This window comes from Vibrio sp. 1CM2L (genome assembly GCF_023161695.1).
Taxonomy (GTDB): domain Bacteria; phylum Pseudomonadota; class Gammaproteobacteria; order Enterobacterales; family Vibrionaceae; genus Vibrio; species Vibrio coralliirubri.
Genome location: NZ_JALNTT010000004.1, coordinates 181,401 through 239,071, shown reverse-complemented (window position 1 = coordinate 239,071; position 57,671 = coordinate 181,401). Strand labels below are relative to the sequence as shown.

The window sequence follows — 57,671 nt, the reverse complement described above, 5'->3', positions numbered from 1 at the left end:
ATAAACGCTGGATGGCTATATACAAAAAAATGCAGCCAACCCTTGGCATTGGAAACCGACTGGATGACTTCCAAGTAAAGATTGGTGAAACTAAATATAATTGGGCTGATTTACGTCGATATCTAAGAGATTTAAATTGTAAAGCGGCATGGTTGTGCATGGCCTTGTCGGGTATGCGGCGGGATGAATTGTATAGGATGCATCCGAATTTTGGCGCACAGAAATTGACATTCAATGTCGATAGAGATGACACCAAGGAAGAAACAAAAAAAGGAATTGGCAAAGAAACCATTCACTTTTTGACAACACGACAATCTAAAATCACGATGACCAGCCAGACCAAGGATGATGTCTTTGTTACTACCATCAATGGCTTCAAAGCATTTTATGTTTTAAGCGCAATTCACACCCCGCTACGTTCATATTTCCCGAAAAAACAAAGTCATCGTATGTTTGCAACCTTGACTTCGACAAAATTTCCTTCCGCTATAGGCAAGGAAGGGCTTGGTGACGGCATCAAAATCTATTTTAACAAACATCATGGTTTTGACTTAACCCTAAGTTCAAATGATATAAAATACCTTGATGTCTCTGATGACACACAAGAAAGGTTTGTTGAAGGTAGTAATTTTCATTTCACAAACCACCAACTTCGCCGTTCACTAGCATTTTACCTCATTGGGTATGAGTTATGCTCATTTCCCGCTTTAAAACAACAGTTTGGGCATTTTTCCATGGCAATGACCAGATGGTATGCCCGTAACGCTAATTCATACAAAACTTTCTGGAATGAAGTTCAAGATGAACGGATTAGTCAACAGGCCGATATTTACGTGCGCATATTTGAAAAAATGGCAAACGGAGAGCGTGTCGCTGGCGGCAAAGGTAAAACATTCCTTAAAACGATTGCCAAAGAAGGTGAAAACTATTTTGAGGACGGTGTTAATAAGCGACTACTCTCACGCCAATACTGGATCGAAAAGTTAAGAGACGGCGATGAACATTTACATGCAGTTGCAGTTGGCATGTATTGCTCTAACGATGATTGCTCAATGCGCCTTAACATTGATCTAACTGAGTGTACTGACTGTGAGTGGGATTATATCGAGAACGTAGTATACGCTGAAGGTGCTCGGATGGATGCCATGCGCAACCTGAACCTGTTGATAGAGCACAACGATCTAAATTCAAATTCTGCAACTCAATATTACATGCAAATCAAAGCAGCAGAACGAATTATGACAGATCTAGATTTCGACTTTACACCTTACCAGTTTGAAGATGAGGTGATTGATTTAGTGATTAACTTTAAGACGGTAGAATAATGAATCAACGTGAAAGAGATTATCAAAGCACAAAACAAGAATTGCGTGATGCATTGGCAAGATTAGTCGCTAGTGAGGTAACTTGCTCTGAACTTATAATACGCAAAAAAGCAGGAAAAATCATAAAAATCAGCCCTACGACAGTTCAAAAAGAAGCTGGTAAAGCTAACGGGGCTCTTGCCCGTCACGCTGATGTTCAAGATCAAATAGAAGATATAGTCAGTAAAATTGACCTTGGCCTACCTGTAACCGAAGATGTACTCAGAAAAATTAAGCTTGGTGAAACTATAGGGTTTGTCAATGAAGCGCCTCTCACTATTCAGCAGATAAAAGAATCTTCAGTTCACAAAAGCGCCTTGAAACGTCTTGATACCTCTCGAAAAATACGTAAAAAAGCAGAAGAAAGGGCGGCAGAGCAAAGATCTGAACTGGAACGTAAAAATCGGGCACTTAACGATGAAATAGCTACTAGAGATAATATGTTTGCAGCACTCTGGGATGCAATACCAAGTTACCTCGTAGAAGAGCGCATAGTAGGAATGAAAAACCTTACTGAGGTCGTCGAGTTACATGATGTTAAAAGAGAGAAAGAGCGAGAAGAAAAGGAGCAAAAAAAGTAATGTACTAATTCATACTGATTTTACGTATCCGCTGGTTCGTAGTGACTAGAACGTAGAGCTGGCTTATTGATCTTCTCCAGTCAGACTGGACACTTAATTAAGCGACATTTTGTTTTTCAAAGTTCATTGGGCTTAGGTACCCAAGAGCACTGTGCCTTCTCGTTCGATTATAATCAACCTCAATGTACTCGAAGATCGTTTGACGCATCTGCTCTCTCGTCATGATCGGTTCATATTGGATTACTTCTACTTTCATAGAATGAAAGAAGCTCTCAACACAAGCATTATCCCAGCATTTTCCTTTCCTACTCATACTTTGCCTTAGGTTATAATTACTTATGAGGTCTCGATAGTCTTTCGAACAGTATTGACTACCTCGATCGCTATGAGTAATAACCTGCTCAGGGAAACCTCGGCGAAATAAAGTCATTGATAAGGCATCGCAGATCAGTGAGGCCGTCATTCTCGTATTCATAGACCAACCAGTAACTTGTCTTGAGTAGAGGTCAATAATGACAGCTAAGTACAGCCGCCTTCGCTTGTGGCAACATAGGTGATGTCTCCTGCCCATTTTTGATTTGGAGCCGTTGCGTTAAAATCTTGAGCGAGCAAGTTCGGAGCAACGGGCATTTTATGTTTACTGCCTGTTGTACACTTAAACTTGCGTGCTGCTTTCGCTACTAAATCCTGACGTTTCATACTGGCGGCAATGGTCTTAACATTATGGTTATCACCGCTCCCTGCCAGTTCTTTCTGAATACGTCTTGAGCCATCTCGTTCTTTACTAACGTCAAAGGCTTCTTTTACTTTGGTATCAAGCTTTTGGTGTTCTGTCTCACGTTGAATCGCCTTGTGGCGATTCTCAACCCAATAATGAAACCCACTTCGAGAAACTCTGAACACCTTAGCCATACGGGAAATACTGAGACTCAGCAGGTGTTCGAGCATAAATTCATAGCAATTTACTTTAGCTTTTTCGCGAACTAGGTGGCGGCCTTTTTTACGATTTCTACCTTATGACAAGTTCGTTACTATTCAAATCTAACATGCTGATTTTGTTTTAAATAGGACATCGATAATATAAAATCATTTGAGTATAAATTGATTATTGAGGCCATATGCACATCACCAAACTATCCCTAGTCAACTATAGGAACTTTAATAATGTTAAGCTTCTGTTTAATAAGGGAATAAATACAATAATTGGTGAGAACGGATCTGGTAAGACTAACTTATTCCGAGCGATGAGATTGTTGCTTGATAGCTCAATGCCTCGTTTCGCGACGAAATTGGCAGAAGGCGATTTTTGTAGAGCAATTGGAGACTGGCGTGGTCATTGGATTATCATTAGTCTTGAGTTTGATGATATTGCGGGTGATGAAGCCAGTCAGTCTTTATTCCTCCATGGTGTTGGAAATGCGGAAGACGAAGTTGTCTCTAGAGCAACGTACAATTTTATTTTTAGGCCTAAGGCATACGTTAGACAGGCTTTAGCACAACTCCCAACAGGGGGGCTAGCCGCATTAGAAAGCTACTTGGGTAGTATAACTATCGATGACTATGAAACGGTCCTAACAGGCAAAAGTGTCGCTAATTTTAATGATCCCAGTGTCTACAAGAGTATAGTTGGTGACTTTGAAAGGGTAGATTTTCCTACTGCGTTAAATAACCCAGCTGTTGGTATACGCTTACCAAATATCCTTAATATGCCCAATGAAGTTTCGTTTACATTCATCAAGGCACTAAGAGATGTAGTATCCGACTTTAATAGTAATAGAACCAATCCTCTGCTCACTCTACTAAAAAGTAAATCGGGTGATATTACTCAGTCTGATTTCCAACCTATTGCAGATCTGATTGGAACACTGAACAATGAAATTGAAGGGCTACCTGACATCTGTGCAATTCGTGATGATATTGTAACTACGGTAGGAGATACGGTCGGCGATACATATTCTCCAAATTCAATCTCTATTCGATCAAGTTTGACTGATGAGTCAGACCAACTTTTCCAGTCATTAAAGCTTTTTGTCTCTGAGTCTAGTGATGGTTATGAAGGTGCTATCCATGAAATGAGCTTAGGCGGTGCAAACTTGCTGTATCTCACATTGAAGCTACTAGAGTTCAAGTACCAAAAGGCTAACCAATCAATTGCAAATTTCTTGCTGATTGAAGAACCTGAAGCACATATACATACTCATATTCAAAAGTCGCTTTTCGACAACATTAACTACGAAAACACTCAGATTATCTATTCAACCCACTCTTCACATATTTCAGAAGTAAGTAATATCAACAATATGAACATCATTGGTCTTGTCAATGGTGTTTGTGAGGTATTTCAGCCGTCATCGGGGCTTTGTGATGAAAAAATTGGCTTTGTACAACGATATCTAGATGCGATACGAAGCAACTTACTATTCGCACGAAGTGTCGTGCTAGTTGAGGGTGATGCTGAAGAGATTCTTATTCCTATTCTACTGAAAAAGGTTCTAGGTTTAAGTCTAGACGAAATTGGTATCAGTTTAGTTAATATTCGGAGCACTGGCTTCGAGAATATTGCAATGTTATTTGACAATGAAAGAATCAAAAAACGTTGCAGCATTATCACAGATCTAGATGAAATCTTCTTTGATACTACGATTTATCCTACAGATAGTGACGCAGATAAAAAGAAGAAAGAGAAAGCCCTCGGCTCTAAAGAAACTGGCTTTGCTCGTAAAAGAAGGCTTGATGATTTCTGTCAAAATAACCCTTGGATTTCGATTTTTTATGCAGAACATACTTTTGAGGTTGATTTCATACAATCATCCAACAGCGGTTACCTCAAGAGAATTGTCAGAGATGTGTACACTCAGCCAGCTACAGCGAATGCTGCTACAACAGAGCTATCTTCTACTGATATTGCTATTTCAGGCTCAAGAGCATTAACTATGGCGAACTATCAAGGTAAAGGTTGGTTTGCCCTTACGCTTAGCAAAGTGATTGACTTTAAAGTAGCTATTCCTGAGTACATTTTCGATGCTATCAAGTTTGCGCATGGTGACTTCAATGCAGAACTCACTTTCAAAATACTCAAGCACCGATACGAATCAGTTATTGAACATGTCAAATATGGTCTAGACATAATTGAGCGTTTAGATGAAGAAGGCAACGTTAGCCTAAAACAAGAGTGGGAAGCATACTTGGCCCCATATGAAAATGCCTTAGCGACATTTACTCCTAAATGGGAAGCTTTTAACCCATTAGGTGGCGATATAAATGTTCTAAAAGCTCAACTGATGAACGACCTGCCTACTGAAAACAATGACATTTTAGCAAGGATCTGATCATGTTTGTGTGGGATGAGGAAGACCTAAACGATGAGCAAGTAGCAGCGATTAATGAGCCGAATAATGTGTTTTTGGTAGCATGTCCGGGAAGTGGTAAAACTCGGACTCTTACCTACAAAATTGCTCTTGAGCTTTCGAGGTTAGACACAATCAAAAAATGGGTCATTGCTATTACTTATACGCATAGAGCTGCTGATGAGATACGTGAGCGCATTGAAACTCTTGGTGTAGATACATCACAACTGTGGATAGGTACAATTCACGCATTTTGTTTAGAGTGGATATTGAAGCCATACAGTCTATACCATGACAAGCTTAAGCACGGATTTAAAATAATCAACTCTTATGACTCTGAAGAAATAATTTCCCGAATATGTTCTAACATACGTACCGAACGCATTTGTTATGGAGAGTCTAGTCATTACTATACACCAAGGGGTTTAGAGCTGACTTGCGCAGGAAATAAGACTTCACTGGTTAGGCAGGTATTAGGTGACTACCACCTTCATCTTGAAGACAATAGTCAGATCGATTTTGAGCAGATTCTATATTTTTCTTATGAGATATTGTCCAGTAATTCAGCGATCGCTAAGATAATAGCTAATCTATTCTCGTATGTTCTTATTGATGAGTATCAAGATACCAAAGAGATACAGTATTCAATTGTTGCTAACGTTATAAAAGCTAGCCGAGGTGGTGTAAAAACGTTCATTGTTGGAGACCCAAATCAAGCTATTTACGGTTCACTCGGGGGCTACGCAATAACACAACAGGAACTTGAGCAAATAACCGAAGTATCATTTACGCCAATGGCTTTAGATAAGAATTATAGAAGCTCAAGCAGGATTATTGATTACTACAGCAATTATAATGTTATTCCTAGCGCAACTGTTGCTGAAGGTAAGCATAAAGACCATCTGAGTGCTATTACTTATGATCAGGTTACTCATAAGGATTATTTAGTTGAGCAAGTTAGTAGGCATATTGAGCATAGTGTTGAGAATTTGGGTATCTTGGAAAAAGAGATTTGTGTTATAGCACCTTGGTGGATGCACTTGGCTGCGCTAACCCGTAACTTAGTAAACCGATTACCGCAATATAGCTTTGATGGTCCGGGTCTAGTTCCATTCTCAAGAGATATTGATAACTTTTGGTTTAAGCTGACTCAAATCATTCTAACAGAACCATCACCTAACATGTATGTTAAGCGTCTTCGGTGGGCATCTGATATCTTATTTGACATGGGGCTTGCACAGGTAGATGTCAACTCGATAACCTCAAAACAGCTACTTAAAGCCATTAACTCTATTTCAATAGATGAAGACGATGGTTTGACCTATCTACGTTCATTTTTTGATGAATTACTACATGCTCTGGGAATAGACTTTGCATTATATCCAATGTTAAAGGAACATCATGATTCATTCTTTAACAGTACACAAAATCGAATTGAACGTCTGAGGAGCGAAAATGCACTATTTTCTACAGATATAGAGGCATTTCGCAGAGCATTTAAACCTAGAACTGGTATTAAAGTGTCAACGATACATGGGGTAAAAGGTGGTGAATATGATGTCGTCATCTCCTTTGGTCTGCTACAAGGTTTAGTGCCAAATTTCAATGATTCTTCCGTTGAAAGTTCAAAGAAACTGTTATACGTGATAGGTTCTAGAGCTAGAAAAAATCTGCACCTTATTTCTGAAAAAGGAAGAATGTTTGGCTTTGGTCGATATAGAAGCGAGCGTCAGCCTACAGAAGTCCTGTGCAACTTAGCCTACACATACGATTAATGTATCGCCTTAAAACTAGATACTGCCATAACTCTAGATAGATAGGGCAATATCTAACTCGCAATCTATTTATTGGTGTTTTCAATACCTGAACTAATTCAGTAACTGCTAAATTAAGTGGTTGCTCTAAGTTATTTCTGTCCAAAGTCTTTATAGACCTTAAGTTTTACTCGTGCACTTTTCTCTCAAAGTGTTTGCTAGCTCAGATCTGCCCCAAAGTGTTTTACGCAAGTTTTTGTGCACTGCATTTAGTTTGTCGTTTGCCTTACTTTTCCTCATGACAAAAAACCTAGCTATGTCGCCAATTTTTCACTTCTACAGCAGTCATGATTTTTTAGAGCGGGTTAGATTAATAGCGACAAGCCCTGAAATAATAATGACAGTTCCAATTACATGGTACGTCTCAATATCTTCACCCAAGATTACATAACTCAATATGGCGGCAATCACAGGCATGAAATTCATTGATAGCGAAGATTTCAATGCACCAATCCTGTCGATCGCCTTTTTCCAGAGATAAGTAGAAATTATGGAAAGGAAGAATACGGCATAGACTATGAGTGGTATTGACTCCGTAGAGGGAATATATGACTCACTAGTAATTAGCATAAGGGGAAATAATAGCAATGAAGCAACAAATAGTTGGCAATATAGTAGTGTCCAACCTGACATTATGATGGGCTTCTTGTTGAGAACAATACCATATAGGGAGTAAGAGAATGTTCCGATTAGCATCAGGATATCCCCATTATTAAACTCTAAGTTCTGTAAAATTTTCATGTCCCCTTTAACGAGAACATAAATGACGCCAAGTAGTGATACTAACCCCCCAACATATTGACCCAAAGAGAGTCTAGTTTTTAGTATGACAATGCTCATTGCCAAAGTTACAGCAGGTATTAGAGAGTTAACTAATGACATATTGATGGGAGATGTATAGTGACCAGAGAAGTATGTCATGGATTGACTCAATCCCATCCCCAAAAAACCTAAATACAATAGAGTTAGGTAGTTTTTCTTAATGACATCAATGTTTTTTTTGATTTGAGGTAAACAAATAGGCGTTAAGACTAAGAATGCAAACATGCATCGGTAGAACGCAAGAGTAGCAGGCTCGATGACACCGACAGCCATCTTGCTAACAATGTAGCTTCCTGCCCATATAGCAACAGTGAAAAATGAAATTAAGTAGCCCGTGTACATTTATTTAAGCTCTAATCATGCTAGAAGTAGCCAGTTTACAAGTAATTAGGATGAATTACTGATTTAACTGTACTGGGTGAGCGAATTTGGCCAGCGATATGTAGACAGGTGGTATGCTTTTAGGTTTTAGGTTTTAGAAGTTATCCGAAAAATCAGAATGTCCTGAGCAATGTAACTCGGAATTGTCCAGAGATGTGATGGCGGGGTATGAAACACGAAAATGCCCCTTTCGAAGTTATCTAGCTTTTACTTATCAGTTCACAAAATCATCATTTGACTTATTTTTTCTCATGTATGTTTGATATAAGAAGAACTCCTGAAATAAAGGAGGCCAGAGAAAGATATGATGATGCTTGTAGTCATCATAAAGAAATAACAGAGCTTCGCCGAGCTGGAGCTGTGAGTTCTGAAGATTTGAAAGATGCGATAGATGATATGCGTAAAGCAGATAAAGAACTCAAAGAAGCAAAAAGAAATTAGATTATTGATTCACACTCGTACTGACAGCAACTCTATGTCGTTATTGTCCTTCATTAGATTTATGGGGTAATAAGCTAAATTGAAATTGCCCCATTGCGTATATGGAATCCAAGTATTTACAAAGTGGCAGATCTCGCCCCCATTTGACATACATTAGCTAGTACTACTTCTGCAATTTCCATAAGAAATAAAAATCATTATTTTTAGCCACACTGTCGGGTTGTAGTAGTTGGTTGAAATCCGTAGCAGAAGAAGAAAGAGCAGCTGTACCGCCTACAGTTGCAATCAAAGACGCCATATCCGTTGGTATTATTCCCAAGTACGATCCAACTGTGATTATGCCAGCGCCAAAGACAATGTTTTGGCGACCCTTGGATAAGTATTTCTCTTTATGAGCGCGTAAGTTTCGATCAATATGAGCTATTTCAGATCTTACAAGGTCAGCAAAGGCTTCTTCTTGCTCTTTGGCATTCAGTCCTTTAATTGTTCCAAGAAATTGTTTTGTACGCTCTCGGTAGATGTCAAAATACTCTTCATTAGCTTGTCTCAACTCAATAACAGTTTCAGGTGTAGTGTTTTCTGCCACCGTAAGATTATATTTAAATGGATTGGTTAATACTTCTGTGTTGATAGCGTTGACATTGATTTTGTTCAAGATATTGAACTGTAAGTCATCGTTAGTGAGGAGGTTTGTGCCATAAAACTTAGAGTGCCAATTGTGAAAAGTTATATCATCAAGCAGCGGTTCCAGTAGTAACTTCAAGATACCTTCATTACGTATGCCATCTGTGCTTATCTTGTACGGTAATCCTCGCATACGCATATCATCGATATACTTGCCTTTGTTCTCATATATATGAAGATACATCTCACGGTGTTCAATAAGGTTACTAGGCCCTTTTAGGATTAAATGGCCTTTATCAACACCATATTCATCATAACTAGCAGTCACTCTACTCAGAAAATGCTTTTCCAATGCATCGTACAATCGGCTTTCATTTCTATATAATTTGTCTTTGTATGGCTCTAGAACGTTATTAATGTAGTCATGGCAAAATGAATGAGTGCTGTTGGCATATTTAATAATCCCAACCTTGAAATAAGGGCATAAAGCTCGATATATCTTTAGGTTAGCTAGAAGCTCCACTCGAACTTTTGGTATCACACCGGATGATTGGCATATCTTGTAAAGAGACTCAAAAGGGTTTCTTAAGAACACCTCATCTGCATAGAGGGAGGTAAAGCTAAGCATTTGATCAATTTTTAATAACCGACAGTCAATGGAAGCACATGGGGTATCTAATCCACTTAAAGCCGAATTTGCTGTAAATGAGAAAGGACTTTCCTGAGAAGAACCTGTAGAAAAATAATATTTAGTTATCAAAAAAAGAGTTTCGATAAACTCGAATAATAACTCATCATCTGCATTTTCAATGGCTTCTTGCAAGGTAAGTTTCCCCCCTGACCATATATCAATAACATGGTCAAACTCACCGACAAAGTCATCAAAATCGAGCATTTCAAACCTTTATAAATCAGATGATTACAATTATCGTATTCTAGCAGTTGCACTTTGTTGTGCAAGTCTAGAACCTTTTCCATTCCTACACTTATCTGAACAGAGTTCAGTAGTGTAGTGCTTTAACTCTAGTTTGTTATGTCCCAAGACGTGGTGGCACACTTCTAAATCACCTTTGCCCAAAGTCGCCTTGGTTGTGGGTAGGGCAAACTGTCAGGTTAGAACGTAATCCCCTCAAAAAAACTATTAGTTGTATGAGGCATACACGTAACCAAAATTCATAAAAACACACCCCTGCAATAAAACACTTGATCATAACTGATTGATTTAAATAGAAATTCTACCAAAAATACTATTGACAAAAGCATCACTAGAAATGTAAATTATCGAAAATTCGCATATCAAAGAGGATTCCATGCTAGAAATTTTGCAGTTTATTACGAGCGGATTTTGGGTGTTCGTAGGTTGTACGTTGTTTTTCTGCTCGGGAGTTAGGTCCATCGGTTGGGCGTTAAACGCAATGCTGTTGGGGTGGCGAGGGATCAGATCTGATGACGTATTCTAGGTTAAGTTATTTAACGATTGATAGGACAAATAGTGAGACTTATGTATTTAACTGATTTACAAGAGGACGCAAAACTGACTCGACAATATGCTTCAGTACGGCTCGATGACGACTATCCTCAACAAAAAGATTGGCAAATAGCACTACAAAAGTTTTACTTTTCGATCAGCTATGAAGAAAGGCTTGATCTGTTCATAAAACTGAATGAACTCTATAAAAATGAAAAAAACATCGAGGAAATGGGGTTACTACGAAATGTGATAGATCTAAATATCCAATCAACCAGTGACATTGATTATTTCGATAATGAATGTGTATATCTTGTCGAACCCTCAAAAAATCAACAAATCGCGAGTCATGCTCTTTACAGACATCTCAGAAACAACAGTTCAGAGAGTTTCCAAAATCATTATCCAGATATCTCGTACGAGTTTAACTGTCAAACATCGATACTGAAAATCAGCCAACCGTTGTTGACCGTCTGTAGTCAGAGGAGAAATCAATTAACTCTCAATCTAGAAGGTTACATCGAAGGAAATTTAGTTCCAAATAACTTTAAATTTCAGATAGTTAACAAGGGAGAGGCTTATTTAAAACTGCCTGAATTTTTAACTAGGAGCGCCATTAATTCCACTGCCTTGATTAATGCACTGAGACTAGATCTGAGATCACCTTGTGATACTCACGCAGTATCGGAATTAGCAGGGGCAGATACTGAGATTAAAATGCTAATCCCGATCCATGATAGTAAGAAGAATCATGTTCCAAAACAGAATTTTCCTACTCGAATCTGTGATGTTAGCCTGAGTATCAAAAATCTCGAAAGAATAATTACATCGCTAATACATCGGAAAGAATTTGTTTAATTATTAATCATGAGGAGTAATTTGATGAGAGATGAATTGAATATGTTAATCCCTTTACTAGAAAGTTTCGAGTTGACGAATTCTGCATTTAGAGTAGTAGACCCAAGCTCACTGCCAGCTCATACGCTAGCTGCATTTGATGACTATATGGCAGGCTCAACTGTTCCCCACCCGATCTACGTATACAGCCACGACTACACTAGATTCTGCCTACTAGTACGCAGAGGTGAAATAGTGATAAATGAATAATGCAATTAAAATTATTGCGCTAGATCTTGAGGGTACATTAATCAGCAACGCAATAAGTCAAATTGCACGACCTCATTTGCACTTGTTCCTCGAAGGTTGCAAGGACATTACTGAACGAGTGGTAATGTACACGACAGTTAGTGAATCGCGATTTCGTCAGATAGCACGGCTCCTTGTTTCAGAGGGAGTTGCGCCCGATTGGTTTGCCTCAATGGAGTATGTTGAGTGGTCAAGCCGCAAGAAAAATCTAGCATTTATATGTAATTCGAATGTAGCAAAAACAGTTATCGTCGACGATGTGGAAGAATATATCGAAAAAAACCAGCGAAGCCGATGGGTCAGTATTAAGCAATTCGCAAGCCCATACCCTGATACCGACAGCCAATTGCTAGAGACTCTGGATGTACTGCGATCTTACAACACTGCTGGCTCACAAATACCGAAAAATCAAGGCTGATGGCACAGTGTAGTGGATGATTGATTTTGGACAATCAATAAGAGGGTTTGCACTTCCAATAATGGATAGTATTGTTAATTATCATTCATGGGTGTGAGTACTATCATCTTTTTACCCAAACAGGTGCATAACAAATAGTTTGAATCATGCACTTATTTATCTGAAATAGGACGCAACCAAGGTTTGGTCACCAAATCTTGGTTGCGTGAATTTTCGATTCAGAGCTTATAAATGACCCAAACTTTAGTGGCTTCGTAGATGACATACAATGCCTAGTAGTGCGGCTGTATTTACTCATCAAAATTCGGTAAAGAAAAGTCAATAAAACCTCGCAGTGAAATGACACTTAAATTGTTGTTTATAAATGGATTAAAGATCCTTCAATATACTCGTGTTGGGCATCTGGAGTACCCTCTACCAATGACTCCTAGCACACTTTTGCCCCAAAACGCTCTAGGAAGTAAATCCATATATAGATCAAGCTTTCATTTTTGCATGGATATCAATCGAAGTTGTCTATTTTTGAGCTTTAGAGTATTTCGTAGAATAGCGCCATCAACTTGCTAACACATAATGAAGGTTTCCTATGAGCACATCACAACTAATTCTTGAGCTATCTCTTATCGGCACAATGCTACTCGTTACGGGTGTTTTTTTGGTCCGTAGCTATGACAAAACCGATGGCGTAGGGACGAAAGTTCAAAAGATCTTAACGGGTCTTCTTGGTGCCTTTATGGTGATGGCGGGAACAGTAAAATTCTTTGACCCGTTTACGACTATGTTCGCAAAACAAATCGCACTGAGTGAACTGCCTTTCCCAACTTTGTCTCGTTGGGCGGGTCAATTAGGTGAGATTTTTGCAGGTTTACTGCTACTGGTGGTGATGATTGGTGATAAGGCGCTCGCAGCACCGATTAAAGATAAAGCGATGCAATTATCAACGCTATTAACGACCGCAATTATGATCGTCGCGGTGTATGTTCACCTATTGCCAAGTGTGCCGGCCGAAGTGCTACCGCTTCAGTCTAAACCACCGGTAATGACACTGATCATTCTTGGGTTAGCTTGGTTAAATGCATTCCTATATATTCGTAAAAAGTAATCGTTAAAGTTACAAAGTAAACGCCAGATTAGTTCGTCTAGTCTGGCGTTTTTCATTTCATAAATACAATAACTACGAGTTTCGCTCTGAGTGAATTGAAGCCAGAAACTCCGCCGATTGCCCAAACCGTTCAAAAATCATATCTCTAAAGGCAACCACTCTGGTCGCTATCAGCTTTCTGTCTGCCCACACCAAAAATGCTTTACCGGTTGGGTATTCAACGTCTGGCAATACCTCTATTAACTCTTTTCTTTCTGCATGCTTTTCAAAGGCTGCTCTTGGCATCATGCAGATCCCTGCTCCTGCTATTGTCGCATCAATATTTAAACGCAGGCTGCTGATTGAGTAACGAGGCTGATAGGGAATGCGGATCGCCTTGCCATCTTCTTTTAGCTCCCAATATGGCAAGTTATTACCTGAGAGTAGCTGATGGTTAATTAACTCTTCTGCTCGTTCTGGCTGACCATGTTTTTCGATATAGCTGGGTGATGCCGCTAGCATTAATGATGATTCAAACAACTGACGCTGTATTAAATGATTGGCATGAGGTGGGGTCGTCACAATCGCAAGGTCAATCTGCTCATCAAAGAAACGCTCTGTGCCTGCGCTAAATTGAATGGTGACGGTGACCTCTGGGTGAAGCTGCATAAACTCAATTGCCATCTTTTGCAGAAAATTATCAGCAAATGGCTCAGGGCAAGATACTCGGATTTCACCCGTTAATACGGGCTGACTATTCGAGAGCTGCGTCCATTCATCATTCAGCTGCATGAATAGGGCAGCGAAGCGCTGGTAATATTCGTCGCCAGCTGTCGTGAGCTGGAACTGTTTTGCATTACGATGTACCAGTTTTTCACCCAGTTTATCCTCAAGACTTGCTACCGCCCTTGATAACGTCGGGGCTGAAACGTGTGTTTTAAGGCTCGCTGCTGCAAAGCCACCGCACTCGACAGATTGGCAAAACAGATAAAGATTGGAGATGTCTTTTGCTTTCATAATTGATCGCTCTTGAGGATTACACTCTGAGTTAATCATTCAAATATGAAAGATTCAAGTTCAATGTTGTCTATTTTTGATTGTGATGGGCGGGGCTAATATAACCCCATCAGTTAGCCAATCGAAGTCAGGCATAAGAGAGTCAATCATGAAAAAGTTTTCACGTAAGTTCCAATACCCACTAATGGTTTCTATGGTTTTACCTACTATGCTTCTTAGCATGCCAGCCATCATGGTAGCGAAAACACTGCCAGAGCAAGGCGTATTCTTTGATGCATGGTTAAACGCAGTTTCAAAAATGGTGCCATCTGCACTGTTAATTTTAGCCCTTGTAGCACCAGCGGTTCGTCTGTTCGTAACCAAAGTGCTGCTAGAGCCAGAAGTAAAATAAGTCAGTAAAGTTAATAAGTTAGATAATAGGAAAGAGAAAATGAGCGAATTTAAACTACACACTGTTGAGTCAGCACCTGAGAAAAGCAAAGCAATCCTTGAAGGCGCACAAAAGCAAATGGGTATGGTTCCAAGCCTTTACGCTGTCATGGCTGAGTCTCCTCAAATCCTAACGGCTTACACTCAACTGCACCAGCAATTTACTAACACGTCATTTGATGCTGAAGAACTAACAGTTATATGGCAAACCATTAATGTTGAACATGAGTGCCACTACTGCGTCCCTGCACACACTGGTATTGCACATTCGATGAAAGTTGCCCCATCACTGACTGAAGCACTGCGTAACGATGAAGCGATGCCTACAGAAAAGCTTCAAGCACTAAAAGACTTCACTCTTGCGGTAGTGCGTGAGCGTGGCAACGTTTCAGAGGCAGGCCTTGAGGCATTCTTTGCAGCGGGTTACGGCCAGCAACAGGTACTGGAAGTGATCCTTGGTCTATCTCAGAAAGTGATCAGTAACTATGTAAACCACGTTGCTCACACACCAGTAGACAAAGTATTTGAGAAGTTTGCTTGGTCTAAAAAATAGTCCCACGAGCTAGATGTTATAGAGCGAACGAGTATGTTCGCTCTTTTTTCACAAAACTTCATATTTAGATGTCTGTTAACAACAGTACAACGAGGGAGCATATGGAGTGCAAGAAAACGGGTGTAAAAAAGCCATTTAGATTAGAGGAAATCTGGCGTATTAGGACTCGCTTAGAGCTCAGTAATAATCTGATGGAACTATCTCTTCTTAACCTTGCAATCGATAGCAAGCTACGTTCAAATGACCTCTTATCATTAAGGGTATCAGATGTTTCATCTAACTTCTTAGTATTCAACCGTGTCAATATGTTCAGAAAAAGACAGGCAATGACGTTCAGTTTGAAATCACTCAGAGAACACAGCAAACGCTGAGTCATTGGATTAAAGACCAAGAGCTTCAACCTAAAGATTACCTTTTTCCAAGCCCACGAAAGCCCCATCAATCTCTAAGCTATTCATATTACCGTCGAATTATTCGAAGTTGGGCACTTGCTTTAGGTCATAACCCTGATCTCTACGGAACTCATTCACTACGCCGAACTAAAGCGACATTGATTTACCAGAAGACTAAAAATATTCGAGCGATACAGCTTTTACTCGGGCATACCAAGATTGAAAACACCATCAAATATTTGGGTGTTGAGTTGGAGGACGCCCTTCGTTTATCCGAAGAAATTGAGAGCTGATTTATAAGGTATGAGTATCAAATGTTGATGCATCAGAGCTTTTTCCCTGTCTCGTTTTTGTCCAAAATCTTCATAATCTGAATTCTTACTCACGGTACTTTCTATCACGAAAATGACCCTTTCCCACTTAGTTCTTTTACTCATACACATGCTGTTAATGTGCGTTTGCTCTACCAAAACTTATCCATCCCTGTCGTGCTGATCGTTGTGGAACCCTCATGATGTAATACGGGGTGAAAGTTGAAATTTATAGATCCAATGCTAGCTCCTTGTTTATTCATTTAGTGACGTGAAAATAAAGAATTGCAGTTTTATTTCGGCGATAACGTCGATAAGTGGGTCAATTTTAAACTGGAGTTGACAGTAGTTCTGACTTTAATGTTGATCAGGATAGCTCAAGATAACGGATGACATGGAGTTAAATTCAGAGATAATCAAGCAGTCCAATCCTAAATAAATAAGTAACTGTGGTTGATTAGAAAGAGTGTGCTAGAAATTATTCATAGATCTGGCCATAAATGCTCGATGGAAACCACCCCAAATGCATAATGGAGGTGGCTCCAAATGCATAATGCGAGCAAATCAAACATCATTTAATTATTTAATAAACAATAGCTTAATCATTAGTTCGCTTCGAAGTTTCATTATGCTTTCTTTGGTGACTTTTATGAGTAAATACAGTAGTGCTACTAATGCACTAAATACCATCTTCGACGCTAATAAAATTTTGGGGGAATTGTCCCGTGGGTTCATGGGGCGTTTACGTTAGAGCGTCGTTTTGCCATTTCAAATCTCCGTGTGGTTAGAGACTTGATCTTAATATTTGTACTTGGCGATTAGAATATGGGGTTTATGACATGCTTACAAAGTAACTGACTAACTTATGTCCAGAGACCTGATGGCGGGGTATGAAACACGAAAATGCCCCAAAGCTTCTCAGAACCAGCGATTGAGACACCTACTCAGCACACCAATAGACCAAGTTAATCTAATCCGTACTTTGGTCTCTTATACGGAATCTTTTTGTAGTTTGCCCCGAAACTATATGTCGATTCACACTAAGGGTTGATACTTGTTGAGTTTCATAATCAATGGCAGCAACATCGATGGAATGCACAGATGAAAAAGTCCATCTATAAAGCGCTAGACAAACATGAGAGGTACCGAGGAAATATGAGCTGTTTTGAGTTTTGTAATTGCTCCTGTTGCGATACAGATGACAATTTCGATCGTATTTTGTCCACAGAGACCAATTTTGGCTTCAGTTTGTCTCAAATATCCAAATCTAATATTGGGTGGTTTACAGACGAAACAATCGCAGAGCATCAACTTAATCTCTGGAACATTCGGCAACAATCAGGTATCTATATGCTTTGGTATAAAAAGGATTACTGTGCCCAACATGATCGTTTTCACATGACATGCCTATATGTTGGCAAAGGGGGCATCAGCTCTCGATTGCGGTCTCATTGGAAAAAGAAAGATTTCAGCGATGAAGCTCTTATTTACTTCTCCTATTTTCCTTGCAGTAATCGTCAAGCGAAATACATCGAACAGTTGTTCTTAGATCTTTACGATTTTCCATTAAACAAGGTAGAGAACGACGGTGTCCTGAGCCTATGCCAACACTGGACACAGTGGGATGTTGACTAATTTATCTAACAAACAAGGAGTTTAAGGTGGATTCACAACGCTTGGCGGTTTAGGTTCAAGTCAGCTTAAGTGTCAAAGGTACAATGGTTTAGGTTTGGTGGTGGGCGTTGTTCACCACTCAACGCGGCGTTGATATGCAACAGGAGTAAATTTTGACATTTTTAGATATTATCGGTGGTATCGGCAGTGCTGCATCTATTTCCGGTTTCTCATTGAAAGATTTAGTTCCTTTCGTGAACGATCCTGACAAACGTGAGCTAGAAAGGTACTTTTCCTTTCTAGAGCAGCGTCTGGTTTTAGTCGCTCCTTTTGATCAAGAGGTCACTCAGGCTGTCATAAAAAGCCTTGAGTCAATCAAAGATGAAACAGAACAATGCCGATTAAACTTAAAGTCTGAAATGGCTCGTCATTTCTTACTTGAATTAGTAACAGCTTTGAGCAAAGAGTTGATGGTTTTATATAAGTTTCAAAGTTCTAGTAACGATTTTCTTTTCTATAAGACGCTTCAAGTAGTTAGAGTTAAGTTTGCTCGCGTCTTATGCTTGCTATGCGCTGCTCATAAGATTGACCTTTCTACAAAGCAAACAGCACTTGCAAGAATGGTTCTTGAACATGCATATCGACCACGATAAAAGTTACATACAAATTGCTTAAGAGTGACGGCCAACTTGTGGCATTTTTGGTTTAGTTAGTTTTAGTAGAGTTTAGTGTTTACGTGCCTTTGCTCAGGTTTCATTGTAGTTAACCGCACCGTAGCTAGGCTAGGCTAATAATCACATATTTAGAGCTAGAGGGATTATGGCTGACATAGTCGAAGAAATGGATATATATTATGAGACCCTCAATGAGCGTCCGGATCTTGGTTGGTTTCTACAAGGGCATATGGTTGTTGAGTTCATGCTTAGAAAGCGTTTAGGTGAGCGGAACCCTGAATTGACACATCAGCTACGCAAGGCTAGCTTTTTTAGTATTCTTAATGCAGCTCACAATAACGGTATTGTAAGTCAAAGTGCGTATGAAGTACTTAATCAAATCAACAGCATAAGAAACAAATATGCACATGAACTCAGCTATCGTCCTACATTGGAAGAATGGGTAAATCTGTGGGAGTCAGCTCAAAATGCATTTTGTGATATGACGGATGGTATTGAGCAGGGTTTAGCAGAACTAACGTCCGTTCAAAGACTTGAAGACGCAGATAGATTTAGTTTAAACGAACTTTTTGTTCAAATCTGTCATGACATTTGAACCATTAGCCTAACAAACGACTATGGTATGGCTTTGCCTTACTCAGAGTAATCCGCAAATAACTAAATTAGCAGATTCACTGACGCATTTCTGTCCAGAGGCTTCTCAGCGCGATCATCGTTAGCAAGGGGGGCACACTTTATAAGTTACGACCCAAAGTTCAAATAATGATATTCAGGTGGCCTTGATATACAAAAAGTAATAAACAGCAAAAGATAACAGTTGACCCTATTTGTCCCGACTATTCAGTTAGCATGAGCTTTGCTTTAAGAAAAGTAAGTTTGATGTCATCAGTTTTGGTGAACTTAAACTTACCGTCAGTAGAAGTGTTAAACCTTTCAAAATAGTATTCGAGTAGTGGATCGTATCTGTCACCGTGAACCCAAGTGTAGAACTTACCAAGTTCATAACGCAACTCTTTATCAAGGTCAGATCTTATTCTCAGTTCACTATCGTTTGCTAGGTCAACGATGTTCATTTCTTGAAGGTTCGTCTTAATCTCTTCAATCAGAGGTAGGAGGGATTCTTTATACTTATCAGCCAATGGTACAAGGTCAGCGTCAGTGACTTCCGCTTCAAATATCAGAATCAGATCGTTAATCTCCCCGTTATAGTAATCGTTATCTAATCGTTTTTCTGACTCAGTACGAAGAACATAGAGTTGTTCTAAAGGATCTGATTTAGTCTCAATCTTTTCTTTTGATAGTTCGTGTTGATACTCGACAAACAGCGTTTCAATCCTATCAGCAATAACATCAAGATACTCATATCGAATTCTGAGAAAGTCCAGAAGCTCATTGATATTGAGGCATAACGTTAAGTCCTCTGTACCCACATCTCGACTGTACAAATGAACACTCAAATCACCAGTGTTGAAATGACTTGGAAATGGCCAGCTTGCAAAACGCTTTGAATTTTCTTGATTCAGGTTTACTGGGTGAGCACCGAAACACGCCCTGATAGTTTTAAAATAATTATTATCATCTTCATTAGCGAAGAGGCGCTCTGCGAAGCATTTCTTTTCACCATAAAACGGATCTTTCTTATCGGTCATAAACACTCGATGGAGTTGTTTTATTGACTCGAAAATGAGGTCTATTGAAGAGATCAGAGAATAGACCTGCATACATCTACTATCTATGTTCTTGTCAAACTCAGGCGCATTTTCTAAGTGCCGAACAGAGACAGAGATCCAATCCATAGCAGAGCAAACGAGATTAAAAAGATTCTTACCACCTTTATCTTTGTATATTTGATATACAAAGCTAGAGTTTGAGTTAACTAAGTCTCGAAACTCACTGATTTTATCGTCACTAACAACGTTTCTCACTCTCTAATTGCCTTCTAACTAATTGAAAATATTATGAAGAATGGCAAGGATGATAGTGATAGTTTTTCAATTCTTCAACTTCTTCATTGATTTGAAGTGATACGCTGGGTTTAGTCACTTAGTTAGATTTGAGCGATGACGACCTCTAGCCAGTTGTATTGCTAGACATTATCCGAAGACAAATAGAAGAACTGAACCTCGAAGTAACTTTTGTCCTAGAACGTGCTGATGGTGATCACAGCTGATGCTGATCTAGGTAAACACTCCTTTGCCCCATTCTAAGCTAGAACTGTTTTGTACTTCATTTCTATACGAGGTTATTTGACCTTTTTTTCCATATGCAACAAAGTATCTATAAATTTGGTGGGTGTTCAGTCGGTTCTTTACCAAGTTAATCAATACATCACATATCTAGGTTTGAAAAACAATGTTTGGATTAGTTAAAAAGTCCCTCTTGATGGATGCCCAAGCTAACGTTACTGAGCTTGAAAAACAGTTAAGTGAAGCGAAAGAAGAATTGTCGAGTATTCAAAAAATTTTAGCCTCCCCTGAATATATGAAGGCTACAAATTTAATGAAGCTCGAAGAGGAGTTGCTCGTACTTAGAGCCACTTGTCATGACGTTAGAGTTCAGTGCGAGAAAGACCGAGAGGCTGCCAAAGAGCACCTTGCTGATATAGAAAAACAGTGTGCACTCGTATTACAAGAGAATGAGAATTCTATAGGACTAGCAAAGTCAGAATTAGCTGAAGAAATTGAGAATGCACATAGACAAAAAGACCTAATTCTGACTGAAGCTAAATCTGATCGTGAAAAAGTTCTTAGTAACGCGGAAGCTGAAGCCCACGCCATCGTCGATAAAGCAACGACTCGCGCAGATAAAGCACTAGCGGATGTTGAGAAAAAAATTGAAACAGGAGAAACCCGCGAAAAGGTACTTTCTAACAGTATTGAGAAGCTCCGAGAAGAGTTGCGTGACTTGGAGTTAACTAAAGAGAATCAAGATGTGCTTGCCACAGTGACGCCATTTGAGCATCTTCTCGATGGGCCGACAAGCGATGAAATTAAGGTATCGTTGCAACAAGTAAAAAATGAACAGAAGAATATAATAGTTAACAGTCAAGCATATATCATAAAACAAGACTTTTATTCGAATGCTGCGTTGACAGTAAAGCAAGAGATAAAAAGGCGTAGTGGTATTCAAAATAGGCAAGGAAAGTTTCTAGTCGCCACATTTAACGCTGAGGTTGATCACATTATTTCACTTACGACAGCAAGAAATTTTGTATCAAACACAAGAAGGATTGAAAAATGCTTCAACAAAGTAAATAAACATGGCGAAGACTTATATGTAGTACTTGATAGAACTCTACTATTTTTGCGTCTGGAAGAGCAGCGCCATGCCTTTGAATATAAGTATAAAAAGGAAATGGAGTTGGAAGAGCAACGATTCATGAAAGAATCTCTCCGTGAAGAAGCTAAAGTTAAAAAAGAGATAGAAAGCTTTGTTACAGCTCGTGAAAAGGAAGAAAAAACTTTCCAAAAAGATTTGAGTGATGCTCTAGCCAGAGTTCAAACAGCGAACCAAGAAGAAGTAGAAAAGCTTAACTCTCATATCGAAGAGCTGAAGCTTAAGTTGGAACGTGCGACTTCAGAGAAAGAGCGAGTGCTAAGTATGGCTCAGCTCACAAGGTCAGGATATGTTTATGTTATCTCAAATAAGGGATCGTTTGGTGAAAATGTGTACAAGATTGGAATGACACGACGTTTAGAGCCGATGGATCGTGTGAAGGAATTGGGAGATGCATCTGTTCCGTTCTTTTTTGATGTCCATGCCCTTATAGCATCTGATGATGCCCCAGCACTAGAAAACAAACTCCATTCTAAGTTTGCATCTCGAAGAGTCAACAAAGTCAATCACCGAAGAGAGTTCTTTAACCTGACTTTTGAAGAAGTTGAAGAGGCTTTAAATGAGCTTGTTGAAGGTGACTTTAACTTGGTTCGGGATGTTGTTGCTATGCAGTATGAAGAGTCTAAGTTTTTAGAAGAAAGGGAAGCGGTTAATGGCTAGTATAATAAATGACCTAAAGCGCATTCAACGAGTATCCTCCGTTGTAACAAGAGCTACTGAGCGCTGTTTTCCTAACGCAGAAGTCTCGCGAGTAATGTGCGAATATAGTTATGGAGAGTTTTCCATTGACCTGTCTGCTAAAGTTTTGGACTATCACGATATTGATGCGGATATTTGCTGTGTTAATGCTGAGAAATGTACATCAATGTTTATCGAAAGTATCTTAAACTTGGTAGATAGGCTCATTAGAAGACTAGAGAAAGAAGAAAAAGAGTTCCGAAGTGATTTAAAGGAGTATGGTGAGGCGTTCTCAGAAAGCCCAGCAGCGCACCTATCTTCTGCATTGATGTTCAAACAGATTGTAGCTGGAATTAAACCGTGAATAATCACTGGTAAGGTTTTACCTAGATTGTTTCTCGTGGAATCGAGTAACACGAAGCTGCCCCAAAGTGTGTTAGTGAAACCAAAATACAAGTTTTAACAGTGCTTTTTGACAGACTTTACTAATTGGAGAATCTATTAAAGTGTCTATCCTTTTGTCATTAAACTGATCAAGGTTTGCCCAGCAGTAAAACGAATGTGCTCAGATAGTTGTTTTTTAGCATCCGTTGGCTAGGTTTCATCAATAGAAGGGTAATCTAAATTCGAATTACCCTTCAGTTGGAAGGCTATGCTGGCTTATTCAGCATGAGGTTTCAATTCAACATTTCTGTATCTAAAACGATTTGTTGGGATAAATTCTTTCCTCTGCATCAAGTTGACGATTTTGACACTCTCATTGTGCTTTAAATACTTGTAAGTGAAGTATCGAGCAACTTTATCCTCATGCGTTGATAAAATCACCTGTCTATCCTTAAAGTCATTTCTTAGAACCTCGACTAGGGACGACATGTTAATGTCATCCATAGTTTGGACAGGATCATCTATCAGTACACTAGAAAACCGAGAAGAGTATACTTTGTGCAAAGCTAATGTTAGAGATATTACTATTGCCGAGATCTGTCCAGAGCTCATCGTATTTAGAATATCATGGTCACTTTCCCAGTTAGACACCAACCGGACGTTTTTAAGCTCTTCATTGCCTGTAGGATCTTTTATGAATATCCCATGCCCTAGACCTGCTTGGTGAGATTGAAGAATCTTTCCTGAGTAGATATAGAATGGAATCTCAATTTCTGTTATTAGCTTTTTTCTGTACTGTTTAATTTTAGTCTTGACGACCCCTACAAGATCATTCACTTCAACTTCTGCTTTATGGAGTAAAGCTTTAGTACTTATTAACTTGGCGAGTTTTTCTGCTACTTCTTTCAGTGAGCTAAAGTATAGTCCTTTAATATATCGTTTTTTACTCTCCAATTGTTCTTCTTTTATCTCAGCTGTTCGAGCCTGCTTAGACTGAAAATAGTCAACATATATACGGTCGAAAACTCCGTTCACATTCGATTCGTAATAACCTTCCGGGGCAGTACCAACAACCGAACGGATACGTTCAGATAAAAGGTTAGAAGCTTCCCTTATATAATTGCTACCGCCTGATACAGGGAAAGAAGACGCTAATAGATCATCAAACTGTATACCTTCTTTGAGAAGCCATTCTCGCAGATTATTGAATCTACTCTCCAAGTTGCGTGCTTTTGATAACGCGAGTAGCTCCTCCTGAGACGGAGAAGGGTTTTGCTCGATGTAATCAGAACACTTTTGAACTAAAGGTAGAACGAACTTAGCATTAAATTCTTCTCTCGCCTTGATTAGAGCTTTGTCTTGTCCAGTCAACTCTTGTTTAAGTAAGTCACCATGTTTGGCAATAGCATCACTGAGAGCTGTGTGGCTCTTATAGTCATGGCCACATAACATGCAAGCAGATTCCTCAGGCACGTTACTTAAACCACTTTGCATAGCTTTATGATGGGTAACTAGTTCAGAGTATATCGAGTTCAAGCCAACAGATTTTTTCTCCAACTTGATCAGTTCATCGAGCTGATACTTGAAAGTTTCAATATCTTTAAATGCTAACAGTTCTAGAATGTCATTAATATTTTCATTTACGGCTATCTTTTCTAAACTATTCGAGTTCAGTTCAAGTAGAAAACTCCTAATTATACCGTTCTCATTTGATTTTTTAACATACCTATCATACTTACTAATGCTGTTCACATACCCAATATACAGTTGGATCACTTCTTTTTGCGCTATAGCGTTTTCAAATCGTAGATTGCGAAAGAAGAAGTTCTTATGTGTTAAGAAATCTTTAAGATATTCGATTTCCTTAAGAGAATTGTTTAACTTTTCTTCATTTAGGTCTGGAATATTTTCAGCATCCCAAAATGCGAAGTCTTTGCTCTCCTGAAGCCAAGGTAAAATAAAAAAGTGAGCTTCCAAACCTTCAGTTTGTGCACTAGTTTTCGCATCAATGTTGTAACGTGTTTTAAGTTGCTCAATTTGAGCGGATTTTTTTCGCTTCCGAGCTGTTATTTTTCCTAGTATTTCGACTAATTTCTTTAGTTTTTCATCGGCATCACGCGTGTTACCAAACAGTTGAGCAAGTTCTTCTGCTCGTTGCGTTTCATTCTTTGATTTGAGGAACCTTGAAGTCTCTTCTTGTTGAACGTAGTGAAAGAGTAAAAAATCACGTTTAAAGGCACTACTTTGAAAATATGTATCTAGTTGATTCTGATTAGAAGGAATAAAAACGCCATCAACAATTTCATATATATCCCATAACTCTTGAAATCTAGAAATTTTCTTTGCACTATTTGGTATAGTTCGTTTTAGTTGTCTGATAAAAGTTCTGGTACTGCCGTCATTATCACAAAACTCTAGTTCAATCTTTACATTATCTCGGCCTTGATGAGCAACAACAATGTCTGAAGGGTTCTGACGCCCCTCAAGTGATATAAGACGTGTTAAGTTTCCAGTCAACCCGAGTTCAATACCATCGAATACCGAGGTCTTGCCGTAACCATTAGGACCATCGAGCAATATGAGGCGTTGATCTGCAAAGTTAATGGTATAGGGATCTTCTCCAAATATTTTGAAATTAGTGAAAGTAACTTTACTAAGTTTAATCACGAGCTTACCCCCCATATACCTTCAACTTTTTCTTCTATGTTGTCTTCTTCCCATAACTCGGAATTTTCCGTTAGGTTCTTATATATACTTAACTGGCTAGAGGAAAGTGATAGTTCTATATCATCAATTAAGTTAGCCAATTGTTTCTGTTGTGGTAAGTAGCTAATAAAAGGTAGCTTTAAGACTGATTTTAATAGTAACGAATAATAGTCCTTCTGCTCTTTGTTGTTGTTTTTGAATTGTAAGAAACTCATTCCACCATTTTCATTTATGACAATATTAATTAATTCTTCATTCAAAGAACTTAACTGATTTCTATCTATGTAGTCCTGAAGATCTATTAGTTCATCCTCTGTATAAGTGATCACATTCTTTTTAAAGTTGTATTGATCTTCTTCTATCATTAGGATGGTGGTCCTGTTCACTTGATCTTCTTTATGGCAAAGAATAAGAGTGCAGTTCTTCTCAAACTCTTGCCCTACAAAACCACTTATGATGATTTGGTCAAACCAATCCTGTGTATGATGTTCAAGAAACTGTTTTGCAGCCTCATTAGATTGCTCATGAAGTTTGACTACTAGAAAGTATTCTTGTCGATGGTTATCCACGCAAGGTTTAAACAGATTTAGTTCCGCCAACTCTTGATGTAGAGGTATATCAGTCTCCTGATACCCATTACTATTGAGGATAATATTTATTATTTTATTCATGAACTTAGTGCAACCTTTGCGTTTGATATTGGTACTAAAGATATATTACTTAACATATCATCCCTCTTCGAACGAGGGTCATCATCATCTCCTATTGGAGCTTCAGTATGGGTTATTGATTTAGGTGAAAATAAATGAATGTCAGAACCATCATAAATAATATTCTCGACTTCAAATAGAAATTCCCACATATTGCTATTCAATATTATTTTCTTTTCAACATGAGTAAGTGGGATCCCATTCATTATTGTGCTGGGGATAAACCTTTTAATTGGTAAAGAAGTCGTTTCATACGTAATTTGGCACTTTTCTTTTACATTGGATATGCACTTGTAATCCAACTCATGGAGTATTTTAATTAATACAAATCGAATGCCATTCTCATCAACTTTTAAAGCGTTTTCGGTATTGTTCAATTCCTGTAGGTTTATGTGAGGGCAGAAGTGTCTATAGTAATTCCACAACTCTAATGGTTCTAAATTCAACAAGATGTTTTTGGCTTCTTTTAAGTTACATTTATCATCTACTTCTTCATAGGAGTCAGGATCGTTGATGTATTCGTCAAGTAAATGGGCAAACTGTTCTTTGAAAACGCATGATAAGTAATGGAGCCCAATATCTTCGTGATCTTGAATAGCAGCCTCAATGATTTCAACGAAGCTTATAGATATCTTATCAATCCCTTGCTTGGCTTTATGTCTATCAATTATATGTTTGTCCATCATACCCAAAAAGTAATGTAATGTTTGTTCAACACGTTGTTGAGTATTTATTAGGTTCCTTGATGATAGTAATTTCGATATTTCAGATTTGATTTTTTCATTGATAGAATTGAGGTCACAAAAGCTATTGCCGTCATCGTAAACATAAGCCTCTAAACGTGAAATCGCATCGTTTTGGTTTAGAACTATATCAGTTAACATGGAACATATATCTGTTGCCGAGTCACTAGGAAATGCTGATCTAATGATTGCTGCGGGCTTTGGTCTGTTAGGAGCGTCTGATATAGCCTTTTCAATGATAGTGTTGCCGACTTTAGGGTTTGCCCCTCTATATTGGTCTATTATCGATTGAATATCATCTCTCAACGAGTCGATTATACAAGTAAAACTTGCCTTCGGATTAATTTGCTTCCAAGTATGGATCTTCCCCAACACATTTGGTTTTTTTGATAGTTCTAAAGTAATCTCCAGCAGGGCATCCGAATATTTGCTGTATGAGGAGGTGTTGTAGGCTTTCACTTGATGAAAAGAAACAAAAGTACCATTGTCACGTACCTCAAAGTCCTCATTGTCTTCTAACACCAAGCTCAGCTTTGATAAATCAGTTTGTACTGGTAATGCGTTGATTTGCAGTAAAGTGTAGTAAAGAGCAACCTTGCCTTGATAGTTAAACCCGCTCCAAGAAGGTGATGCATCAAAAGCCATCTAAGGACTCCTATATCACATTGTATGAATGTCATTTCTAGTGGATAGTATCTTGTTGACAGCTGGATTCTTTTGGCTGTGAAACCTATGACTCTACAACCGCTACACATATCACCACGAGAACTAGTTGTCGAATGTAACACAGTATGCATATTTCAATACTTGATTTAGCTCCTATATTACTCAAATGTGCGCACTAAAAATTCCATTGCTTCAGTAGCTTAGAATCTAGAGCCCCTTATGAACAGATCTTTGGCTTCTAGTGATGTAATCTCATGACTTGTTGTGCGAGATGTATCTTAACCCCTCTAATCAGGTGGCTAAATTCACTTGCTACTACAGATACGTTTTCTAATCCAATATGGTTGTGTTAGTGCAATAGTATTAACACGATAATGTCCAGAAGTGATTTCGGTGGCACAAGGGAAAGTCGTAAGAATAGGTCACGCTTCACCACAAAAAGTGTCAGATCGTGTATGAGTCAGTACACTTAATATCTGCACGCATTTGTGCGTGCGCAATGTGACATTCGTATTTTTAGTTATGGATCTGGTGCTAATAAAATTTTAGACGGAAATGCTTAAATGAGTAGATTATTAGATGTATTGTTAGACGCAAGAGTGTTTGAGCGTAAATATGGAGGGCTTAGACAGTTTGGAGCCTTTTGCTATAAGGCTTAGGAGGTGGCTTATAGTATTTGTGTCTATAATTTAGTGCCACAGTACGCACAGTCGTGTGGAGAACCGCCACCTAGAGAAACAACAAAATCACAATCGTTGTCAGTCAGCAATTCTAGACCATCGTTCACGTTAGTGATGGTTGGGTTTGGTTGAGTGCCGTCGAATACAACTGCGTCTACGCCACGCTGGTTAAGAAGGTCTTGTACCTGCTTAACCACACCAATTTGATTCAGGATCTTATCAGTAACGATCAGACCTTTTTTAAAGCCTTGAGACTGAATGCTATCAGCAGCATCCTTCAGACAGCCAGTACCCATGAAGTTGATTGTAGGGATGTAAAATGCAGTAGACATTGGAAAACTCCGTTAATTATGATTCTTAATTTCCTACATGTTGTCGGCATTCAAGTGGTCGACCATTGATCTGGAACAACTTTGATTCCGAACTACCACTTTGTGGCTAGTCGTTGTGATAGAGCTCATATAGCAATCGTTTTCATGGTTTTTGGCTGTGTTCTTTGTCAGTAGTGATTAGCGATAAATTGGCTCCACCAAGAGCAGGATGGTGCTCTATAACAATGAAAAATAAGGTTTTTTCACTGAACGTTGCTTTGGTTAGGCTGGTGTCGACGTTTTATCGGAGTCTTCACTGCATTCAATTTGAGGATCTTGCGACTCTTCAGAATCAAGGGTGTCTTCTGGCTCCTCATCATAGTATTTGACAAGAAAAGGGGTGAGCATGACAGATGATGGTAAAAAGTGCTTCATAATACCTCCCGGTACTTAAGTGTATTTTTAGGGCGTGTTGATTTTTCGAGCTGATTTTTGCAGCGAGTTGCTGGGCATTTATACAAGGCAGAGGCTTTGATGTGTAGCTTGCCTACATGAGAAGCCGTTAACGTAGTAGAAATGACCAGCAAACGCTGCCCGAAGGGTTCGGCTAAAAGCGTTTTACTCTTTGTTGAGGGAAATTTGCTTAGAATGACTAGGCTACGTCCCCTCGCCGCGATTAAAACGCTTTTATCTCGAACAAAACTTAACCACGAAAGGTCAACACGCCCTAGTATGGTATTGGTTTAATATGTGGCAAAATTTGCGATACATCATGAGTTGCGACTTGTTTTCTATAAATTATTAGATTTATATACAGGCTCACAAATTTGAGGGTAAAGTGATGCTTCGCCGTTTTAGGCCGCGATAAGAACAACGAAAAAAACAGTGTAGGCAGTGCTCAACAGCGCGATTAATAGGAAATAAAATGAAGTACGATTGGATATTCTTTGATGCAGACGAGACCTTGTTCCATTTTGATGCTTATCAGGGAATGAAGCTGATGTTTTCTCGTTTTGGTGTGGACTTCAACGAACAGGATTATTCGGCTTATCAAAAGGTTAACTTACCACTTTGGGTCGATTACCAAGATGGTCGCATTACCGCCGACCAACTGAAACACACGCGCTTCGAAAGCTGGGCTGAGAAACTAGAGACAACAACGGCTGCTTTAAACAGTGCATTTTTAACGGCGATGGCGGACATCTGTTCTTTATTACCGGGTGCACAAGAGTTGGTGGAGTCTTTAAAAGGCAAAGTGAACATGGGCATCATCACTAACGGTTTTACAGAGCTGCAGTCAATCCGTTTAGAGCGCACAGGAATGACGGATTACTTTGATCACGTGATCATTTCTGAAGAGGTTGGGGTAGCCAAACCGGATGCCGAGATTTTTGAATATGCGCATAAGCTGGTTGGATTGCCATCGAAGCAAAGAATATTGATGGTCGGGGATAACCCACATTCCGATATTCTAGGTGGACTCGATTTTGGCATCGAAACGTGTTGGTTAAACAGCCAAGAAAAGGCAGCACCAGCCGGTATCAATCCTCACTATCAAGTGAAGTCTTTGGCTGATTTGCAAGCTCTGCTGCTGGCTTAGTCAATAGTTAACAACTGACTGCAACTAGCGAATACACAATCATAGTCGGTTGATTTCGTCAATCGACCAATGCTTTGTAAATTGATTGGTGTTTCGTTAGTGGATAGATGCTTCGTTAATTGATTAATGTTTCGTAAATTGATAGATGCTTTGTAAATAAATTGTTGATGGCCGAGTACGAAAATGTACTCGGCCAATTATTTTGAACTTGGTTTAACCATAGAGTGACCACCAAAACAGATAAAGGAAAAGGCGTGCTGAAATCTCATCGTTATAGCTGCTACGGTATTATCGCCATTTTACTATGGAGCTGCTTGATTGCTCTGTCTCGTAGTGTCTCAGAACAGCTAGGTCCAATTGGTGGCGCGGCCAGCCTTTATACGGTGAGTTCGCTGTTGTTGGTTTGTGTTATGGGGCTACCTAAGCTTTCACGCTTTTCTAAGTCTTACTTGCTGATTGGCGGCGCCTTGTTCGTTTGTTATGAGATTTTCTTGGCTTTGGCGTTGGGAATGGCGAACAGCCGACATCAAGCGATAGAGATGGCGGTAATCAACTATCTATGGCCAGCACTGACGGTGTTATTTGCGGTGCTGCTGAGCGACAAGAAGATTAACTGGCTGGTTTATCCAAGTATCTTCTTGGCATTCTTTGGTGTGGCTTGGAGCATCAGCGGTGACCAAGGTCTCTCTGTCGACCAGATTGCTGCCAATATTGCGACCAACCCTAAAACCTATTCTATGGCGTTTTTCGGTGCGATTATTTGGGCTGTTTACTGCAACTACACCCAACGTGTCGCGAAAGGGCAGAATGCGATTGTGCTTTTCTTTATCGCTACAGCGATTACTCTGTGGATCAAATACGCATTGAGTGATGAAACCGGCATGGTGATGACAACCAGTGCGGCGATTGATTTAGCATTAGCTGGCGCTTGCATGGGGGCAGGCTACGCACTTTGGAACACGGCGATTCTTGGTGGCAACATGGTGTTTTTGGCAACCATGTCGTATTTTACGCCAATCTTCGCGACGCTGCTTTCCTCGGTGATTTTGGGTTTGTCATTGACCATGACGTTTTGGCAGGGCGTATGTATGGTAACTGTTGGCTCACTGGCTTGCTGGTGGGTAACAAGAGACAAGCCGACGGCAAAGGCGTCGGCTTCTAAAAAGGTTCAATCTCAGTCGTAATTTACGCTGATGTTCCAGCGTCATTTATTAGGTGAAAGCTTAGCTCGCGACATTGAGGTTCAATTGAAGCTCATAAGGCATCTTCGATAGGCGTCGCTTAAGTTGGCGGCGCGTACGTTCAATATCATCGACCGCAATCGCTTGTTGGTCGTTGGTATGAATATCAACATTGATTCGTAATTCTGGACCAACCTTAGTCACACCCATCAGCTCCAAATCTTGCTCCGCTTCTTTGTCTACCGCGACAACGTTCTTATCGACCGCATCACAAATATCTTTGTTTGCCGACATCATAAGCAGTTCGCGCATGGCTTCACGTAACATGTCGAAAGGCACTTTGATGAAGTAGAAAGACATTAGCAACATCATCATTGGGTCGGCATACACTGCGTATTCTGCAAGCGGAGAAAAAGTAATTAACCAAGCCGCTACGAAACCCGCTGTTACCGCTACACTCAGTAGCGTATCCATCTGCCACTGCTTAGACTCAGCCTGAATCAGACCTGAAGAAATACGTTTACTCTTATTCGCGATGTACCACCAAGCGTAACCACAACCCAGTACGTTGAAAATACCAAACAGAGTTGCAATAGAAGCATCAACTTCACGACCACCCGTCATTAGGGCACCAATCGCAGAGTAAAGTGAATAACCAACCACAAGCAGAATCACAACGGCTTTGATGGCAATCACAATCGGTTCGATAATTGCTCGACCAAACGGGAACTCTCTATCTGAGGGGCGATTGATGTATTTCGAGGCAGCTAGTGACAATAAAGTTAACAGTAAGCTGATAAGAGAATAGACACCGTCAAATACGATGACCAGAGAGCCAACGAGAAGACCCAACACCAATCCGCCAATTGCGAAGCCTGATGCTAAAAGGGCTGAGAACAATAGTACTCGATTTTCGTTTTGGCTTTTCCTGTCACACATAATATTTTCCAGATGTTTTTGATAACTTCATTGTTCTAATATTGAGCTAACTTTACAAACTTTATCTGATGACGTTTATATGTCTTATTTAAGTGAAATATATAAATACATTAAATTCAGTGGCTTAAGTTAAATTTAAGGTGTCAATAAAGTTGACGTTGAGTGTTTTTTTGGGATGGTGTGCAACTGAAATAGGATCGTTTATGATTAATAAAACACATTAGTCGCTAAGGTTTTATTGGTCTTCTAGATTGAACTGCGACTGCGACTGCGATGGCCAAGGAGTGAATCAATATGAAGTTTGACGATATCAGTGATAACGAGTTGTGGGCGATTGCTAACCCGATTATGGATAATCTGATGGATGGTTCAACCAAGGTCGACCATGAACAGCACTGCCGAGACTTTACTCAAAGAATGAAAGACATTGTTACGCCGGAATATTTAGAAAAGGTGTGTCACCATTATCAGCACAGTAATGGCTTTTTTGCTGAGCGTGAGCCAGTGGCGCTGTTTAGACGTTCAGACTCCATCGCTTTTGTGTGGAAACAAGCTTACACCATCGCCAAAGGTGAGTTTGTCGCCGAAATGGTATTGGTTGAAGAAGATGGACGCTACTTAGTGGATCACGTGATGGTTTTTTAGGAGCGGTGCTGTTTGTGATTTTTCCCCTTGCTATGGACGATAAGTAATAAGCGTGAGCTAGAAATCAAACAAGTAATCACTAAGCTGGTCAGCCAACCAATTCATTCCTGGGTGCTCAGCCATGCCAGCTGCGGTAAACATACAGTAATCTTCTTGCGTTAAGCCGTAGGTGTGTTTGATCACTGCAAGCTCTTGTTCACGCAGTAAATGGCGAATCAATGGCTCTGGCATTACGCCCCACGCCTCTTCACGTAAAATCGTATCCAACATAAAGTCGAAGCTAGAGAAACCAATGTAACGACGAGAGAAGGGCTCAAGCTCAGGATTATCCTTTTCATTAAGATAAACCATGGTCGCTTGCATTGAATTTCTCAGTACCTCATCAGACACTCGTCGCATCGCACTCAGATCATGTCCTTTCTTACATACAGACATCATTCGAATCTTACCAAGCGGATTGTAGATAATTCTTGGGTCGTCGACACGTTCGTAATCGACGCCAAATGCGAAGTCGACTTGTTGAGTTTCAACTAGGTTAGCTAAGTCACCGCTCGACGCGAGAACGAAGTTGAATGAGGTAGAAGGGTACTTGTTATTTAAGGCGTGAGATAAGTCCTGCCACATTTCATCGGGTAGGGAGTCATCTCGTGCTATCCAAATCTCCGCGTTAAATTCGCCCGAAACATGCAAGCAGGTTTGTTTAATACGCGCCGCCGTCACCAACATGCCTTCGCAATCTTTGTAAATCGCTTTACCCGCTTCTGAAAGCTCAACGTGGTTTCCGCTGCGGACGAACAGCTCGACATCTAACTCTTTTTCCAAAGCTTTAATCGACATGCTGAGTTTGGTTCGGTTGCATTCTAATTGGCGTGCAGCTTCAGAAACTGATCCTAAATCAGCAACGGAACAAAAGGCTTGGACTTGAGAAAGGTTCATTTCATTTCCATATTGAGCGGGGGTCGGTGCATATTATCTGAATATTGTGCTGACTATCTTAGAAATAGTCCATCTTTGCATGATAACTCTATGACGAATTGACTAATTTGGTTTACTCTGGGGAAGTTCCGAACCTACAAGAAGTAAAGATGGAGGCCATGATGGCGAAACAATGGGACGAATACGCCGTTGATTGGGATAAAGATCCCGCGACCGCAGTATTCGCACAGTCCGTATTTGACCAGTTAACACAGCTCGTTGATTTAAACGGAACCCGTGTCCTTGATTTTGGTTGTGGTACAGGACTACTCAGCCAGAAAATATCTCCTTTAGCAAAAGAGATCATCGCACTTGATATCTCTGAAGGGATGATTGAAGAGTTAGATAAGAAAGAGTTACCTAACGTTGAACCGGTAGTTGATATTTTATCGCGCGGACTTGCAGCGCAGCATCCAGCATTCAGAAACCAGTTTGACCTAGTGGTAGCCTCTTCGGTGTGTGGTTTTATCCCGAACCTACAAGACACAGTCAGTCTGATTTACACGCTGCTTGAAAACGACGGCACGTTTGTACACTGGGATTGGTACTTGGAAAGCGACAGTGAAGACTACGGTGTAAGCCAACAGCGCTCAGAAAACGTATTGAGTGCAGCGGGCTTTGCAGTGGTTGAAGTCTCTACACCGTTCTCGATTGACACTCCACAAGGAGAGTTAAAGGTATTAATGGGTGTTGGACGTAAACAAGCGCTTCCTGATCTGTAATCGTGTGTATACCTTGAGCTAGCATTCAGAATGCTCATTTCAACTACTAAACCCACATTAACGACTTTAACGTCAGTTATGTGGGTTTTCTCTTTTTGGCGCTATCGTTTTAAACACAACGAGTTAGCGCTTTCTCATTTCTTCACTATTAACTCTGGTTTCTCTATTTCCCATCTCGCTCATAGAAAACTCAACACACCTAATTTACAAATCACTTATTTCCATTTTGGAAATATAGTCTTGCATACATTTCATTAGTGGAAATATAACGGTGAGATATAAAATAAGCCCATAATAATACTAAGGGTTTAATCATGAGCCACCAATCTGCGTCATCTACTTCTTCACCACTTTCAGAGCAACAACAACGCTTTAGCAATATCATTTCAGATGCCAACCTGTCACCAAAACAGAAGTCGAGCTATCTTGCCTTAGAAGCTGAAGCCAGCCTGCCGTATATGCCGGTAAGCAAAGAAGTAGAGCAAGCCTTACAACAAGGTGTGCTGTGTGACATGTTTGAAGGACACGCCCCATTTAAGCCGCGCTATGTACTTCCAGATTATTCTAAATACTTACATCAAGGCTCAGAGTATTTAGAGCTTAGCGCGGCAACCAACTTCGATGAAGCATTGAACATGCTTACCATCCTTTACCACCATGTTCCTTCTGTCACTTCAATCCCGGTTTACCTAGGTCAGTTGGATGATGTGTTGATGCCTTTCGTGGGCGACTTAACGGAAGAGCAGGTATACCAAAAGCTTAAGCTGTTCTGGATCATGTTGGATCGCACACTGCCAGACGCCTTTATGCATGTAAATATCGGCCCGACAGACAACATTATCTGCCGTACGATTTTACGTGTAGACGCTGAATTGAAGCAGATCGCGCCAAACTTAACCTTTATGTTCGACCCAGCCGTGACCCCTGATGATCTACTTCGTCATGCGGCGAGCAACATCTGCGAATGCAGTAAACCACATATTGCAAACTATCCCGCGCATGCCGAGGCTTACGGCGACAAGCGTTTTGGTATTGTGAGCTGCTACAACTCTCTGCCGTTAGCGGGCGGTTCCAACACCTTGGTGCGTATGAACTTAAAGCAAGTGGCGTTGAAGTCAGAGGATAGTGCTGACTTCTTACAACAAGTATTGCCGAACTGCAGTGGCATCATGGTTGAGTTGATGAACGCTCGAAGCCGCTTCTTGCATGAAGAGTCTAACTTCTTCGAAGGCTTCTTAACCAAAGAAGGTTTGATCGAAGAAGATCGCTTTGCGCCAATGTTCGGTATTTATGGCATGGCGGAAGCCGTCAACATCTTGATGGAGAAAGAGGGCAAACCGGGGCGTTATGGTCACGATGAACAGGCTAATCAACTTGGTCATCGTATCTCTGAAAAACTGGCTGAGGTCGTTGAACGCTCTGAAGTGAAATATGGATTAGAAGGTAAGGCTCTGCTACATGCTCAGGGCGGTATTAGCTTAGATGAAGATGTGACGCCGGGTGTTCGTATTCCTTATGGTACCGAGCCGGATCCTGTCTCTTACGTTCGTGCAACTGCGGGTCACCATAAGTTCTACACTTCGGGCATCAGTGACATTCTGACCATCGACGAAACAGTGAAATCTAACCCTGAAGCGATGTTCAACTTGTGTAAAGGTGCGATTCAAGCGGGTTACCGTGAATTCACGGCTAACGTGGCATCAAACGATTTGGTTCGTGTGACGGGTTACATGATTAAGCTGTCTGACATTGCCAAATACGATGAGCAAGGCTCACGCACCAATACCACCTTCTTAGGTGCTGAAGCTGCGAAGAACACGGGCATATTAGAGCGTAAACCACGCGTGGCGAGTTTAGAGATGTCGCCGACATACGAATAGCTTTAACGTGTGTTTTGAGTTTCGACTACGAACAATATGAATTATGAAAATTTCTGATCTAACAACTCAAATGGCTAGGGTTAAAAATAATAAGACAGAAAAACAAGCAAAGGTCAGCCGTGTGCTGACCTTTTCTTGTGTTGACGGCCCGGGAAACCGCTTGGTGCTGTTTCTTCAGGGCTGCAACTTTGACTGTATTACTTGCCACAACCCACACACAATTAATCACTGTAACCATTGTGGTGACTGCATTGGCGGCTGTCCGAGCAGTGCTCTGAGTCTTATTGATGGCAAAGTGAAGTGGGATCCCGCAGCTTGCACCAACTGCGATCAGTGCATTGATATCTGCGATCATAAGTCGAGCCCGAAAATTACCACAATGACGGTCGCTGAGGTGCTTGAACTCGTCAGACATAATCAGTTTTTCTTGAGTGGAATTACCGTTTCTGGCGGTGAAGCGACCATGCAGTTGCCATTTATCATCGAACTGTTTGAGGCGATTAAAAGTGATCCACAGTTAGGGCACCTTACGTGCTTTATTGATAGTAATGGTTCGCTGTCGCTGCAAGGGTGGGACAAGGTGTTGCCTTATCTCGATGGTGCGATGATTGACCTAAAATCATGGCAATCGGAAACGCACCAATGGCTGGTGGGCAGAGGAAACCATAGGGTGTTTGAAACCATCAATTATCTTGCAGGCAAAGGAAAACTGCACGAGGTTAGGTTGCTGCATATTCCAAATAAAAGCGATCTTAAAGATGAAGTTGAACAGGTGGGGCGTTACTTGAAGACTCTGCCAAGTGATGTTCGAATTCGACTGAATGCGTTTCAACACCATGGTGTGATTGGTGAAGCGTTAGATTGGCCGAAATGCACCGAACAACAGATGCAGAGCTTTCACGATAAGCTATACACCATAGTCCAAAGACCGATGCAAACTCCTGAGGTTTATACCTAACCTCTATGTTGCTTAGGCGGTCAATCAGGCTTCTAAGAACGTTAAGTTTTTAAAGATATTAAGCCTCTAAAAATATTAAGCTTCTAAAAACAGGTCACACAACCATTTGATCGCTTGATCATTCATGTTGGGTTTATTCCACACCAAGCTATACGCCACCTTACCGTAATCAAAAGGCAAGGGCTTGCTCATTAAGCCCTGAGCTTGCTTAGCACGCTCAGCCCACTGTTTAGAGCAAGTGAACAGGAAAGGCGTGTGATGACACAACACAGCCGCAGCTCCGAAGTCCGCGACCGATATTGCCATCTCTCTTGGCTGGTGGCATTGAACCAAGTTTTGTTCAAAATAAGGCTGAGACAGTTCGTTATCTAAAATCCCAATGTGCTTGTAATCTAAGTAGCCTTCAATCGTCAGCTCTTGCTGAGCAAGAGGGTGGTGTGCGCCCATTAAACAAACCATCTCGTCAGGAAGAATTGTTTCCCAAACCAGTTCTTTGTTATCGGTCGGCGGCTGAGATATATCATGGGGCAGTAAGATCAAATTGACCTTGCCACTGAGTAAAGCATCGAAGCCGAGCTGTTGTTTCGAATAGATGTTGAGCTTCGCGTTTGGCGCGAGTTCAGTGGTGATTTTACTTATCTTAGAGGCAAATACTTCGAAGGTACTTTCACGCATCGAAAGTGAAAAACTGCCTTGGTACTCCTGAGGGGTAAAACTCTTCTGATGAAGCAGTCCGTTCATGCTTGAAAGAATTGCGTGAACCGTGGGCGCTATCTTCAGAGCAAAGGGAGTCGGGATAAGCTTGGTACCATCTCGATAGAAAAGCTCATCATTCAGAATGTCACGCAGCTGAGACAGGGTTTTGCTTACACTCGAAGGGCTGACACAGAGTTGCTCTGAGGTTTGAGTGACACTGTGGGTGTTCAGCATAATATGCAGCGCAGTGAGGTGCTTCAGGCTCACCCTAGATAAGTGTAAGTAATCCATTTATGACTCACGCATTCAGATTGGCTTGTGATTTTGTATGAACGGACAAAACCGAACAAGCCAAATTGGATAAAGGTTATTTACGAGCTAACTTATGGTGCGCTCGTGAAAAGTGGCCGGCACAAAATGCGCCCACAATCGATAGCTCACCCGCCAAACACAATGCAGCACAAACTTCAGCGAGTGCTTGTGATTTACCGTTGCCATGCAGCCCAAGTAAATCTAAACAGGCTTTTTGACTTGGTAAGCCGGTACCACCGCCGACAGTCCCCACCATTAAGTTAGGCAGTGTCACGCTAGCGTATAAACCGCCTTCTTTGTTGAGTTCCATACGCGTCATACCAATAGCTGACTCAGCGACACAGGCCGCGTCTTGGCCACAAGCGATATAAAGTGCCGCCAGCGCATTCGCATAATGAGCATTGATACCGATAGTACCACTCAAAGCGCCACCGACTGTGGTCATTTGACCAAACTGGACCATCTTCTCTGGCGTTGTGTGTAGATACTTCGCGACAAGCTCAGCAGGGATATTAACCTCAGCAGTTACCTTTTTACCACGAACGCTACGCAAGGTTTGGGTATTGGCTTTTTTGTCGCCGGACAAGTTGCCATCAAGGAAAGCATGGTCAGGCTTAACTGGCGTATTTTCGATGATGTACTCAAACACGGCATTGGTTGCGATGGTCACCATATTCTGACCAGAAGCGTCTCCGGTTAAAAATTCGAACACCAAGTAAACATGGTTACCCTCGATGTTGATATTGATGTCGGTCAGCTTGCCGTGTGATGTTGTTGATTCTGCCAAGATCTTGAACTGGTCATACTGAGTCACAGCCCAAGCCACAAACTGTCCGGCTTCAACTAATCCTTGGAATGCAAAGCCAGGAGTACGTGTTACACCCTCATTGAGCAACATAGCACTGGCACCACCACAAGCCGTAATTAGCTTAGAACCACGGTTATAAGACGCGACAAGCGCAGCTTCTGTGGTCGCGAGTGGTACGAGGTAATCGCCCGTAGCAAATAGGCCATTAACTCTTAATGGGCCAGACACACCGACAGGGACTTTAACTGTGCCAATAAAGTGCTCAATGTTTTTCTCATAAGCTTGGATCTGGCTTTGCGTATGAGGGTCGAGCAGTTCTTGTTGTGAATCTGCATTATCGAGCGCTGCCCAACGACGTGTGAGATTCTTTTCTGTCAGGTAGGGGCTAGGTGTCAGCTTATTTACTGGCTTTTCAAAATGAGGCTGAAGCTTTTTTTCTAATTCGTCTGCGGAGATGTCGCCTCCTAAAATAGAAACATAGTCACGGCGATGCAGATTTAGTTTTGGCATAAATAGTATGAAGTAAAGTTTGTGCAGCAAATTGGTTTGCGCTGATTCTACCGAGTAATAAACCAGAAACAAGCGCCTGATATAATGAGTTACAGTTTGTGTGGTTGTTGAAGCAAAAAGCAGCGAAGTTTCGCGAAATATAGGCTGTATTTGAGCGAAATTTAGATATGAATGTCGAGAAGGCTACCGATGGCTTCGTTTTGACGATCAACCACACTCGCACCAACGCGGTTATAACTTGCGCTTTGTGTCAGTTTAATCAAGGAATCGGTTGGAGATGAAGCAGGTTCAGGTTCTTTGTCTTTGAACGAAATGGATTGTTCAGGTTCTATTTGATTAAAGCTGAGATCGCTAGTTTGGAAAGTGTCGTCGGAATCTAGAGCGTGTTTGGAGGCTTGGTTGAGCTCGATTGCGGCTTCTTCAGCCATGTTAGTAGACTGCTGAATAATGGCGTAACCAGATTGAATACCAGATATCGACATATCAGAACCTTTTATTGACGTATGAAATGAGTCTAGGCGGACGATATTTTGAGCGCAATGGTGAACAGATGAAATTTACGGTGAAAATGTGAACTTAAGCTAAAATAGTGATGTCTGTCTATTAACTGAACAGGTCATTTAGCGCGTTTAACTCTTCATCAGTAAGCAAAGAAGGCTTCTCTGTTTCAAGGTTGCCGTCGATCTCACCCTGAAGTGCTTTTAATTGTTGTGGGCTAAGAAGCTGTATTTGCTGCTTAAATGCTTCAAATTGCTGTGTATTCATAGTGTGACCTTTGTTCAAATCCATATGCTCTTTAGAGCATAGCCTACTGATTCAGGAAATCAAACAAGATTAAGTGCATATTAAATGATGTTTGAAGTTTCTTGAAACTAAGACAACTATAAATTCCTGTGGTCGTTTTTTGTCCGAGAAATGTTAGGCAAAGTTAAGGCTTGGTCAATCAAAGTCAGAAAATTCCTACAATGTAAAAACGCCTGCAACCCTTGTGGCACAAGGGTAGATAAGTAATTGCTCTACCCAATTAGGGGTATAGGTAAAGCAATGTATAAATATTTGTGATGATCAAAAGATAAGCAATTGGTGTTATCTTTTTGTTTTTACGGTATTTTGTTTGTTGCTCAAGAAGCTTCCGTTTCAAACGGCTTGTCGATCTTAACCTTAACGGCAAACTTGGTCGCTAAGGTATGCAGTTCTGGAAGCATTCGATAGATCAAATGGAGCTGTTGTAGAACCATTTTGACAGAATTCTCATCTTCTTCTCGCCATTCACTCAAACGTTTATCCAACTCAGGGTCATAAGCGTTTTTCACTTCACAATGCTCTTTATGAGAATAGAGTTGATCATTTAGAGCGTCGAGATGCTCGTGGATTACTCTGTGCGCATCTAGCACCAGTTTGTGTGTCGCTTCATCATCAATACGCGTTCTGTGAGCACCCAGTGCCGAGATATAGCTGAGTAGAGCATGATTGAGTGTTAAGAATCGGAAGCTCTCATCTTCAGAGGTGCGGTACTTACCCGGTTCAACCAACATGCTACTGATCGCGGCAGTCAGGTTTGCATCATTATTATGCGCACTACGACGAGCGATACGATAGTTAAGGCTATCTTTCTTACCGACGCGGTATTGGCCGATGATCTGAGCGAGATAGTTCTTATTGGAATCGAGCGCATCCGCCATCACTTTGTGCAGTCGCTTCGATTGCCAATCAGGCAACACATAAATGACAGCAAGCACGGCGAGAGCACAACCAATAAAGGTATCCGCTAACCTTGGCAATACTACCGCGTAGCCTTCACCTAATTGGTTAAAGCAGAAGAGCACAAGCAGTGTGATAAAGCCGGTCGCAAACCCATAGTTATTGATTCGAAACGCAAAGAACATCACGCCACTGATCACAATGAACACCAATTGGCTCTCTTGTGACGGGAAGAAGGTCAGTAACGGAACTCCGATCAATAAGCCTGCGACCGTGCCAATGACACGCGCCGTCAGTTTTTGACGGGTTGCACTGTAGTTTGGCTGACACACAAACAGCGTCGTCAGTAGAATCCAATAACCTCGTTCGATATCAAAGCCTTGGATAATCCCGTAGCCCAGCGTCAAAGTGATCGCCATGCGAATAGCGTGGCGGAATAGCATTGAATCGGTGTGCAAGTTAGCTTTGATCTTGTGCCACATTGCCGTCAAAGTATGAGGGTTGGTATCGTCCAATACACCTTCTTCAATCTTCTCTGCATCTGGGTTGCTGATATTCGAGAGCTGTTTTTCAACGGTTGCTAGGTTATTGAATAAGTAATCCAACTGGTTCAGCAGTGATTTCCACTCTGGGTTGTTCTGTTGATGCAGATGATTAAGCGAAGACATCAGTTCATCGAGTGCTAATACAGACTTGTCACCATGCTGGTATTCAGCGCCAACTTTCAATGAGCTCGCCACTTCTTTACAAGCTGTTGCCTGCGCTTCCAGTAGATACTTAAATCGAAACAACACGTCAGAGCGTTCAAAGTGTTTTGCTAGCTCTTGATAACGATAGTGGCTAGAGCTTACGCGTTCATGAATATCTTGTGCGATGAAGTAGGTGTTAAGAAATCGGTCACTAGGGCCGTCAATGTGTCCGCGCTTAGAGCGGTTGAGTAGCGTCGCTTTACACATGTTAAGTGCATTAACGGTACTCGCATTGAGCTTGGCTTCAATGATTCGGTGTGGTTGGGGAATCAAGTCTGAAACGGGGTAGAAGAGTTCCGCTTTTGAATCGATGTAATTACCGATTTGATCGAATACCGTGGCTAGGTTTTGCTGCACAGGTTGCATTGGCCACACTATCTGCCAAATCATCGACATGAAGTAGTACCAAGCGGCGCCAGTTAACAGTAAAAGCGGTTGAAACCAAAGGTTGGTGCTCTCGTGTGCACCAAGCATTGTATAGATGGCAACCAAGAGAGAACCAAACGCGATACTCGCGTATTTAGGGCCAATTGCCCCGAGTATAATAAAAGAGAAGGTTGAAACAAAAAGCCCGATCGCGAACAGCCAAGGCGTATCGAAGAGAAGCTCAATAGAGAAAGCCGCAACCGCGAAACAGATAAAGGTCAGCGTGAGTGCTTTCAAGCGCCCGGTAAAGCTGTCATCACTTTCCGCAAGAGCCGCAGCAATAACGCCTAAGATCAAAGGCGTGATCAGTGTGTTTTGTCCATAATACCAAGCAGGCACCACCACACCGAGCAGAGTGATGAGAATTAATATGCTGTAATTTATGGTTTTATTCGCCCAATAGAGGCGTAATTTGGCTGAGAAGTCCACAGTCGCTCACTTGACACACTAAAAACCATAATCCTAACAGAAATCAAGCACAAGAATTTGATACTTATCCATAATTGCCCGTAGGTGGTCATGAAAGCGTCGATAAGATATGAGATATTATTAATTCTCATTGCATCATGATATAAATTCAATATTCCCAATTAAGAGCACACTCCAATGCAGCTAAGCGCTAACAAGACTGCACAGTTTTTTATTCAAAATGAATATCATCAGGTTGAACTTGATGGTCCACGCTTGCTGTTATCTTCAGTAGGCAGTGAAGAGCGTATCCCATTTACTATTTGGAGTGGCAAGATCGCGATAAAGCGCGGATTGTTTTGGGGATCGCTACAATTTTTTGCTAATCAACAAGATGGAACACAGCGCAGTTGGTTAGTACAAGGCTTACCTTGGGATCAATGCCGTCAATTTGCACGCGCCTCAGTTACCGCTTATCAGAAGTGGCACGACACTCAATGTGAACAATTGGCTGAACATGTTCCTCAGTGGGAAGCTGAATTAACACGCCTTGAGCAACTCCCTGCTTTTCTACCGCATTCTAAGGTCAATACTTGGGTTGATATGGTCAACGCTGGTTTAGAAAGCATGACTATGACTCTGGATGAAGCCGCGCAGCGCATGCCAAATCGCATCGCAAGAATGCAGCCATGGTTGTCTGAAACGGAAATCAAGCAAGCTGAAAGAAATCAGCAATGGCTAGAGACCGAGCGAAAGAACTGGGAAGTGTTGTTTGCGCAATGTGAGTCGTCACCACTGAACTTATCGCAGCAATATGCGGTGTTGATGAATGATGATCACAACCTTATTTTAGCGGGCGCAGGCTCGGGTAAAACCAGCGTTCTAACGGCTCGCGTCGCGTATTTACTGCAAAGCCATCAAGCTCAAGCTGAAGAGTTGTTATTGCTCGCCTTTGGTCGAGAAGCGGCGGAAGAGATGAAACAGCGCCTCGACAGCAAAATTGGCTTATCAGCCGAGAAGGTACAAGTCAGTACTTTCCACCAGTTGGGTTTAAAGATACTGAATCAAGTTGAACCCGAACGCGTGGTTATTTCTCCTTTAGCGCTCGATGACAACCAACGCCAAGCATGGTGCATTGATTGGTTGAAGAAGCACTGGATGACACCGACCAACTTTAAACGTTGGCAAAAGCACTTGTCTAAATGGCCAATCGCTTATTTAACCGGAGATGATGAGCTTGGTAGCCATGTTTCAAACCTCAAATTGATCGGTTGGCTTGAAAAGCAGCTTGAACAGTTGAATGCGTCGGGTTTAACGAAAAAAGAAGTACAGCAACAGCTGATTGATCACCGAGACTATACGCGCCTCAACAGCGAGCTTTCACTGTGTTGGCCATGTGTAACCGCGTGGCAAAAGGAGCTGAAAGTACAGAATCATATCGACTTCTCAATCATGATCAGTAGAGCGACCCAGTATGTCGAGAAGGGCAAGTTTATCTCGCCTTGGAAGTTCATCATGATCGATGAGTATCAAGACATCTCGCCAGATCGTCTTGCCTTGGTTGAAGCACTTTGTAATCAGTCTAAAGCCGAGCACCAAGCCTCTATTTTTGCAGTAGGTGATGACTGGCAGTCGATTTACCAGTTTGCGGGTGCGGATGTGGATTTGACCACGGGCTTTAAGGATCGTTTTGAAAGCTCGACCATTCATCACCTCGATACCACTTATCGCTTTAACAATCAGTTAGGTGCGGTAGCTAATCGCTTTGTACAAGAAAACCCAATTCAGATTCCGAAAGAACTGAACAGCTTCAAGCAACAGAAACAGAAGGCGGTGTATAGTGCGCCAAGCAAAGAAGTTGAGAAGATTCTTGATCAACTGAACCGCCAATCTAAAGGTAAAACCAATAAATCGGTGCTGCTACTTGGACGTAATCATTACCATAAGCCAGAGTTGTTGGAAGATTGGAAGAAGATCTTCACCTCCATTGATATCAAGTTCATGACTTGCCACGGCAGTAAAGGTAAAGAGGCGGACTTTGTCATTATTCTTTGTGTCGACGAAGGACAGTTCCCGACCAAGAAAAAACAGCTGCATATTGATGGCGCATTGACTGAATCATCAGACGCTTTCCCTTATGCAGAAGAGCGTCGTCTATTCTATGTAGCAATGACGCGGGCAAAAGAGAAAGTATGGATCACGCACAGCGGTGACGGTTCTGGCTTTGTGCAAGAGCTGCATGGTTCTGATTACCCCGTCGTTCGTAAAAAGTGATGTTACTTGACTTGATTGTCTAAGATTAGATCTTCAAGCCCTGCCTTAATATCACAAGGCAGACGCATAAAGCATAAGGAGTTTGCTATGGAACACGGCTCTATTAACTACATTGAATTTGCTGCGAAAGACATCGCCGCAACTAAGGCGTTTTTCAGCCAAGTGTTTGGTTGGAGCTTTGAAGACTATGGCCCTGAGTATTCTGCTTTTGAAGGTAAAGGCTTAATAGGTGGGTTCTATTTGGCGGATCTGGCGTCGAATACGGATAACGGCGCGGCGCTGATGGTTTTCTATAGCCAAGATCTTGAGCAAACCGAGCGCGATGTAATTGATGCTGGTGGTCAGATAAACCGTGAGATCTTTAGCTTTCCCGGTGGCAGACGTTTCCATTTCAGAGAGCCAAGTGGTAACGAGATGGCAGTGTGGAGCGATAAATAGAGAGACTCTCGCACTGTTTTATGATTGAACTGTTTAATGTCTGAAAACGAGACATAAAAAAGCCTGCGATAAAATGCAGGCTTTTTAGTCTGTTCAGTAGAGAGCACATTTAACGTGCGATTACGTGCGCTCAGCTAGGTACGCTTCGTAGTCTGGGATCTCGATGATCACCTCTTCTTCAAGCAGTGAAGAGTTAAACAGGAAGTTAGCGGTAGCGCGGTTAGTTGCCACAGGAATGTTCCAAACACTTGCGATACGAAGCAGCGCTTTTACATCTGGGTCATGTGGTACAGCATTAAGTGGGTCCCAGAAGAAAATCAGCATATCGATTTTGCCTTCAGAGATAAGCGCACCAAGTTGTTGGTCACCGCCCATAGGGCCGCTGATCATGCTCTTGATTGCTAGGCCTGTCTCTTTACTTAGTAGAGAACCAGTCGTGCCCGTTGCGTAAAGGAAGTGCTTTTGTAGTTTTTCTTTGTTCTCTTTGACCCATCTTAGTAGCTCAGGTTTGAAGTGGTCATGAGCGACCAAAGCGATATGCTTGTGTGTTGGCATAGTGCGCGTTGTTTTTTGCATGAATGTTCCCTAAATAGTTGTTTCGTTTTTATTGTTTTGAGTTCTTCAGCCAATATAGCACTAAGGATTCACACTGAATACCGGACGAAACTCAGAAGGTGACAATGAGTCGGCGATAATTTGATCTTTGAGAGTTGCAGGTGTCAGCGCTTCGATAATCGGTGCGCTGTGTTGCTCGTAAGGTTGACCGCGTAAGTAACTCGTGGCTTGTTTTACCGACAAGCGACCTTGCTCAACCATTTTATCTGTTGGCGCAAAAAGTACCTTGTTACGAAGTAAACCACGGTAGGTTCCGTGACTTAGGTAACTGGAAATTAACCCAATCTCTTCGGTTTTATCGGCCGCTCGTAGCTCACTGATCGCAGCTTCAATAGCGACGGCACTTCCGACTATATATTGGATATCAGGTTCTTCTATCACCTGTTGTACTAGATTTCTTTGCAGTTCTTTATCGTTATCTGCCCAATAGCTGATCGCAATTTTGATATCACTCGACTTGATCGCATCATAAAACCCCAGTGCTACAGGCTTAGTGCCGCCACTCGCTTGCGGGCCAAGTAACAGGGCGATAGGTGTTTCGCCTGATCCTTTCGGGTGTCGTTTCGACAAAAACTCTCCGACTTGGTAGCCCATTTGATACCAGTCGACACCGACTGTGCCTTTCAATACCTTCTGTTGTTCTTCATTGACGGTTAACTCATTTACCGTAGCAAACACAGGCGTCGAGCCAACCCAATCGCTGAGATTGTCATGGTATGCATCGGGTGAAACGGTGCCTAAAATAATGGCATCGGCTCCCCATTGCGTGCAAAGCACCAGTTGTGAGGCTTGTTTGGCTACGTTGGGGTAACCGCCAGCTTCCAATACTCTTAGCTCAACTTGCTGCTTTTCTGCTTCAGAGATCATTCCATAGTTTACAGACAACCAATAAGAGTCTTTGAGGTGCGGATAAATGGCACAAATTTTCTCTTTGTGTGATGTGGCTTCGGCTGGTTTTATTGGGCTCAAAGGCTCGCTAGCACCTGCGACAGTAGTCACTGAGGCCAGTAGTGAGAGAAGAATTATTAAAGCGAAAGGTCTAGATAGCATGAATTGCCGTTTTATTGGTTTTAGATAAGAAACACTGCAAAATATAGCGTATTCTGCATGGGTAAAGAAGAACGTTTTAAGGTTTAGAGTTTATGTTGTTAGCTTCAGCGAGTATTGGACGCAAGCTGCTGGCCTCATTCTTAGTGATGGCACTGTTGGTTCTATTATCTGCATTGATTGGTGTTTCTGGTTTTAGCTTTGTAGCCAAAACGGAAAGAAACGTCGTTGATTCGGCGCTTCCTGCCATGATCGAAGCTCGTCAGGTTTCTGAGTTGAGTAACCGTATTATTTCGTCAGTACAAACACTTTCTAATGCGAGAAACGAAGCTGAAAGAAAAGAGGCTGGCACCGTACTGTTTGACCAACTTGAGTCGCTTCTTCAACATATCAAAGAGCTTGGTGTCGACAGTTTCGATTCTCAGCTCCTAAATAAACTCGAAAACAATGTTCAAAGCGTTATTAACACACTGGCTGAGCTGGGTGTGTCGGTTGAGCGTAAGCTTTGGTTAAGCAAAGAGTTGTCGTCTCGTGTCGAAGAGATGCGCCTATTGGCCGAAGAGCTAGAGCAGTTGACGCGAACCCAAGTTTTGAACACGGCTACCATTGCGGTTGCTAACGTCACGCATATCTATGACCTGCTAGAAACCAAAGAAACGGATAAAGCCTACCAAGCCCTAGATGCGCTTGTTGAGGTTGATCTTGATTTGTCTGAACGCTTACACGAATTGCATTTGCTGGCGTTCAAAATGCTTAACCAAATTGAAGAAACGCAAACCGTTACCAACGTAGAGCGTATTCATCAAATCCAATCTGAATTTGAATCCAACCTAAGAATCATGGCGCGCCGCGTTAAAGCGGTCGAAGATCCTACTCGTTCAGCGCAGATGTCTCAGTTATTAGAAGAGCTCAGAAAACGCCAAGTCGTGTTCGATATTTCATTAGAACAATATGAGAACACCAAAAAGTCAGAGTTTCTGATGCAAAATACGTTGGAGTTGTTCTCTCAGCTGAATACAACGGTTAACCAACTGGTTGATGATTCAAACCGAAGCACCAAAAAAGCGGTTGATGAGCTGACTAGTACGTTGAATTTGGCTCAATGGTCGCTGTCTGTGATTTCGGTTATTGGCTTGGTTATTGTCGCATTTATCGTGTGGCGAGTGGTGTATATCTCGGTTGTTAAGCGTCTTGCTGAATACTCATCGGCCTTGATGTCTATCGCACAAGGTCGCCTGAATATTGATATATCGGTAAAGGGTAATGATGAGCTGGCTCATATGGGCGAGGCGATCATCACTGCCAGAAACACCGCGCAGGCACTACAAGTGGTTGCGGTGGGTGAAGCAAAGGCGAAACGCGAACTTGAAGAGCACAAAGAGCATCTTGAAGAATTGGTTACTGACCGAACCTATCAACTACAGAAAACCAATGAGAAGCTGAATATCGAGGTGGGGAACCACGCTAAGGCTCGTAACGCCGCAGAACAAGCAAGCCGAGCAAAATCCGCTTTCCTTGCGACGATGAGCCATGAAATTAGAACGCCGATGAACGGTGTGTTAGGTACCGCAAGATTGCTCAAAGATACCGGGTTAGACCCGTTGCAATCGGGCTATGCAGACATCATTAACCGCAGCGGTAAGAACCTACTCGCGATTTTGAATGACGTGTTGGATTACTCAAAGATAGAAGCGGGGCATCTGGAAATCCGCACAGCGTCGTTTGACCTTCATCAGATGGTTCAAGATACCTACCAATTGATGGAAGGGCGCGCCGCTGAGAAGAAGCTGAATTTTGATTTCCATATTGAAAGTGATGTGCAACGCTATTGGCGCGGTGACGTAACGCGAATCAGCCAAATCTTGAATAACTTGGTCGGCAACGCGATTAAGTTTACGGAAAGTGGCTCGGTCGATATCTTTATCAGCTTAGATATCGAAGATGAAAATCGAGTGATGTTTGAAGTGTCAGATACCGGTGTCGGTATTGATGCTAGCGAACAAGCTTGTCTGTTTGATGCCTTTACTCAAACCGACAGCGGTCGCAACAAAACCGGTGGCACAGGGCTTGGATTAGCGATCAGTAAAAGCATCATGTTGGCAATGAACGGGGATATTGGCGTTCATTCTGAAGAAGGCGAGGGTAGCCAGTTCTGGTTCTCACTGCCACTTGAAGCCGGAGAGAAGATAGAAACGAAAGTACCGGTCATTGAAGCGTGTATTCGAGCTAAGGTGCTTCTGATTGAAGATAACCCCGTAAACTGCATCGTTGCTGAAGGCTTTTTGCATAACTTGGGGCACGAGGTTGTGATCGCGACAACCGGACAGGAAGCGAGAGCCATATTCAGTGAGCAAGAGTTCGACATTGCGCTGGTGGACATTAACTTACCGGACTGCGATGGCGTCGAGTTAATTCAACAACTCAAAGACGATAAGCTTCAACATGAAAATGAAGAAGACGTAATCCGAAAAGTACCTCCAATGATCGCAGTATCGGCTCACGTGTTTAACGAAGAAGTGGAAAGCTATTTGTCTTCTGGCTTTGATGGCTTCTTGCCTAAGCCGTTAGAGAAAGAGGCACTTGCTCAACTTATTGTGACACAGCTTGATGGCAAGACTTTGCTACTGCCACAACCTGATCCTAACGATTCTATATGCAGTCAAAACAGCAAGCCTCAACGTAATAAAGGCAACGAGTTGTACTCATCTCAGATGGCGAGCGTCGTCTCTGATCTAGCCATCAAGGCTTCGCAAACTGAAGACGAAGGAGAGACTCCTGTGAAATTGATTGATTCCAATGTCATCAAAGGTGACTTGTCCATTCTTGGCTTAGAAAAGATGAAGCAGATTGTGGGACTATTTGAAGAGAGTAGCCGCGTCACTTTAAGTGAAATGGTCGAAGCGAGTGATTCGAACAATGGACGTGAGGTAAAATCTCTCGCTCATAAACTGAAAGGTTCCGCGGGCAGTTTAGGTTTGTTGCAACTTTTCAATGCTTGCCAAGTGATAGAGGCGAGCAGCGATCCATTAGGTGAATACCGAGGCAAAGATAGCGAGTTGTCGAAGTTGGTTCAAGAGTCACTTGAGGCGTTGCAAGAGCAGTTATAAAAACAAACCTTAGGTTGCGACAGAAACGTATCGTGAGCTAGAAACCAAAAGTAACAACATAAAAAGCAGCCAATTTCTTCATTTTTTATGAAAGAATTGGCTGCTTTTTAGTTATAGGATTTGGTTAAATACAATTTTTGGTGATTCACTTTAAATCATCTTGATATGCCCAGCAGCTTTGATCTTAACGTGAACCATATTGCCTTGTAGGTAGCTTAATGGAATCTCGCTGCGTTCAATGATTGCAACGTTGTCGCTGCATGCGCCCGCCTCAATCGCCAGTTGCTTTGATTGCTCTTCTAAGTCTTTTAAGGTTTCTTCACGAGAAGCGGGTTCAATCGGGACAATCTTATCGAATTGACCTGATATTTCACCCAACGCAACACCAATCGCATTCGCCACTTCAAAGTGCTCAGGGCGAACCACTTGGCTCACACCTTCAAAATGATCTGGGAATAGGGCACTGCCGCCACCAACCATGATTACGGGTACATTCGCTGCAGAGGTCTTCATCTTATCGATGCCTTCTTCAACATCCGTGACCATTTGTTGGTAAACCTTGCTTGCTTGTTCGCCTGAAATACCAATCTCATCACTCAGTTGATGTTCTGCCTGCCACTGCATTTGACCTGTTTTGAGTGCAATATCGGTGAGCGTAAGTTCATCACCACCAAAGCTACGCGCCGTTTGCGTTAAGGTATGGCCAACACTTTCAGGGCCAAGCTCAATGCGCTGTTGTGCAAAGTGAACTTTGGTACCACCACCAATGGCTAACGCCAAAATATCAGGCATACGGAAGTTGGTTCTCACTTCGCCGATTTCTACGGCGAGGCTCGATTCTCTTGGGTAACCGTGAGTCAGCACACCAATATCAGACGTAGTGCCGCCTACATCGACCACAATCGCGTCTTTTAACTTAGTTAAGTGACTCGCTCCACGAATCGAGTTTGTTGGCCCACAAGCCACGGTAAGAATTGGGTACATCAATGCGAATTGCTGCGACATCAGTGTGCCGTCGTTCTGACCGAAATAAGGCGTGGTGTGGATTTCATGATTGATGAGTGCATTACAAAAGCCGTCAACGAATCGTTTTGCTGTACCTTGCAGAGCTGCATTGAGGATAGTGGCGTTCTCGCGTTCTAAAAGCCCTAAACTGCCGACTTTATGGGACAACGATAGGTTCACGCCCGGAAGTTCTTGTTGAATCCACTCTGCTGCTTGAAGCTCCTGGTCGCCGTTGACGGGAGAGAACACTCCGCAGATAGCAATGGAATCCACTTGGCCTTTCATTTTCTGGCAAAGCTCGCGGATCTCAGACTCTTGAATGTCGGCAATCAACTGGCCGTCATATTCATAGCCGCCGTGTGCTTGGTAGAAGTGCTGACCAAGCAGGTTTTGCCACGCTTCACTCCAACCACAAAGGGGCGGGACGCTATCACCACTTGGAAGCGCTAAGCGAATCATGCCGACTCTGTCTAAGCCTTTTCGTTCAACAATTGCGTTGGTGCATTGAGTGGTACCAAGCATCGCATGTTTCACCTGTTTGCCATCAATGTTTGCTTGGTTTAATAGCGCAGAAATCGCGTTGTCGATCCCTGTTGAAATATCATGTGTGGTTGCGGTTTTTACTTTGGCAATCACATTCAAGTCTGCGTCTAGCAGCACACCGTCGGTATTGGTGCCACCTACGTCAATGCCCAAACGGCAGTAATCGAGCGTAATGTTTGTCATGCGACTACCTCTTCAATGCAGACTTTAGTTGTTCAATGGTTTGATACTCGACTGTGTAGCCAAAGTAACCCGGGCCCGCGACTTCGATGCCTTTGTCAGTCCGCCATTTTGGGTCGCAAGGGTAGGCGATAAGGTCAATGCGCTGCCCGTAACGAAGTTGTTCGGTTGTGATTGGCTTGCCGGTTTCATGATCCAAGATCGAAATAAGATCCGGTGTTGATGCCAGTAGGTTATCTTGGCTCATGTCGACGCGGCTTGTGCCTTTGTGCGCGAGAAGTAATTCGTTTTGGAACTGCACAAACACGTTATCGACGCCGGTATCTTCAAACTGAGCCAGCTTTTCAATCACGACACCGCCTGTTGCAAAACCACCATCGGTTTCACGTTGAATATCAACAATCTTGCCACTGATGATGGTATGGCCGCCGACAATGTCTAATACGGCCTGTGTGCCACTTTGATTGTTGTCGTTTGCCAGTCTAATCGCTTCACCAATCTTCATTGCTTGGGTTAGTGTTGCAGGCAGTGCGCTGCGTTTTAGGTTCTTACCGTTCATTGGGTAATCACACATTGCTGCAGAGCCGCCCATCTGTTCGGTAATCGGCCTCGCAAACTTTTCAGACCAAATACCGTTAATCGGATAAAGCGTGACGACATTGCCACGCTCGTCGGCCAATGTGTTTGGGGCAGAAGGGAGACCATCAAGAAAGAACGTCACCATCTGAGCTTCTGGGAACGCACGTCCCATCGCATCACAATCGATCACAGGAATGTTCTTTTGCGCTGCAACGAGAATTGGAATCAGCGAATTAAAACCGCCCACTTCGATAGGAAACGTTGCTGCCACTTCAGTGCCGAGCGCTTTTTCCATCGCTTCAAAAGCAATCAACATTTGATCTTTCGAATTGAGTTTCTCTACTGCGACGGTTGGTGCGCCAATCATTGAAGAGGGCACTGTCATCCAATCGTCTTGAACGTCTTCTAAAGGAATCATGCGTACAGGGTGCTTTGCCGTTGCAATGGCTACTTTCGCCATCAAGGCACCGCTGTATGGGTCACCGCCTCCGCCAGTACCTAATACCGTCGCACCAAGCGCGATATCATCAATCATTTGTTCAGTAATAATCACAACTACTATTCCTTATCACTTGAAGGAGAAAGCTTCATTAGGGCGAGGTAAATCACACCAGCGGCAAGAATGCCGTCTAACGCCGAGATGCTGGTGAACGAAAACAGGTTGAAAAACTCTGGTGCGGTACAAGCGATGAAGGCAGTACCAAATGCCCAAGAAGCCAAGCCTTTAAACATCCAAGCTGGAACTTGTTGGATGTTCTTAAAGCTCATTTTTGTTGAATCTAAAACATAATATTGGACGATGTAGACACCCGCTGCAGGCGCAATGGTTACGCTGAGTAGCATTAAGAAATCAGTAAACTTGTTCACCATGCCGAGTTGAGCAATGCCAATACCGACGATGGTCATGATCACAACCAGAACAGGGCGCGGAATCTTAGGTAGAACCATCGACATGCATAAGCCGCCAGAGGTCAGGTTGCTACTGTTGGTGGTCCATTGTGCGAATACCAGTACGATGATGGCTGCCATGCCTAAACCTAGGGTAAAGAAGACTTCGACTAGGTCGTCGGTGCCGGTCATTTTGGTCAGGATCAACGCGATAAGAATGATGGCACTGTTGCCGACCAGAAATCCGATACCCGCTCCTAGAATCGCATCACGACGTGTTTTGGCGTAGCGAGCAATATCAGGTGCAGCAACCGCAAAAATCCAGATAGACATAACAAAAGAGATGGCTTGGCCAAGCGTCAAAGGATCTTCAATCGATGGCGCTGTGCCACCTTGATAATCAGCAGCCATAAACAAACCGATGGTAATGAGTGTCACCATCAAAGGCACTGAATAAGTACTGAGTTTGCCTAAAGCACGAACGCCATAGATAGCCGTCATCATCATTAACACACTGCCGCCAATAAGAGCTGTAAGGTGTGAAATTATGATGTCGTATTTCGCCAGTGCATCGACCATGATGAAAGCGAAGAAATCAGCCTGGAATGCGAACCAGCCAACTAATGAGATGCCGTTGATGAAGCCGAGAATTTTACCGCCGTTACGACCAAATACTGCGCTGCTCACTAGCGGGGTAGACACGCCAGCTTGAAAGCCAATGTTGGCACACAGCATCGCGATGATCGCCAATAAGCCTGAACCAATAAACGTGGCAAGCAGTGCGTCTTCAAAACCAATACCGCTGCTTAGAATCGAGCCGAGAAACAATCCCGAAATATCGATGCCGATAGCTAACCAAATAAGGCTGATAACCCACCACGATCGTTTGGCCTTTTCGGGAACGGGTTCCAATTCGAAGTCATCTATCTTTTTGTGGCTGTGTGTTGCTTCGGGTTTATTCACGTAAGCTTCTGCCGCCATAGTGCCATCCATGCATTGTTATTCCATAAGTGTGAATAAAGCATACTGATGTATTTATTGTTAATAAATGAATATAATCAGATGTAAACATAACAAAAAACAAATGTGAGTGGCAAAGTGAATTCAAACAATAAGTTAGATAAAAGAGACCTGCGAAGATTAGAGCTTTTTTGTGAAATTGTTGAGCAAGGAGGCATCAATCAGGCGGTCGCAAGCACCGGGATTAGCCAACCTGTGCTCAGTAATCAGCTTATTGCCTTGGAAAAAAGCTTAGAATTAACATTATGCCAACGTGGTCGACGTGGTTTTAAGCTGACTCATGAAGGTGAGCAAGTGTATAAATATGCGAACCAATTGAAATCGACCTTAACCGACTTCGCTTACAAGTTACGAGGTGTACAGACTGAACTCTCTGGGCACGTGCGAATTGGATGCTTGGATAACACCGTCACTTTGCCCTATAACCCACTTCCCAAAGCGATCGAGACGTTTTACCAACGCAGTAACAGTGTTGAGGTGAGTGTTGATGTTGGCGATTTCACCCAGTTGAATGAGAAGTTAGCAAAGAACCAGATTGATATGATGATAGTGGTTCTAGGGTCACATCAAAAATCAGCGTTTCAACATAAATACCCACTGTTTGAAGAGCACAGTTATCTGTATGCGCGTAAGGATCTGGCAGAGAAGATCATGGACAAGGATTTCTCATTGGATGGCTGTCGCATCAACATGGGCGGCTATGCCAAAGATGAGATGTTTCGGTTACTGAATATTGAGCAGTACGATTCCGTAAAGCCTTTTGATGGCTGGCATGTCGAGTCGGGTGTGATTCTAACTTTGGCGGGTACACACCTGAGTTTCTTGCCTTCTCACTTAATCGATCGTGGCCATTATGACCAAGCCTTAATTCCGCTTCAGCCCGAGAAGTGGAGCCTGAAGAGTCAGTTTTATGTGGTGTTGAAGCAACCTGTAGATTCCCTTTCTCCCGCCGCGCGTGCGTTTTTTGATGAGCTACACCAACCGGAAACATCGGATTCAATATAGAGAATTCGTCGCTTCTTGATAGCACTTAAGATACTTTCCCATATACAAAAAATCCTCTGCCAAGACAGAGGATTTTTGTTTTTATGCTTTATGAGTGAAAACTAACGGTTCTCGAAGCGGTTGTAATCCAACAAGCCAAACTCGATCGGTTGGTCTTGTTGATACCAACGATGAACGCGATCACTGAATGGCCAGAACTCGCTAGAACTGCGTCGTACCGCAAACTTGTCCAGCAGAGCCACGTAGTCTTCTTCTGTGTTTAAGTTTTGCAGCGTTTTCACTAGCGCAGGAATCTCGCTCTCGGTTAATGATAGGTAAGCCGCAGGGTAGCTTCCCACAACGCCTCTTACGAGGGTTAGGTCATCATTGGCGTAATCACGGTTACCTTCTTCATTAAACAAGCTAGAAATGTTGCTGTGCGCGTTATTGTGAATCATGGTGAACAGCTGCTCTTCGCCGTTTTCGCCTTCAATCATGATCATCACTAATTGAGGTACATGACGCAGGCCTTCTCCCTTAATCAAGTTCACTTGGTTAAGCAGTGCTTCATTCTTTCTACCAAAACCCGTTTCAACAATCTCAAAGCGATTGTCGAGAACAGGTGCGAGCTTATCTTTGATCATATTAAGCAGTTCACGCTTCGGATCGGCCGTTTTATAAACCACGCTGGTCGGCTGATCAAAAGGAGCTATGTTTCGCTGCAAGTAGTCACTCAGTTGTGTGCTTTGGTTCTGGTACCAACTAGAGTGTTCAATGTGGCGAACGTCTTTAGGAAGAAGGGTTAAGAAGTTACTCTCACCTTCAAGGCGCAAGAAGTCCATGAACATGCGTGTAATCAGCTGGTGGCCAAAGTTACCGTAAACATCGAAGCCTGCAACGAGAAGATAATGAATACGCTCTAGAAGAGCATAATCAAGAATCCATGCAGTCTTTGGTTGCGTGCCAACTAACCCTTGTACAACAGAGGCGCTATCGAAGTGCCTAAAGACGGTGAGAGCAGCATTCGGGTTGATGCCATCGCCATCCCAAATGATGCCAGTGTCTAGGTTTACGCCACTTTCGAACCATTGGTTGGTGAAGTCTGATTTCGCGTTTAGGTATCGCGCTTGTTGCTTCGCGTATCTTACCCAGTTGGTCACAGGCACGGTGTTACTTTTTAGCTCGCTAGGCAGCTTTAAGTTTTTCTTTTGGCTTGCATAGAAGGCGTTAATTTCCGGAACATCAGCTTTCTCTGGGTCGATGAAGAAAACCCAAAAACGGTCGTTAATTACGTTCAAGGCAAGTTGACCACGACACACAGGTCCTTTGATATAGGCCATGATGGTGTTTTGCGCGTTATCTAACATGAAGTTGAAGCGCGAGTTTACTGGCAGCGCTTCAAATGATGTCATTGGGTTAGCTGAAACATCAATATCGTAACTAGGAAGTTGTTTTACGGTGTAATTAACGTCGACAAACCAGGTATTCCACTTTTGTAGACGCTCTTTATTAAGTGCGAAAGGCATGTGCGTTTTGTCGACGATGGTGCCTTGCTCTGGAATCAGACGGTAGTAAACACGGTCTACTTTTGGATCGTCATAAGGGCGACGAGTCGTGATGCGCTGCACCGCTTCACCTGGTGGTGTTGCAGAGCGAACAACAGTGAAGAAACGCGTTGGTTGCGCTAAATCAGAAAAATAGACGTGAGATAAAAATAGATGTTCGTAGATGTAACGTGCTGAAAGTTGACTCTTATTGTCGCTCTTATTTAAAAAGCGTTCGTAGACATT

At 42.0% G+C, this 57,671-nt stretch carries 46 protein-coding genes and 3 pseudogenes (2 of these 49 cut by a window edge); 26 read left to right on the top strand and 23 right to left on the bottom strand.

Translation table 11 applies throughout. From position 1 onward, the window contains the following. Nucleotides 1-1,325: the 3' portion of an integrase gene (locus MSG34_RS15905; protein WP_248338440.1), read on the top strand. Its footprint begins 874 nt before the window's first position; 1,325 of the gene's 2,199 nt are visible here — the last part of the coding sequence; its start codon lies off the left edge, out of view; the stop codon is at nucleotides 1,323-1,325. Beyond that, the gene (locus MSG34_RS15900; RefSeq protein WP_248338438.1) at nucleotides 1,325-1,945 is read left to right on the top strand and encodes a hypothetical protein; all 621 of its coding nucleotides are present in this window, start codon (nucleotides 1,325-1,327) and stop codon (nucleotides 1,943-1,945) included. The genes MSG34_RS15905 and MSG34_RS15900 overlap by 1 nt, the downstream gene beginning before the upstream one ends. Before the next feature lie 97 nt (nucleotides 1,946-2,042). Here the strand turns inward: MSG34_RS15900 and MSG34_RS15895 are convergent. Next, nucleotides 2,043-2,952, bottom strand: a pseudogene (locus tag MSG34_RS15895) (IS3 family transposase). A gap of 111 nt (nucleotides 2,953-3,063) precedes the next feature. Here MSG34_RS15895 and MSG34_RS15890 point away from each other — a divergent pair. Both MSG34_RS15890 and MSG34_RS15885 read left to right on the top strand, forming a co-directional pair. Beyond that, on the top strand, nucleotides 3,064-5,274 hold the full coding sequence (locus tag MSG34_RS15890; protein WP_248338435.1) for an AAA family ATPase: 2,211 nt from the start codon (nucleotides 3,064-3,066) through the stop codon (nucleotides 5,272-5,274). Between the two features lie 2 nt (nucleotides 5,275-5,276). Further along, nucleotides 5,277-7,067: an ATP-dependent helicase gene (locus tag MSG34_RS15885; RefSeq protein ID WP_248338433.1), complete on the top strand. Its 1,791-nt coding sequence runs from the start codon at nucleotides 5,277-5,279 to the stop codon at nucleotides 7,065-7,067. Nucleotides 7,068-7,391: 324 nt separating this feature from the next. On the opposite strand, the gene MSG34_RS15880 is transcribed toward MSG34_RS15885, so the two are convergent. Beyond that, nucleotides 7,392-8,270 (bottom strand): DMT family transporter, encoded by an 879-nt coding sequence (locus MSG34_RS15880; RefSeq protein WP_248338431.1) that lies wholly within the window; start codon nucleotides 8,268-8,270, stop codon nucleotides 7,392-7,394. 294 nt (nucleotides 8,271-8,564) lie between these two features. Between MSG34_RS15880 and MSG34_RS15875 the strand changes: the two genes are divergently transcribed. Then, nucleotides 8,565-8,750, top strand: a complete 186-nt coding sequence (locus MSG34_RS15875) for a hypothetical protein (RefSeq protein WP_248338429.1) — start codon at nucleotides 8,565-8,567, stop codon at nucleotides 8,748-8,750. 163 nt (nucleotides 8,751-8,913) lie between these two features. Here MSG34_RS15875 and MSG34_RS15870 read toward each other — a convergent pair whose 3' ends face one another. Continuing rightward, nucleotides 8,914-10,269 carry a hypothetical protein gene (locus MSG34_RS15870; protein WP_086774172.1) on the bottom strand — a complete coding sequence of 452 codons (1,356 nt, stop codon included), beginning with the start codon at nucleotides 10,267-10,269 and terminating at the stop codon, nucleotides 8,914-8,916. 606 nt (nucleotides 10,270-10,875) lie between these two features. Between MSG34_RS15870 and MSG34_RS15865 the strand changes: the two genes are divergently transcribed. From MSG34_RS15865 to MSG34_RS15850, 3 genes are all read left to right on the top strand, one after another. Next, nucleotides 10,876-11,700, top strand: a complete 825-nt coding sequence (locus tag MSG34_RS15865) for a hypothetical protein (RefSeq protein ID WP_086774171.1) — start codon at nucleotides 10,876-10,878, stop codon at nucleotides 11,698-11,700. Nucleotides 11,701-11,941: 241 nt separating this feature from the next. After that, nucleotides 11,942-12,406: an NIF family HAD-type phosphatase gene (locus MSG34_RS15855; protein WP_017074778.1), complete on the top strand. Its 465-nt coding sequence runs from the start codon at nucleotides 11,942-11,944 to the stop codon at nucleotides 12,404-12,406. A 586-nt stretch (nucleotides 12,407-12,992) separates the two neighbouring features. Then, the gene (locus tag MSG34_RS15850; protein ID WP_048617572.1) at nucleotides 12,993-13,508 is read left to right on the top strand and encodes a hypothetical protein; all 516 of its coding nucleotides are present in this window, start codon (nucleotides 12,993-12,995) and stop codon (nucleotides 13,506-13,508) included. 72 nt (nucleotides 13,509-13,580) lie between these two features. Here MSG34_RS15850 and MSG34_RS15845 read toward each other — a convergent pair whose 3' ends face one another. After that, the gene (locus tag MSG34_RS15845; RefSeq protein WP_048606971.1) at nucleotides 13,581-14,504 is read right to left on the bottom strand and encodes a LysR family transcriptional regulator; all 924 of its coding nucleotides are present in this window, start codon (nucleotides 14,502-14,504) and stop codon (nucleotides 13,581-13,583) included. Nucleotides 14,505-14,652: 148 nt separating this feature from the next. On the opposite strand from MSG34_RS15845, the gene MSG34_RS15840 reads away from it, so the two are divergent. From MSG34_RS15840 to MSG34_RS15815, 6 genes and pseudogenes are all read left to right on the top strand, one after another. Next, the gene (locus MSG34_RS15840; protein ID WP_086774170.1) at nucleotides 14,653-14,895 is read left to right on the top strand and encodes a DUF2798 domain-containing protein; all 243 of its coding nucleotides are present in this window, start codon (nucleotides 14,653-14,655) and stop codon (nucleotides 14,893-14,895) included. A 39-nt stretch (nucleotides 14,896-14,934) separates the two neighbouring features. Further along, on the top strand, nucleotides 14,935-15,486 hold the full coding sequence (locus MSG34_RS15835; protein ID WP_086774169.1) for a carboxymuconolactone decarboxylase family protein: 552 nt from the start codon (nucleotides 14,935-14,937) through the stop codon (nucleotides 15,484-15,486). 101 nt (nucleotides 15,487-15,587) lie between these two features. Beyond that, nucleotides 15,588-16,171: pseudogene (locus tag MSG34_RS15830) on the top strand (tyrosine-type recombinase/integrase). A 1,368-nt stretch (nucleotides 16,172-17,539) separates the two neighbouring features. Further along, nucleotides 17,540-17,824, top strand: a complete 285-nt coding sequence (locus MSG34_RS15825) for a hypothetical protein (protein WP_248338427.1) — start codon at nucleotides 17,540-17,542, stop codon at nucleotides 17,822-17,824. Between the two features lie 152 nt (nucleotides 17,825-17,976). Next, entirely contained in the window at nucleotides 17,977-18,456 is a 480-nt protein-coding gene (locus tag MSG34_RS15820) for a hypothetical protein (RefSeq protein WP_248338425.1), read from the top strand. Nucleotides 18,457-18,622: 166 nt separating this feature from the next. After that, nucleotides 18,623-19,072: a hypothetical protein gene (locus MSG34_RS15815; RefSeq protein WP_248338423.1), complete on the top strand. Its 450-nt coding sequence runs from the start codon at nucleotides 18,623-18,625 to the stop codon at nucleotides 19,070-19,072. Between the two features lie 241 nt (nucleotides 19,073-19,313). Here MSG34_RS15815 and MSG34_RS15810 read toward each other — a convergent pair whose 3' ends face one another. After that, a complete protein-coding gene (locus MSG34_RS15810) occupies nucleotides 19,314-20,126 on the bottom strand; it encodes a hypothetical protein (RefSeq protein WP_240698876.1) in 813 nt (270 codons plus the stop codon). A gap of 703 nt (nucleotides 20,127-20,829) precedes the next feature. Here MSG34_RS15810 and MSG34_RS15805 point away from each other — a divergent pair. Together MSG34_RS15805 and MSG34_RS15800 are read left to right on the top strand one after the other, a co-directional pair. Next, nucleotides 20,830-22,473: a DUF4041 domain-containing protein gene (locus MSG34_RS15805; protein ID WP_248338421.1), complete on the top strand. Its 1,644-nt coding sequence runs from the start codon at nucleotides 20,830-20,832 to the stop codon at nucleotides 22,471-22,473. Then, the gene (locus MSG34_RS15800) at nucleotides 22,466-22,855 is read left to right on the top strand and encodes a hypothetical protein (protein ID WP_248338419.1); all 390 of its coding nucleotides are present in this window, start codon (nucleotides 22,466-22,468) and stop codon (nucleotides 22,853-22,855) included. The genes MSG34_RS15805 and MSG34_RS15800 overlap by 8 nt, the downstream gene beginning before the upstream one ends. Nucleotides 22,856-23,151: 296 nt before the next feature. Here MSG34_RS15800 and MSG34_RS15795 read toward each other — a convergent pair whose 3' ends face one another. The 5 genes and pseudogenes from MSG34_RS15795 to MSG34_RS15775 all read right to left on the bottom strand — a co-directional run bounded on the left by MSG34_RS15795 (nucleotide 23,152) and on the right by MSG34_RS15775 (nucleotide 29,126). Further along, nucleotides 23,152-25,542 (bottom strand): AAA family ATPase, encoded by a 2,391-nt coding sequence (locus MSG34_RS15795; protein WP_248338416.1) that lies wholly within the window; start codon nucleotides 25,540-25,542, stop codon nucleotides 23,152-23,154. Continuing rightward, entirely contained in the window at nucleotides 25,539-26,252 is a 714-nt protein-coding gene (locus tag MSG34_RS15790) for an ABC-three component system middle component 1 (RefSeq protein WP_248338413.1), read from the bottom strand. The genes MSG34_RS15795 and MSG34_RS15790 overlap by 4 nt, the downstream gene beginning before the upstream one ends. After that, nucleotides 26,249-27,679 carry an ABC-three component system protein gene (locus MSG34_RS15785; protein ID WP_248338412.1) on the bottom strand — a complete coding sequence of 477 codons (1,431 nt, stop codon included), beginning with the start codon at nucleotides 27,677-27,679 and terminating at the stop codon, nucleotides 26,249-26,251. Before MSG34_RS15785 ends, MSG34_RS15790 begins: the two co-directional genes overlap by 4 nt. 724 nt (nucleotides 27,680-28,403) lie before the next feature. Further along, nucleotides 28,404-28,712 (bottom strand): annotated as a pseudogene (locus MSG34_RS15780) (iron-containing alcohol dehydrogenase); the annotation flags it as partial. A gap of 261 nt (nucleotides 28,713-28,973) precedes the next feature. Further along, a complete protein-coding gene (locus MSG34_RS15775; RefSeq protein ID WP_248338411.1) occupies nucleotides 28,974-29,126 on the bottom strand; it encodes a hypothetical protein in 153 nt (50 codons plus the stop codon). Nucleotides 29,127-29,616: 490 nt separating this feature from the next. On the opposite strand from MSG34_RS15775, the gene yjjG reads away from it, so the two are divergent. Beyond that, nucleotides 29,617-30,291: a pyrimidine 5'-nucleotidase gene (gene yjjG, locus MSG34_RS15770; protein WP_248338410.1), complete on the top strand. Its 675-nt coding sequence runs from the start codon at nucleotides 29,617-29,619 to the stop codon at nucleotides 30,289-30,291. 254 nt (nucleotides 30,292-30,545) lie between these two features. Next, complete coding sequence (yddG, locus tag MSG34_RS15765; RefSeq protein ID WP_050643984.1) at nucleotides 30,546-31,475, top strand: aromatic amino acid DMT transporter YddG; 930 nt, start codon at nucleotides 30,546-30,548, stop codon at nucleotides 31,473-31,475. A 39-nt stretch (nucleotides 31,476-31,514) separates the two neighbouring features. On the opposite strand, the gene MSG34_RS15760 is transcribed toward yddG, so the two are convergent. Next, nucleotides 31,515-32,411, bottom strand: coding sequence for a cation diffusion facilitator family transporter (locus tag MSG34_RS15760; protein WP_050633104.1), 897 nt, complete (start codon nucleotides 32,409-32,411; stop codon nucleotides 31,515-31,517). A gap of 294 nt (nucleotides 32,412-32,705) precedes the next feature. Here MSG34_RS15760 and MSG34_RS15755 point away from each other — a divergent pair, with 294 nt between their 5' ends. Next, nucleotides 32,706-33,056 carry a hypothetical protein gene (locus MSG34_RS15755; RefSeq protein WP_048616886.1) on the top strand — a complete coding sequence of 117 codons (351 nt, stop codon included), beginning with the start codon at nucleotides 32,706-32,708 and terminating at the stop codon, nucleotides 33,054-33,056. 57 nt (nucleotides 33,057-33,113) lie between these two features. On the opposite strand, the gene MSG34_RS15750 is transcribed toward MSG34_RS15755, so the two are convergent. Then, on the bottom strand, nucleotides 33,114-33,992 hold the full coding sequence (locus MSG34_RS15750; RefSeq protein ID WP_016797108.1) for a LysR family transcriptional regulator: 879 nt from the start codon (nucleotides 33,990-33,992) through the stop codon (nucleotides 33,114-33,116). A gap of 161 nt (nucleotides 33,993-34,153) precedes the next feature. Here MSG34_RS15750 and MSG34_RS15745 point away from each other — a divergent pair, with 161 nt between their 5' ends. From MSG34_RS15745 to MSG34_RS15735, 3 genes are all read left to right on the top strand, one after another. Then, complete coding sequence (locus tag MSG34_RS15745) at nucleotides 34,154-34,753, top strand: methyltransferase (protein ID WP_017064785.1); 600 nt, start codon at nucleotides 34,154-34,156, stop codon at nucleotides 34,751-34,753. Nucleotides 34,754-35,067: 314 nt separating this feature from the next. Further along, nucleotides 35,068-36,633, top strand: a complete 1,566-nt coding sequence (locus tag MSG34_RS15740; protein ID WP_248338409.1) for a YjjI family glycine radical enzyme — start codon at nucleotides 35,068-35,070, stop codon at nucleotides 36,631-36,633. Between the two features lie 43 nt (nucleotides 36,634-36,676). Then, entirely contained in the window at nucleotides 36,677-37,591 is a 915-nt protein-coding gene (locus tag MSG34_RS15735) for a YjjW family glycine radical enzyme activase (RefSeq protein ID WP_248338408.1), read from the top strand. Between the two features lie 75 nt (nucleotides 37,592-37,666). On the opposite strand, the gene MSG34_RS15730 is transcribed toward MSG34_RS15735, so the two are convergent. From MSG34_RS15730 to yccS, 5 genes are all read right to left on the bottom strand, one after another. Next, nucleotides 37,667-38,578 (bottom strand): LysR family transcriptional regulator, encoded by a 912-nt coding sequence (locus MSG34_RS15730; protein WP_248338407.1) that lies wholly within the window; start codon nucleotides 38,576-38,578, stop codon nucleotides 37,667-37,669. 76 nt (nucleotides 38,579-38,654) lie between these two features. Next, the gene (locus MSG34_RS15725) at nucleotides 38,655-39,917 is read right to left on the bottom strand and encodes a hydroxymethylglutaryl-CoA reductase (protein WP_061038594.1); all 1,263 of its coding nucleotides are present in this window, start codon (nucleotides 39,915-39,917) and stop codon (nucleotides 38,655-38,657) included. Between the two features lie 161 nt (nucleotides 39,918-40,078). After that, the gene (locus MSG34_RS15720; protein WP_061038426.1) at nucleotides 40,079-40,399 is read right to left on the bottom strand and encodes a hypothetical protein; all 321 of its coding nucleotides are present in this window, start codon (nucleotides 40,397-40,399) and stop codon (nucleotides 40,079-40,081) included. 121 nt (nucleotides 40,400-40,520) lie between these two features. Beyond that, on the bottom strand, nucleotides 40,521-40,706 hold the full coding sequence (locus tag MSG34_RS15715) for a hypothetical protein (protein WP_029235859.1): 186 nt from the start codon (nucleotides 40,704-40,706) through the stop codon (nucleotides 40,521-40,523). A gap of 332 nt (nucleotides 40,707-41,038) precedes the next feature. Continuing rightward, nucleotides 41,039-43,222 carry a YccS family putative transporter gene (gene yccS / locus MSG34_RS15710; RefSeq protein ID WP_050621661.1) on the bottom strand — a complete coding sequence of 728 codons (2,184 nt, stop codon included), beginning with the start codon at nucleotides 43,220-43,222 and terminating at the stop codon, nucleotides 41,039-41,041. Nucleotides 43,223-43,399: 177 nt separating this feature from the next. Here yccS and helD point away from each other — a divergent pair, with 177 nt between their 5' ends. After that, a complete protein-coding gene (gene helD / locus MSG34_RS15705) occupies nucleotides 43,400-45,475 on the top strand; it encodes a DNA helicase IV (RefSeq protein ID WP_248338406.1) in 2,076 nt (691 codons plus the stop codon). Between the two features lie 87 nt (nucleotides 45,476-45,562). After that, nucleotides 45,563-45,913, top strand: coding sequence for a VOC family protein (locus MSG34_RS15700; protein ID WP_248338405.1), 351 nt, complete (start codon nucleotides 45,563-45,565; stop codon nucleotides 45,911-45,913). A 120-nt stretch (nucleotides 45,914-46,033) separates the two neighbouring features. Here the strand turns inward: MSG34_RS15700 and MSG34_RS15695 are convergent, their stop codons facing one another. Further along, nucleotides 46,034-46,489, bottom strand: coding sequence for a methylglyoxal synthase (locus tag MSG34_RS15695; protein ID WP_017064778.1), 456 nt, complete (start codon nucleotides 46,487-46,489; stop codon nucleotides 46,034-46,036). Between the two features lie 60 nt (nucleotides 46,490-46,549). Then, on the bottom strand, nucleotides 46,550-47,578 hold the full coding sequence (gene torT / locus MSG34_RS15690; protein WP_248338403.1) for a TMAO reductase system periplasmic protein TorT: 1,029 nt from the start codon (nucleotides 47,576-47,578) through the stop codon (nucleotides 46,550-46,552). 92 nt (nucleotides 47,579-47,670) lie between these two features. On the opposite strand from torT, the gene torS reads away from it, so the two are divergent. Continuing rightward, on the top strand, nucleotides 47,671-50,682 hold the full coding sequence (gene torS / locus MSG34_RS15685) for a TMAO reductase system sensor histidine kinase/response regulator TorS (protein ID WP_248338401.1): 3,012 nt from the start codon (nucleotides 47,671-47,673) through the stop codon (nucleotides 50,680-50,682). 150 nt (nucleotides 50,683-50,832) lie between these two features. On the opposite strand, the gene MSG34_RS15680 is transcribed toward torS, so the two are convergent. From MSG34_RS15680 to MSG34_RS15670, 3 genes are read right to left on the bottom strand one after another with little or no spacing between them, the layout of a single operon-like run. After that, nucleotides 50,833-52,413 carry a hydantoinase/oxoprolinase family protein gene (locus MSG34_RS15680; RefSeq protein WP_248338399.1) on the bottom strand — a complete coding sequence of 527 codons (1,581 nt, stop codon included), beginning with the start codon at nucleotides 52,411-52,413 and terminating at the stop codon, nucleotides 50,833-50,835. A 4-nt stretch (nucleotides 52,414-52,417) separates the two neighbouring features. Then, a complete protein-coding gene (locus MSG34_RS15675) occupies nucleotides 52,418-53,542 on the bottom strand; it encodes a DUF917 domain-containing protein (protein WP_248338397.1) in 1,125 nt (374 codons plus the stop codon). Nucleotides 53,543-53,547: 5 nt separating this feature from the next. Further along, nucleotides 53,548-54,870, bottom strand: a complete 1,323-nt coding sequence (locus tag MSG34_RS15670) for a cytosine permease (RefSeq protein ID WP_248338395.1) — start codon at nucleotides 54,868-54,870, stop codon at nucleotides 53,548-53,550. 93 nt (nucleotides 54,871-54,963) lie between these two features. Between MSG34_RS15670 and MSG34_RS15665 the strand changes: the two genes are divergently transcribed. Beyond that, nucleotides 54,964-55,902: a LysR family transcriptional regulator gene (locus MSG34_RS15665; RefSeq protein ID WP_048616857.1), complete on the top strand. Its 939-nt coding sequence runs from the start codon at nucleotides 54,964-54,966 to the stop codon at nucleotides 55,900-55,902. 101 nt (nucleotides 55,903-56,003) lie between these two features. On the opposite strand, the gene MSG34_RS15660 is transcribed toward MSG34_RS15665, so the two are convergent. Beyond that, nucleotides 56,004-57,671, bottom strand: the 3' portion of a protein-coding gene (locus MSG34_RS15660; RefSeq protein WP_248338393.1) for a fatty acid cis/trans isomerase. It continues 687 nt past the right edge of the window; 1,668 of the gene's 2,355 nt are visible here — the last part of the coding sequence; its start codon lies beyond the right edge, outside the window; it ends in the stop codon at nucleotides 56,004-56,006.

Coding starts and splice junctions, on each gene's coding strand:
- MSG34_RS15900 (WP_248338438.1), top strand. CDS start 1,325: ATGAATCAACGTGAAAGAGATTATCAAAGCACAAAACAAGAATTGCGT.
- MSG34_RS15890 (WP_248338435.1), top strand. CDS start 3,064: ATGCACATCACCAAACTATCCCTAGTCAACTATAGGAACTTTAATAAT.
- MSG34_RS15885 (WP_248338433.1), top strand. CDS start 5,277: ATGTTTGTGTGGGATGAGGAAGACCTAAACGATGAGCAAGTAGCAGCG.
- MSG34_RS15880 (WP_248338431.1), bottom strand. CDS start 8,270: ATGTACACGGGCTACTTAATTTCATTTTTCACTGTTGCTATATGGGCA.
- MSG34_RS15875 (WP_248338429.1), top strand. CDS start 8,565: ATGTTTGATATAAGAAGAACTCCTGAAATAAAGGAGGCCAGAGAAAGA.
- MSG34_RS15870 (WP_086774172.1), bottom strand. CDS start 10,269: ATGCTCGATTTTGATGACTTTGTCGGTGAGTTTGACCATGTTATTGAT.
- MSG34_RS15865 (WP_086774171.1), top strand. CDS start 10,876: ATGTATTTAACTGATTTACAAGAGGACGCAAAACTGACTCGACAATAT.
- MSG34_RS15855 (WP_017074778.1), top strand. CDS start 11,942: ATGAATAATGCAATTAAAATTATTGCGCTAGATCTTGAGGGTACATTA.
- MSG34_RS15850 (WP_048617572.1), top strand. CDS start 12,993: ATGAGCACATCACAACTAATTCTTGAGCTATCTCTTATCGGCACAATG.
- MSG34_RS15845 (WP_048606971.1), bottom strand. CDS start 14,504: ATGAAAGCAAAAGACATCTCCAATCTTTATCTGTTTTGCCAATCTGTC.
- MSG34_RS15840 (WP_086774170.1), top strand. CDS start 14,653: ATGAAAAAGTTTTCACGTAAGTTCCAATACCCACTAATGGTTTCTATG.
- MSG34_RS15835 (WP_086774169.1), top strand. CDS start 14,935: ATGAGCGAATTTAAACTACACACTGTTGAGTCAGCACCTGAGAAAAGC.
- MSG34_RS15825 (WP_248338427.1), top strand. CDS start 17,540: ATGCTTTGGTATAAAAAGGATTACTGTGCCCAACATGATCGTTTTCAC.
- MSG34_RS15815 (WP_248338423.1), top strand. CDS start 18,623: ATGGCTGACATAGTCGAAGAAATGGATATATATTATGAGACCCTCAAT.
- MSG34_RS15810 (WP_240698876.1), bottom strand. CDS start 20,126: ATGACCGATAAGAAAGATCCGTTTTATGGTGAAAAGAAATGCTTCGCA.
- MSG34_RS15805 (WP_248338421.1), top strand. CDS start 20,830: ATGTTTGGATTAGTTAAAAAGTCCCTCTTGATGGATGCCCAAGCTAAC.
- MSG34_RS15800 (WP_248338419.1), top strand. CDS start 22,466: ATGGCTAGTATAATAAATGACCTAAAGCGCATTCAACGAGTATCCTCC.
- MSG34_RS15790 (WP_248338413.1), bottom strand. CDS start 26,252: ATGAATAAAATAATAAATATTATCCTCAATAGTAATGGGTATCAGGAG.
- MSG34_RS15785 (WP_248338412.1), bottom strand. CDS start 27,679: ATGGCTTTTGATGCATCACCTTCTTGGAGCGGGTTTAACTATCAAGGC.
- MSG34_RS15775 (WP_248338411.1), bottom strand. CDS start 29,126: ATGAAGCACTTTTTACCATCATCTGTCATGCTCACCCCTTTTCTTGTC.
- yjjG (WP_248338410.1), top strand. CDS start 29,617: ATGAAGTACGATTGGATATTCTTTGATGCAGACGAGACCTTGTTCCAT.
- MSG34_RS15760 (WP_050633104.1), bottom strand. CDS start 32,411: ATGTGTGACAGGAAAAGCCAAAACGAAAATCGAGTACTATTGTTCTCA.
- MSG34_RS15755 (WP_048616886.1), top strand. CDS start 32,706: ATGAAGTTTGACGATATCAGTGATAACGAGTTGTGGGCGATTGCTAAC.
- MSG34_RS15750 (WP_016797108.1), bottom strand. CDS start 33,992: ATGAACCTTTCTCAAGTCCAAGCCTTTTGTTCCGTTGCTGATTTAGGA.
- MSG34_RS15745 (WP_017064785.1), top strand. CDS start 34,154: ATGGCGAAACAATGGGACGAATACGCCGTTGATTGGGATAAAGATCCC.
- MSG34_RS15740 (WP_248338409.1), top strand. CDS start 35,068: ATGAGCCACCAATCTGCGTCATCTACTTCTTCACCACTTTCAGAGCAA.
- MSG34_RS15735 (WP_248338408.1), top strand. CDS start 36,677: ATGAAAATTTCTGATCTAACAACTCAAATGGCTAGGGTTAAAAATAAT.
- MSG34_RS15730 (WP_248338407.1), bottom strand. CDS start 38,578: ATGGATTACTTACACTTATCTAGGGTGAGCCTGAAGCACCTCACTGCG.
- MSG34_RS15725 (WP_061038594.1), bottom strand. CDS start 39,917: ATGCCAAAACTAAATCTGCATCGCCGTGACTATGTTTCTATTTTAGGA.
- MSG34_RS15720 (WP_061038426.1), bottom strand. CDS start 40,399: ATGTCGATATCTGGTATTCAATCTGGTTACGCCATTATTCAGCAGTCT.
- MSG34_RS15715 (WP_029235859.1), bottom strand. CDS start 40,706: ATGGATTTGAACAAAGGTCACACTATGAATACACAGCAATTTGAAGCA.
- helD (WP_248338406.1), top strand. CDS start 43,400: ATGCAGCTAAGCGCTAACAAGACTGCACAGTTTTTTATTCAAAATGAA.
- MSG34_RS15700 (WP_248338405.1), top strand. CDS start 45,563: ATGGAACACGGCTCTATTAACTACATTGAATTTGCTGCGAAAGACATC.
- MSG34_RS15695 (WP_017064778.1), bottom strand. CDS start 46,489: ATGCAAAAAACAACGCGCACTATGCCAACACACAAGCATATCGCTTTG.
- torT (WP_248338403.1), bottom strand. CDS start 47,578: ATGCTATCTAGACCTTTCGCTTTAATAATTCTTCTCTCACTACTGGCC.
- torS (WP_248338401.1), top strand. CDS start 47,671: ATGTTGTTAGCTTCAGCGAGTATTGGACGCAAGCTGCTGGCCTCATTC.
- MSG34_RS15680 (WP_248338399.1), bottom strand. CDS start 52,413: ATGACAAACATTACGCTCGATTACTGCCGTTTGGGCATTGACGTAGGT.
- MSG34_RS15670 (WP_248338395.1), bottom strand. CDS start 54,870: ATGGATGGCACTATGGCGGCAGAAGCTTACGTGAATAAACCCGAAGCA.